Below are 57,577 nucleotides of genomic sequence, written 5' to 3'. Positions count from 1 at the left end.
AGGCCCCGCGATAAGTGAGGCACACAGTCCCCCAATGAGTACTTTTCTCATGTCGTTTCCTTCGAGTTTGTTATTGTGCCCATATCTGGGGCTATTTGGGTTCTAAATGGGATTGCTTCAGGCGCAATGCAACGTATGTTAATGCTTTAGTGGGAATCGAAACAAGGTGATTACACTTTTAAAGATGGATTTATTATCTGGCAGTTGTAACTAAAAATTACCATAACTTAAATTGACCTAAAAAGCAGCAAACATACCGTATGCAAGCATTACCGAGTTAGTAGGTACTTATTTTATTTACGCCGACGCACTGATGTCGTTTTAGTTTAGGCTTTGTCCTTTTATTGATTGGGCTCATAATACGTCAGTTTTCATTTATTGAAGTTGAGTCATCAAGTGCGTTTAGACAAATTTATCTGTGAAAGTACCTCACTTACACGTTCCCTAGCTAAAAAAGCCTTACACCGTGGTGAGATTACCTGTGACGGCGTTGTGGTCAAAGACTCAGGCTTTAAAGTGCTTGAGGGGATGCAAGTATGCCTCGACGGCGAGCCTATTTCCCTCGTTGGTGAGCGTTATCTTATGCTCAATAAACCCGTTGATACGATTTGCTCGACCATAGATGAAGCCTATCCATCGGTACTGAGTTTGCTGGATATCGAAAAGCCTGAAACATTACACATTGCTGGCCGTTTAGATGCCGATACGACAGGCTTGGTGCTTATCACCAGTGATGGCCAGTGGTCGCACCGGATCACTTCGCCCAAAAAAGACTGTGGCAAGCGTTACTTAGTGACGTTAGCCGAGCCTGTGGATGAGAGTCTGATTGGCGTCTTTGCCGCTGGAGTGGAGCTTAGAAACGAGGACGGCCTGACAAAACCCGCGGTGCTTGAAATCATTGAGCCACAGTTGGTGCGTTTAACCATTACCGAGGGTAAGTATCATCAAGTAAAGCGGATGTTTGCCGCGGTGGGCAACCATGTGGTTGGCTTGCATCGTGAAAGTATTGGTAGAATTGAATTAGATTCCGAACTTGCCCTAGGCGAATGGCGCTATCTGACGAGCGAAGAAATCGCTTCGATTTAACACCGTTTGGCTAAAAAAATGCCGCTCCTGATGAGCGGCATTTTTATTGCTATTTTTATCGCTAATTCGTGTTTTCTGATAAGGCTATTGTTTTTTCAGGATCAGATTACCGCTAATAGTGTCCATCTTCACACTGGCGCTACCAGCACCCGTTTGGAAGCTTAAGGATTCATTCGGCACGTATTTTTGTCTTTGTGGCACATCTTGGCTCAAGCTGTTTTTGATTTTGCCGCCTGGGCCGCCATTGAGCTCGAAGCTGGCATCGGGCACATCGGCAAAGCTTAAAGTCATATCGCCACTGACACTTTCAAGATTGGCTTTATTAAAGGCTTTGGCTAGCGACACTTGGGCGTCGCCGCTAACGGTACGTACATTAACTTCTTTAGCGGTTTTAAAGTCGCCATTAATTTCGCCTGAAACCTGCTCGACGTTGACTTTGTCGGCTAAGGTTTGGCTGCTGAGATCGCCACTGACTAAGCGGTATTTTATTTCGCCTTTGCTTTCAGAATCTTTAATCTCGCCAGAAACTGTATCTAACATCACTTTACCTGTTAATCCTTTGGTGGTGATATCGCCTGAGACAGTGTGTAACGTCGGATTACCCCCTAAATTATCGGCGCTGATATTGCCACTAACGGTATTGAGTTCAAGCTCGCCTTGAGTCTGGCTGATTTGTAGATTAGCTGAAATCGTATCGGCATTGAGCTTAACGGTTTTAGGTACTTTAATGGTGAGCTTTGAGCCATTGTTGTCACTGCCGTTATAGTGGCGTGGCATTTTATCTTCGATATTCAGATTGTTACCTTTCTGCTCAAAGACAAAACCTTCGCTTAGCTCATCCAAAGTGCCGGTCACGCTGACTTCATTTTTATCCCAGCTTTGAATTTGCACGCTGCCCCGTTGGATTTTGATTTGCAGCAGAGTATCGCTGCTAATGGGTAACTGCTTATCCACACTTTCAGCGGCGAACACGCTGCCCATAAGGCCAAGGTAAAGTGTTGACACTAATAGACTGGTTTTCGTGAGGGTAAAATGGCTCATATGCTATTTCCTTGTGTTGAGTTTTGAATCGGAAGTTTTTGGCCTTGTTGTAGCAAATCGAGTTCACGTTGTTGCACCCAAAGCCAGAGTTGCCAAAGTTGTTTGTCGGTGGGATTAGCCTGTAATGCTTGATAAATCTGTTCGCCTGCACGACGTAATTCCGCTAAGCCTTGCTCTAACGGAGCGCTAAAGCGGCTCGTTTGCCAAGCGACTACCGTTGGGGTCTGTGCGAGGCTCGTCACCTGGGCTTGATGTGTCTGGGCTATTTGGCTTAGCAAAGCTTGCAGCACTTGCTCATCATCCGCAGCTTGGCTGGCGATTTGTTCTGGGAGCGAGGTTTTTACCGGAGCTTGAGTGTAGAACCCGAAGAACACCGCCAGCACTATAGTTGCGGCAATCGCCCATTGCGCACCTTGTAGTCGCGGCGCTTGGCGACTCGCTGGTTGCGACGCTAATGGCTTATCCATACGTTTTTCGATGCCTTGCCAAAGATCCCGTTCGGGCGTTAGTGTTTTGGGAGCATCATCAATCAACTGCTGGAGCTTGGCCTCGCGAGCATTATTAGATAAGGACATTACAGCATCTCCTGTAGTAATTGCTTGGCTCTGTGGTACTGGGTCTTACTGGTTCCCACGGCAATACCAAGTAATTGTGCAATTTCTTCATGTTGATAGCCTTCAATCGCGCAGAGTACAAACACGATACGCGCCCGCTCTGGCAGTTTTAGGATCAACTTGTCTAACCCTTGATAATGTTCATCGGCGCTTGAATGTTCATCGTCACTCTCCATTGGGATAAAACGTGCCCAAAACGACTTTTGCTTACGGATAAAGCTCAGTGCCTGATTCACGCAAATGCTGTGTAACCAAGTGGAGAACTGACTCTCTCCCCTAAATTGCGGCAATTTCTGCCACACCAAAATAAAGCACTCTTGGGTGATTTCTTCTGCCTGCGAGGCTTGGCCAGATAACCGCAGTGATAGGGCATATATCCTTGGATGATGGTGTAAATACAGCTGCTTAAATGCGGCTCTATTACCTTGGCTAGCCAAGGTGATGAGGTCAAATTCTGACATTGCATTGTTGAGTGGGAGTCTCCCTGCCGTCACAGCCTTTTCCTGTCATCTGAGTGAATGTTTATAGATTGGACGCTCTGAAAAGCACAAAAGGTTTGTATCTGATAAAAATAAATTTTTTATCAGTTCATTTAGCATCACTTGTTCGAGTTTTATAGTAAAATTAGTGGCAAAAATTTAGAGTTAAGTTTATGAACTTACAGGTTTTATACCAGTTGGTATTCTGAATCATAACTCTATGAAAGTAAAATCACAGATTATACTTTCATAGTTGCCACTATACTTGGCTGTCAATGTAAATCGAAAAATGGAGAAAGTTCCGAAGCGGATAAAACAATAAATGAAAGATGAACTTTTTATGTCAAGGCTATATTTACTGTAAAAGACGTGACTCCCAACTATCTTTTTAAGAGATGTTATTTATTAGGGGCTTTTTATGTTAATCCGCTCGAAATTGTTACTCAGTGCTGCCGTATCTGTAACGGCCGTGATAGCCATGTTTGGATTGCAGCTTTATACAAATTCAGTTGAGTCGGAACTCTCCCACGCGGCGCAAAACGTGCTCGAACTTGAGCGTGACGTGTTGTTACTGCGTAAAAATGAAAAGGACTTTTTTGGCCGTAAAGATATTCAATATGTTGAAAAACATAAACAAGTTCATGCCTCAATTGATGACATGATTCCTAAGCTTGAAAAAATCTTTAAAAAATACGATGTACCTATTACTTCCCTCGAAAGTTTTGACCGCAATTTAAATCAATATCAACAGGCCTTTAATGAGGTTGTTCAACTGCAACAAGAAATTGGCTTAACACCCAAAACAGGTCTCTATGGCACCTTAAGAACTGCGGTGCACAATGTGGAATCCATGCTGAAGGAATACGATCAACTTTCTTTGCAAGTTGCCATGTTGCAGCTTAGACGCAATGAAAAAGATTTTATGTTGCGCCGCGAAATGAGCTATGTCGAGACCTTCGATGCCAATATTGCTTTGTTTAATAGCAGCTTAAGGGCATCAAGTTTAGATATTGATGCGCAAAATAAAATTGTTGCATTGATCGAACAATATCAAAAAGACTTTAAAAGCCTCGTTAGTAAAGAGCAGCAACTGGGTTTAGATGAAAAACAGGGCACGATGGCACAGTTAATCGCCGCGAATAAATTAACAGAATCTAGCGCCGATGAGCTGCATAAACTTGCTCTCAAATCTATCGAAGATACAGAAAAGAGCAGCAGGAATATTGGAATCGCTGTCTTTCTGATGATTGCATTAATCCTCGGCATAATTACTTACTTAATAATCCGTAGCATTATTAATCCCGTTGCGCGCATTACACAGGTTATTTCACGCATCGAAGTGAGTAAAAACTTAACCCTAAGATGCGATGCATCAACGCAAGATGAGTTAGGCGAAATTGCACAGCATTTCAATAGCATGGTGGTTAGTTTCCAGCAGCTTATCGAGCAGGTTATTGAGTCTGTCTCTACTATTAACACCTCAAGTAAGAGTGTCTCAGAGAATGCCATGCTTGCTTCTGAAGGTGTTGCGCAGCAACTTAACGAAACCGATATGGTGGCTACCGCGATTACCGAAATGGGCGCCACCATTGATGAAATCGCTAAAACGACCGAGCTTGCGGCACTCAAAGCGGGTAAAACCCATGATAACGCTCAGTTGGGGCAAACTGAGGTAGAGCAGACGATTCTTAAAATTAGACAGTTATCTGAGCAAATTAATACGAGTGCTTCAGTAGTGGACGAGCTTGAGCGCGATAGCGAAACCATTGGCAGTGTGCTTGATGTGATCCGCGGCATTGCTGAGCAAACCAACTTACTCGCATTGAATGCTGCGATTGAAGCGGCGCGTGCTGGAGAGCAGGGGCGTGGATTTGCTGTTGTGGCTGATGAGGTGCGTAGTCTAGCGATGCGAACTCAGACATCGACACAGGAGATTGCTAATATTATTCAAACCTTGCAAAGTCGAACCCGTTCTATTGTGCAATTAATGGATGCGAGCCAAAAACAAGGTGCAGAGAGTGCTGAGCAGGCCGCAGCAGCGGGGGAATTACTAAAGCTTATCAATAATGACGTTCGAAACATTATGGATATGAGTACGCAGATTGCTGCTGCAATTGAAGAGCAAAGTATGGTGGCTGCTGAAGTGAATAAGAATGTTGTGGTTATCCGCGATATCGCGGAGCAATCTTCCCATGCCGCCGATGCTAATGCTTCGGCATCGGACGAGTTAAGAACCCGAGCCGAGTATTTGGTGAGTGCTGTGAGCCATTTTAAGATCTAAACGATTATGCTTGAGACGCACCTTGGAGGGCGTTTCTATAGCATTTTGAGGCGCGGTTTGTGGATGGATAAGGCAGAAGTCGATTCAATCCTAAAATGTAAACTAAGACCAAAGCTAAAACGCGCAAACAAAAAACGCACCTTGAGGTGCGTTTTTTTATGCAAGTGCCGTAAGATTAGTGGCTGAACATTGCAGAGATAGACTCTTCGTTGCTTACACGGCGAATGGCTTCCGCCAATACTGCCGACATCGTCAGTTGAGTCACTTTCGCCACTTTCAGCATTTCAGGGCTTAAAGGTACGGTATCTGTGACGATCACTTCATCGATCACTGAGTTGGTGATATTTTCAGCCGCTTTGCCAGAGAACACTGGGTGAGTTGCGTAAGCAAATACGCGGTTTGCACCATGTTCTTTCAGGGCTTCAGCCGCTTTACACAGAGTGCCGCCTGTGTCGATCATATCGTCAACGATAATGCAGTCACGGCCTTGAACATCGCCGATAATGTGCATCACTTGTGCAACGTTTGCCTGTGGACGACGTTTATCGATAATGGCCAAATCAGAATCATCTAACAGTTTTGCCACTGCGCGAGCACGAACCACGCCACCGATGTCAGGAGAGACAACCACGGGGTTATCTAACTTCTTCGCAACCATGTCTTCTAATAGCACTGGGCTACCAAATACGTTATCAACAGGAACGTCGAAGAAGCCTTGGATCTGCTCAGCGTGTAAATCACAGGTTAAAACGCGGTCAACACCGACGCTAGACAGGAAGTCAGCAACCACTTTTGCCGTAATAGGTACACGTGCGCTGCGGACGCGACGGTCTTGACGAGCATAACCAAAGTAAGGAATAACAGCAGTGATACGACCAGCAGATGCACGGCGTAGCGCATCAACCATCACGATCAGTTCCATGAGGTTATCGTTAGTCGGCGCGCAGGTGGATTGGATGATAAACACATCGGCACCACGTACATTTTCGTTGATTTGGACACTGATTTCACCATCGCTGAAACGACCAACCACTGCGTCTCCGAGTTTACAAAATAGACGATCGGCTATCTTCTTAGCGAGACTGGGGGTGGCATTCCCAGCAAAGAGCTTGATGTCGGGCACTGTATGAACCTCAGGCGTTTGCTTTATATTTTAGTGGCTAGAGCAACGACGATGCGGGGACGGGAGCGGACCCGTGGGCTATCGTGAAAAAAGTTGCTCTAGAAGAAAGTAGTTTATGGACGATTGAGTCGCACTATGAGCGGCGAAATATTCATCCCTTTTGCAACAAATCCTTGCATATCAGACGGTAATTTCGCCAAGGCTGCGAGAGCTTGCTGCTGCGACGAAAACTCCCCAAACACGCATGCGCCCGTTCCGGTCATTCTCGACGGCGCATATTCTAGCAGCCAGCCTAAGGCCTTGGCAACTTGAGGGTATTTAGATACGACCAGTTCTTGGCAATCATTTCTCCAAGATTGGCTCAGTAAAGTATCAATACCAAGCTTAGGCGTATTACGCGGCAGCTGCGGATCTTGGAATACCGCTGCGGTGGAAACATGGGCGTCAGGGGCAATGATTAAATACCATAATTCAGCGGGATTAACCGTCTGTAAACACTCTCCAACTCCCTCGGCAAATGCAGCGAAACCATGAATAAAAACAGGGATATCGGCACCGAGTTTTAATCCAATTGCCGCTAATTCATCATGAGACAATTGGGTATTCCATAACTGATTCAAGGCGACAAGTGTGGTGGCTGCATCCGAGGAGCCACCGCCTAAACCGCCGCCCATGGGCAGACGTTTATCGAGCCAGATTTCTGCACCGCCAGGATAACCTGTAGATTGTTGCAGTGATTTTGCGGCTCGCAGAATTAAGTTATCGCTATCCGCGACAACGTTTGACATGTTCGAGTGCAAAATCAGTTCAGGTGTGTAAGTCACTCGAAAGTCGAGTTGATCGCAACAGTCAACAAATTGAAATAGGGTTTGCAACTCATGGTAACCGTCACTGCGGCGTCCGTTGATATGCAAAAACAGATTGAGTTTGGCGGGAGCTGGCCAATTGCGTGAAATCTCTTGGGACATGCTAAGGTTTTTCTCCGAGCAGTATTGAGGGTTTACCTAAGGCTTGCCATTGATTGAGCTGAAGCTTGAGCTGTAAATCACCGCGTTCGAGCGTTAATTGGTAAGGCACCTTAGCGCCACTTTGGGATTGCCAGCTTAAAAATGTGACTAACCAAGGCGGTGGCGTTTGCACATTTTGCAGTTGCTTAGTTTGACCTGTACTATCAACGGCGATGACGCGATCTAAACTGCCAGTTTGTCCTGTGATCCACAGGGGCAAATCATTAATCGGGATAGACCAGCCGCTGACGCGTTCAAGTAAGGCTTGGGCGTTATTATCACGAAAATCTTTGCCATCAATATGTAGGTGAGCCGAGTGAGGCGTCGCCTCCAAAGTCAATACTGTAGTACCTAACATCGTCGTGAGCGTGAGCTCGTCGCGCTCCTCGCTGTGGCGCCAATAGAGATTGGCACTGAGCTTATCTTCAGGTGTGCGGATGGCGAGTTTACCCTGTAGCTCCCACGCTTTAGCTTGGGCTGCATTATCGACCGTAATAGGGCTGAGATCGGTCATAGGCGGCAGTGTTTCACAGCCGCCTAAAAATAATAGTCCGCTCAAGGCGATACAAGAGAAAATGGATTTTGTGAAGCGCTTCAAATTATTCATCTATAACTGATATACCAAAGTCCTTATGATACGAGGGCTTGGAAAGAATACCAATGCCATTTGTAAAATTTCCATTGGCAGTCACTTGGGATAACTTCAGTCGTGCTAATCGGTAATTGTCTATCATTGATAGAAAATTTAGGTAAGAAGTTAGACCTTTATTCGGTTTTGTTAAGCGTATTCTGTTTTTAGTTGGGCCAATTCAGTAGAATGCCCTTATTAAGATAGACGCCAAGAATCTAGAAAAGAGTCAGATGAGCCTTGTAGCAATCGGTATTAACCATAAAACAGCCACGGTAGACCTGCGTGAGAAAGTCGCCTTCTCTCCAGACACAATTCATGATGCCATGAAGAGTCTGGCCAGTCGTACGCGCTCCGGTGAAGCCGTTATCGTCTCGACCTGTAATCGCACTGAGTTGTATTGTAACAATGGCGATGAGGCCGATATCATTGAATGGCTTGAAGAATTTCATGGCCTAGAGCATAAAGATGTCGCGCCCTGCCTCTACAATTATCACGGACAAGAGGCGGTGAGGCATTTGATGCGCGTTGCTTCGGGTCTTGACTCGTTGATCCTGGGTGAGCCGCAGATTCTTGGTCAAGTTAAACAAGCCTTTGTCAAAGCCAAAGAAGCCGGCACTGTCGCCTTAACTATTGACCGCTTGTTCCAAAATACTTTCTCTGTTGCTAAAAAAGTGCGTACCGAAACCGAAATCGGTGCCGCTGCTGTATCGGTCGCTTTTGCGGCCGTGAGCATGGCAAAACATATCTTCTCTTCGTTGTCGACCACTAAGGTATTGTTAATCGGTGCTGGTGAAACGATAGAGCTAGTAGCTAAGCATCTTAAAGATAACGGTGTTGCCTCAATGGTGGTGGCAAACCGTACTTTAGAGCGCGCTCAAAGCATGTGTGAAGAGTTCAATGCCACGGCAATTACGCTGGCACAGATACCAGATTTTCTCCCTAAAGCCGATATCGTGATATCCTCTACCGCCAGCCCGCTACCAATCCTTGGTAAAGGCATGGTAGAAAAAGCGCTAAAGCAGCGTCGCCATCAACCTATGTTATTGGTTGATATAGCAGTTCCCCGGGATATTGAGCCGGAAGTCGCCGATTTGGACGATGCGTTTCTGTATACAGTGGACGACCTGCATAGCATTATTGAACAGAATAAGGCTTCCCGTAAGGAGGCCGCCGAGCAAGCTGAATTAATTACTGAAGAACAATCTCACCTCTTTATGGAGTGGGTGCGTTCTTTAGAGTCGGTCGATAGTATTCGCGAGTATCGCAGCCAGAGCATGGCGATAAAGGATGAGTTAGTGGAACGCGCCCTGAATAAATTAGCGCAGGGGGGCGACACTGAGCAGGTATTGATTGAACTAGCCAATCGCCTGACCAATAGACTCATTCACGCACCCACCCAAGCCCTCACGGTGGCGAGCCGTCAGGGGGATTTGAATACATTAGGTCAGTTAAGAACAGCGCTCGGATTAGATAAAAACTAAGGTTAGCGAGTTAAATGAAGGAATCCGTTATCCGCAAGCTGGAAGGCTTGCTCGAGCGCAACGAAGAAGTCTTAGCTTTGCTTGGTGATGCGTCTGTCATTGCCGATCAGGATCGTTTTCGTGCGTTATCCAAAGAATATTCTCAGTTAGAAGAAGTGGTTGCAGGCTTTAAAGCCTACCAGCAGGCACAGGCGGATCTCGAGTCTGCTAAGGAAATGCTGGAAGAAGATGACGCTGAAATGCGTGAAATGGCGCAGGAAGAAATCAAGGCTGCTAAAGCTGAACTTGAACGTCTCGAAGCCGAACTGCAAATTCTGTTACTACCAAAAGATCCTAACGACGACACTAACGCCTTTATCGAAATTCGTGCCGGTGCGGGTGGCGACGAAGCGGCGATCTTCGCGGGCGACTTATTCCGTATGTATAGCCGTTATGCTGAAGCCAACCGTTGGCAGCTCGAGATCATGAGCTCGAACGAAGGCGAGCATGGCGGTTTTAAAGAAATCATCGTTAAAGTCAGTGGTGAAGGCGCCTACGGTAAACTCAAATTTGAATCCGGTGGTCACCGCGTTCAACGTGTACCTGAAACCGAGTCCCAAGGCCGAGTTCACACTTCCGCAGTAACTGTGGTAGTGATGCATGAAGTGCCTGAAGCTGAGGCGATTTCCATTAATCCTGCCGATCTTAAGGTCGATACTTTCCGCTCATCGGGCGCAGGTGGTCAGCACGTTAACAAAACCGATTCTGCCATTCGTATTACCCATATTCCAACCGGGATTGTGGTGGAATGTCAGGATCAACGCTCGCAACATAAAAATCGCGCACAAGCGATGAGCGTGTTAGCGGCGCGTATCCAAGCCGTAGAAGATGAAAAACGCCGCAGCGCTGAAGAGTCAACTCGTCGTAGTCTGGTCGCCAGTGGTGACCGCTCTGAGCGGATTCGTACCTATAACTTCCCGCAGGGCCGCGTGAGTGAACATCGTATTAACTTAACCCTATATCGCTTAAACGAAGTGATGGAGGGTGACTTGGATGCGATTTTAGGACCACTGATGCAAGAACATCAGGCAGATTTATTAGCCGCACTCGCTGATGAGCAGGGGTAATTTTGGCTGATCAATCCTGTATCGCCGAGGCCCTGCAATGGGCCTATGTACAGCTAGCTTCAACCTCTGAATCCGCCCATTTGGATGCAGAGGTTTTATTATTGTATTGCCTCAATAAGAATCGTGCTTATCTGTACACTTGGCCTGAAAAAGCCTTGAGCGTAGAACAGTGGAAACGCTTCCAGCAAATGGTGCAACGGCGTCAGCAAGGCGTACCTGTGGCTCACATTGTTGGCGAGCGTGAGTTTTGGTCACTGCCCTTTATTGTGAATGACACGACCTTGATCCCTCGTCCTGATACTGAGATCCTCGTCGAATCCGCCCTCAACCTACCCCTTGAAAGTCATGCAAAAGTGCTCGATCTGGGAACGGGAACCGGCGCGATTGCACTGGCTTTGGCTTCTGAACGCGCCGAGTGGCAAATTACCGCGGTGGATAAAGTGGAAGATGCGGTCGCGCTGGCAAAGGCGAATCGCACTAATCTGAAACTTGAACAGGTTGAGATACTGCAGAGCGATTGGTTTAGCGCTATTACTTCCCGTGACTTTGATTTAATTGTTTCTAATCCACCCTATATCGATGAGGCTGACGAGCATTTACATCAAGGTGATGTGCGTTTTGAGCCACAAAGTGCGCTTACTGCCGCCGATGAAGGGTTTGCTGATCTTTACTACATTGCAAAAACTGCTCGAGATTATTTAAAGCCCAATGGTTATATATTGCTTGAGCATGGTTTTGAACAAGCAGTAAAACTCAGGGCAAAACTCACAGAGCTAGGTTACCAAAATGTCGCTACCGTGCGGGATTTTGGTAGCAACGATAGATGCACTATGGGTAAGTGGATGGGATTGATTGGAATTTAATATTTGCTCCAATCTAGCTGAGTGCCAAAAAACGCCATTGATTACCCGTCAATGGCGTTGTTGTCTATGTATCTGTTGAGATTATTAGTCTTTATAAGCTCATGACAAGACGTCTTAAAATCACATTTTATCTTTAAGAAGCTACAGCACCTTAACCATAAAGAATTTACTGCCGGTTTCGGGATAGGCTTGCTGTACCCACTGCACACGATATCCGTGGCGCTCATAGAAAGGTTTTGCTTGAAAATCTAAGGTATCGAGCAGAACAAATTGGCAGCCGCGTTGTTTGGCTTTGCTTTCAGCCTCGAGTAATAAGCGTGAGCCGATGTTTTGCTGGCGAAATGCTTCATCCACCCACAGATAGTCGATTAAGAACCAATTGCCGAAGGTCTTGCCGCTTAAGCCCGCAAGTAAGGTGCCTTGCTCATCCTGCAACTTTAAGCCTAGGTTTTGGCGTTGCAGCGTTTGCCAGTGCTGCTGATTAAATTCGACGATTTTTTGCTTTACCGTGTCGGCAAACTCAGTGGACTCATCGTCAATTATCATTAAATTCATCATGGTTTCCTGCAAAGTGCGCGACGGGGCCCGTCTGTGAATCTCGAGTGTTAGGCATTGGTCTGGCGTTATGATTAGGGTAAACTAGCGCCTTTGTCACTGGCCATAAGTATCACAATGGAAACTTTTTACAGTCTTTATCCTGCTGTTAAGCACCTGCACTTAACCTTAATTGCCGTGAGTGTGCTGTTTTTTGTCGTTCGTTTTGTGTTGCATTTACGTCAGTCAGCACTGATGGGCAAGAAGGTCTTTAAAGTCGCTCCCCATGTGATTGACACTTTCTTGCTACTTTCTGGTTTAACTTTGTGCTTTATGATCAAGCAATATCCCTTTGTGGATCCTTGGTTGACCGAAAAGATTGGCGCTGTCGTTGCTTATATTGCCTTGGGTGTAATTGCAATAAAAGCCAACAGAAACAAACTTTTCAAAGTATTCGCCTTTCTCGGCGCTATAGGTTGGTTGGTCTACGCGGCTAAATTGGCGCATTTTAAACAAGCGGTATTATTGGGTTAATGGGTAAATACACTCTGCAAGATGGCATTTCTTTGCCCGAGTCGGCATTGGATGTAGGTGCTCACCTTGGCTTTTCAAACCTCGAAGCGGCGAAATGGGCTTGGTTTGAATTGGCTGGAGCCGTATTAAGTCATTATCTGGTAGATCAACAGCAACGCTTAAAGGCTTTGTTTCGTTGGTTTTATCAGGATTTAGGGTTCTGTGTTCGCGACAACTACTTCAGCACCGAAGCGGCGGACTTGGGCACTTGTCTTATCACTAAACAGGGTAATAGCACCACGCTGGCAACGGTATTGATGCTACTGGCCAAGCAGCTCGATTTAGAGCTCGAGGCCCTGCTATTACCGGGTAATACCGTGCTTCGCAGTAACGTTGGTGGCGTTGTTCGTTATCACGATCCGCTGACGGGCAAAGAGCTGACGAAACACCAGCTGCATGTGTTAGTGCGCGGTGAGTTGGGTAATGCGGCTGAACTTAAGCCAAGTTACTTAAAGGCGGCGTCGGTAAAGAAGCTGATTTCGCGTATGCTGCATGAGCTTAAGGCGGGGTGTATCGTGTCGCATCAATTTGAGGCGGCGATGGAATGTTGCAACTTGCTGCTACAGTGGCATCCAGATGATGTGCACTTAAATCGGGAGCGCGCCTTTATTGCCCAGCAGCTGGGGTGTATCAATGTCGCGGCGGCCGATCTGCAACACTTTGTTGATAACAGCCCGCATGATCCTGTTATCGAAATCGTCAAAATGCAGCTCAAAGAGCTCAGTGAACACGCTGAAATCTATCACTAAATCTTAAAGGAGAGTCTTATAGGCTCTCCTTGTTCCTTAAAAAACAATAATAACTGGGTGAATGGGAAGTTTGCCCACTAACTGCAAACGGCAGTTTTTAGCATAAATACAATAACAACTGTACCAAACAGGGAGAATACACATGGTAAGCACGGCATTAGTCACCAATGACGCGGTGGCGCTGGGAATATTGGCAACCATTCTGGGATTTGTGTTTTATACCAGCAGTAGTAGTCATCCATTTTGGCAAAAGTTTTACCGTTTTATTCCTGCGTTATTACTCTGCTACTTCTTGCCATCGTTGTTAAACACCTTTGGGGTGATCGATGGTCACACATCGCAGCTTTACTATGTGGCCTCGCGCTACCTATTGCCCGCCTGTTTGGTGTTATTGATTTTAAGTGTGGATTTAAAAGCCATCTTAGGACTTGGGCCTAAGGCGGTGATCATGTTTTTAACTGGGACGGTCGGTATTGTGATTGGCGGGCCGATTGCGTTGCTCGTGGTGTCCTTTATCGAGCCCTCATTAATTGGTGTTGATAGCCCTGATGCGGTGTGGCGTGGCATGACGACCCTCGCTGGGAGCTGGATTGGCGGCGGTGCGAACCAAGCCGCGATGAAAGAAATATATGAAGTGGGCGGCAATATCTTCTCAGTAATGGTGACAGTTGATGTGATTGTGGCCAATATCTGGATGGCGGTATTGTTGTTTATGGCGTCAAAGGCCAAGGAAATCGATGCCAAGACGGGTGCTGATACCACAGCAATTGAGACTTTAAAGAACAAGGTTGAGCAGTATCACGCTGAAAATGCGCGTATTCCAAGCCTGCGTGATTTGATGCTGATTGTGGCCGTTGGTTTTGGCATCACGGGCGTGGCCCATATTGCCGCCGATTTCCTCGGCCCTTATTTTGAGGCCAACTACCCTTGGACTGAGGATTACAGCTTAACCTCTAAGTTCTTCTGGTTAGTGGTGATTGTGACCACCATTGGTCTGGCCATGTCCTTTAGCCCTATGCGCCATTTAGAGGCGGCGGGGGCTTCTAAGGTGGCGTCGGCGTTCTTGTATATTTTGGTGGCGACCATTGGTTTACATATGGATGTAAGCAAGGTCCTTGATACACCATTATATTTTTTAGTGGGTATTATTTGGATGATTGTACACGCTAGCTTTATGTTATTGATTGCTAAGCTAATTAAAGCGCCATTATTTTATATGGCGGTAGGTAGTCAGGCTAACGTGGGCGGCGCGGCATCAGCGCCCGTTGTGGCTGCTGCGTTTCACCCTGCATTAGCTCCCGTCGGGGTGCTGTTGGCCGTATTTGGTTATGTGTTAGGAACGTATATGGCTTGGATTTGTGGCCAAATTTTACAGCTAGTTGCGGTATAGTCGCTCTAGTGCCAATATTCAGTTTTCCGCTGGACAGAGTCTAGTATTTGAGAGAGATGTTGCGATGAGTAATAAAATCATAAAGTTAGGTTCAATCGAAATTGCAAACGATAAACCTTTTGTGCTATTCGGTGGCATGAATGTGCTTGAGTCTCGCGATCTCGCGATGTCGATTGCTGAAACCTATGCCGAAGTGACTCAAAAACTAGGGATCCCCTATGTTTTCAAGGCATCGTTCGATAAGGCTAATCGCTCTTCTGTCAACTCTTACCGTGGTCCAGGCATGGAAGAAGGCTTAAAGATTTTTGAAGAAATCAAAAAGACCTTCAATCTGCCACTCATTACCGATGTGCATGAGCCTTACCAATGTGCGCCTGTAGCTGAAGTGGTTGATATTATTCAATTACCAGCTTTCTTAGCGCGCCAAACAGACCTTGTTGTCGCGATGGCGAAAACGGGCGCTATCATCAACGTGAAAAAGCCGCAGTTTTTAGCTCCCCACGAAATGCGCCATATCATCACTAAGTTTAATGAAGCGGGTAATGATGAAATTATCCTGTGTGAACGTGGTTCATGCTTCGGTTACAACAACCTAGTAGTAGATATGCTGGGTATGGACGAGATGAAGCAATCGGGTTATCCGGTGATTTTCGACGCCACCCACGCATTGCAACGCCCAGGTGGCCGTGCTGATTCAGCGGGAGGCCGTCGTGCTCAGGCGACTGAATTAGCCCGTAGTGGCATGGCATTAGGCTTAGCAGGTCTGTTTATCGAAGCTCACCCAGATCCAGATAACGCTAAGTGTGATGGTCCATGTGCGTTACCTTTGCACCAGTTAGAAAATTATCTGAAGCAGATGAAAGCGATGGATGATTTAGTCAAATCCTTCGAGCCAATTGATACCAGCAAGTAAAAAAAGAGAGGTTAAATTAACCTCTCAAAAATAGCTGGGGAGCTTTTGAAGTCAGGCAATAAATTGATTGCCAATAATCATGATGAATAAAGCTTGCGATGAGATGTGACGAGAGGCGATTCCCACGCCTCTCTGAACTAGTACATCTGAGCTTGAGTTACTTAGTTTCTAACGCATGTTTTGCCGCATTAGTGCCTGCAATTTTTCCAAAAATCACAGTGTCTGCAACGGCATTGCCACCTAAGCGATTATACCCATGTACACCACCTGTGACTTCGCCAGCAGCAAACAAGCCGACTAATGGTTTACTTTGAATATCGAGCACTTCAGCTTTGGTATCAATGGCGACACCACCCATAGTATGGTGGATACCAGGAGCCACTTTTACGGCATAAAAAGGCGCCTTTTCTAGTGGCAATGGCATTTGTTCGCGAGCAAACTCTTCATCTTTACCTTGTTTAAAATAACGATTGTAGTTTGAAACCGTTTTTTCTAATGAGCTTTCTTTCATGCCTGTAATTTTAGCAAGTTCAGAAACTGTATTTGCTTTTTCAAGCATATCTAAATGGTCATATCCCTGAACCATTTTAGCTTTTTTATAAAGCTCATTATCAAAGACTAACCAAGCATATTGTTCAGGCTGTTTAAGAATGGCATCGGATGCTTTATCGCGAGTCGTTAATTCACTGACAAAACGATTACCATCTTTATTAACCATAATTGCACCTACCCCTCGAACAGTTTCGGAGATTAAAATGCGGCTATCTTTTCCCACAGTTGGATGAGCTTGTACCCAATCAATATCGGTCATACTCGCTCCGATTGCTTTGGCAAGCTCAATACCATCACCAGTAGAAGTAATGTTATTAGAACTAGTCATCCCTTTAAACGTTGGACGATAAAATGCGACCATTTCCTTATTAAAACCATATCCACCGGTTGCTAGAACAACTGATTTAGCAGCAATCATATAGTGGCCAGAATGTTTTCCATGGACGACTACGCCGACAATTTTTTGGTCTTTATCAATCACAAGTTTGACAACTTTAGAATTAAGCCGAGTATCGACCCCTTCTTTTACTGAAGCTTTTCTCAATACATCAATGATATGTGGACCAACGCTTAAACCTCCTGTGGGTCTATGGGTGCGGTCAACTCTTGCGCCACCTGAGCGTTTTAAGTCATCCATGTTTGCACCTAAAGATTCTAACCATTTAATACCATCAGCAGATTGCTCAGCTAATATTTGCACTAACTTTGGATCATTGGCATAGCGACCACCTTTCATTGTGTCTTCAACAAACCATTCAATTTTATCATCCACTTTATGTTCTTTTTGCTGAGCAGTTCCTACTGCATTGTAACCGCCAGCTGCAAGCATAGAGTTACCACCACTAAATGGGCCTTTTTCGAGTAATACTACTTGCGCTCCTGCTTTTTTCGCTGCGATAGCAGCATTAAACCCTGCGCTTCCCGCTCCGACAACAATGACATCCGTCGTTTCTTTTGGACCAGCTGCAATCGCCTTGCTGATTGCATCATTGTCCCAACCTTTATCCCATGGTTCTTTAGATTGTGCACTATTAAAAGGCATCTCAAGCCCTTTAAATGAGTGGCACTCATTACAGTATAATTTGGGTTTTTCATGACCTTTATGGCAGCTTGTACAGTTAATATCACCTAAATGTGATGCGTGAGGATCTAGCTTTAGTTTAGGATTAGCCAAAGCACTGTATTCACCATGACATGATTTACATTGCTGATTTTCATAAGTTTCACTGTCAGATACTTTGCCAGGTTGAGTGTGGCAGCTCTTGCATCCTCCCATTTCTTTATGAAAAGAGGCCAGATCATTTTTGTCATTTGCAGCCCAAGATGCTGTAGAAAAGATGGAGCACAAGACAAAACTTAAAAGTGTTAACTTCATATAATTCTCCAATTATAGTTTTATTGAGGTAATCATCACTTATGATATTTTTTTATTAATTGCTAAATGGTGATGTTGCGCAATAAATTATTGTGGTTAAATAAAATTGAAATTGTTTTAAATAATTTTTAATTAATCATTTTTATATTAGAGGTGTGATTAAGGTTCAAACGGAATCTTTAACATAGAATTAGCATAATTACGTTTTTATGTTAAAGGATGAAATTTATGAAATATACCAATTGTTTTGTGCCTGTTGCTTTATTACTTTGTTCTAATCAAGCTTTATCTGAGCCCTTAGATTTTTATGGGAGATTGTGGCTTGGTGTATCAAACTCTAGTCATGGTATTTCTGGTAATGAAAAGGTTAATGGTTTTTCACTTGAGAATTTTGCCTCATACGTTGGAATTAAAGGTGATTATGATGTGCATGAAGATTTTAGTTTGATATATAAGTTCGAAGCCGGAGTTGAAAGTTTTGATAATGATGATACAAATATTTTTAAACCGCGTAACTCATATTTAGGCTTTAAGGTTAAATATGGTAGTGTCGTTTTTGGGCGAAATGATACTGTATTCAAAACTTCAGAAGGTAAAGTCGATCTATTCAATATTACATCAAGTGATATGAATATGATTATTGCAGGTAATGACCGGTTAGGTGATTTAGTCACGATCAATACTGCAAAAGTTGCAGGCATGTCTCTTGGCATTACATATGCTTTCGATGATGATTTTAATCAAAAAAATCCAATGCTTGCTGACAATCAAAACAATTATGCTGTTAGTATAGTATATGGTGATCCTTCATTTAAAAAAGGAAATAGTTATCTTTCTCTCGCCTATGCTGATGGACTAAATTTGTTAGAGGCAACAAGAGTTGTTGCTGGTGTTGCTATTTCATCTATAAAAGTGGGGGCGATATATCAGTATTCTAAATCCAGTATCTATGAAAATGTTAAAGGCAATTCATATTTATTAAGTATGAGTATTCCTGTTAATAAATATGATTTCAAGTTTCAGTACCTTAAAGATGATGCTGGTCTGGGTAAAGTTACCAAAAATGCTGGTGCAGATCTTAAAACATTAAATAATAGTGATGCGAGTCAATATTCAATTGGTGTCGATTATAATCTGATGAAGGAATTAACATTTGGTGCAGCAGTAAGCTACTTTGAAGGCGAGTACTCAGATTCAAAAGGTAATAATGAATTTGACGATACTTTGATTTCGTTTTCAACAAGATACCTTTTTTAGAACATATCAAATAAAGCGGTCTAATAGACCGCTTTATTAAAATTAGATATCAGTCATGTTAAAAAATGTATCTTTCATTTATCTTGTTCCAACTGGAGTTTATTGGGGATGTAGATGCGCATTACGTTAAGGCAGTTAATGATCTTTAAGGCTATCTGTACCGAGAGGCAGATCTCAAAAGCGGCAAAACTGATGCACATGTCAACTCCTGCAGTGAGTATGGCTCTGAAAGAATTAGAGAACTCGCTAGGATGTCGACTATTTGAAAGAGCTGGTGGTGGCTTGGAGCTAAATGCCCATGGAAAAATTATTCTGCCTTATGCTAATGAAATGCTTAGTAAGGGAAATGAATTAGAGAAGCTTTTTAATTTTGCTGAGGATGGCGTTAAAGGTTGTTTAGTGATCGGTAGTAGTAAAACGGTTGGTAACTATGTTTTATCCAGAAAGATCCCATTATTTAAAGATAAATATCCAGACGTAAAAATTAAACTCATAATAGAGAATAGTCTGGTGATTGAAAAAATGGTATCAGAGAAAGAAATCGACTTAGGTTTCATTGATGCCAAGCCTGCAAGTAGAAATCTAGTATGCGAGCAATGGATGCAAGATAAGCTTTGCATTGTAAGTGGGTGCTCACATCCTGTAGCAAAGCAAGCATGTTCTAGTCATATTTTAAGTGAACAATTGTGGGTTTTTGACCATGAGTCCTCTCTGTCACATATTAGGGCTGTTCAATTGTTAAAAAGTTTAAACGTTTATGTCAGAAATGACATTTGTATGTCTACTATTGGGGCGATTAAACGTGCAATTGGAACGGGTATAGGTTTGAGTGTTTTACCCTATGTGGCTATAAAAGAAGAGTTAGAGCGGGGGGAGTTATGTTTGATCGATTTGAAAGGATGGGATTATAAACGCACTTACTGGTCAATCCAGCGAGAGTCTGATGAACTTTCATTACAGTCTAATATTTTTTTGAATTTTTTAAATAATGCTAGTTAGAAAGTGGGTGAAATAAATGATTTCTTCAGAGTGTGGAATCGTTATATTTTTAATCTCACTTCTTGTCGTTGTGTTATATTTAAACTCTTCATCTTGTCTTTTTTTTAAACGCTTTTATAGTGTTTTTCCTGTCATGTTTATTTGCTATACCTTACCTGCTGTATTTAGTTTTTTTAATGTGGTAGATGCAAGCAGGTCAAGTGTTGATGACTATTTTAAAGCGCATTTAATTCCATTTAGTTTATTTTTGCTAATTGTGAGTACGGATTTTATTACATTAAAGTCAGTCGGTGGAAAGATTTTATTGATGTTTTTCATCGGAACTGTTGGTGTTTGTATTGGAGGGCCAATTAGTTTATGGATTGGCTCTAAATTATTTCCAGAAGAGCTTTTATGGCAAGGTGGCGATGCAGCATGGCGTGGCATGGCAACATTAATGGCGAACTGGTTGGGTGGTACAGCAAACCAACTTGTAGTCAAAGAAATTCACCAAGTTGGCGAGGCCATTTTTGCAGTAATGATGACGATAAATGTGGTTTTTTCTGGCGTATGGATGACTATTTTGTTGTTTTTGGCTAAAAAACAAAAAGCGATTGATAGAATGTTGGATGCTGATTTGAACAATTTACCTGTTTTTATTGAAGATGATATAACAAGGTTAGATGGCAAAAAGCATTTTATTGGCTGTATGTTACTCATTTCTTTTTCATTATTTATTTTTTTGTTTTGTCATTCGGTCTCCGAATTTTTATCCCTAACAGTGAACAATCGTTTTCCTTATTTATTGCATTATAACCTAGGATCAAGTTTCTTTTGGTCTATGATTTTGTCAACAATTTTAGGTATTTTACTCTCGATGACCTATGCAAGACATGTGTTTGTTAAACAAGTCAGGTTTGTTTCATTTTTTTTGCTGTACTTTATGATTATGAATATTGGATTAAATATTGAGTTTGCTTCATTTCAATCCATATTCTACTATTTTATTATTGGGTTGATTTGGTTTTTTACTCATATAATTATTCTACTATTATTTTGTTTGTATTTTAAACTGCCCATATTGTATTTTGCTATTGCAAGTCAGTGTAATATTGGGGGCGCAGCTTCAGCGCCTGTTGTCGCGAGTGCTTTCCATCCTAAATTAGGATCTATCGCGGTTTTAATGGCTGTGTTGGGTTATACATGGGCGTCATTTATTGCATCAATTATTGGCTCTTTCATGCAATTTATACATCCATAATTAATATTCAAATTATTATGTATATTTTATATTCGTTTTTATAGCGATTATTTTATCGATGACCATACTAGCGTATGATCTCAAAAGCATTTATCAGTCTTTGTGTCGTGTCTAATGTTTCCATGTGGGGTATGATGCTTGTCTTATCTTTTGCGTCGAAGCAAGAGAACATGCTTTGGTGGAAATAGGTTTATGTGGATTTTGTTTACCTTGCTCGCTGCGTTTATGCAGGCGTGGCGCAATGCCTTTCAGAGCCAACTGAGTAAAGAGGTTAAGGTCGCGGGCGTCACCTTAGCGCGGTTTATTTGGGCAGGCCCAATTGCGGCCTTGTATCTTGCACTATTATATCTTTGGAATAATGTCGGCTTACCACATTTTACGGCGGAATTTTTCGGCTTTATTATCGGCGCATCCATGATGCAGATCCTTGCTACCGGCCTGATGGTTAAGCTATTCCAGCAGCAAAACTTTGCTATTGGTGCCGGGCTTGCTAAGAGTGAGGCAATAGTCGCGGCAATCTTAGGAACATTGTTCTTTGGAACCCATTTATCCTTACTCGGCTGGGCTGGGGTTATCTTGGGCGGTATCGCTGTATTTTTGCTGAGTGCTAAGCAGGGGCTTAGGCAGCTCTCCCTTAGTACCGTCATACTGGGCATTGCCAGTGGCAGCGCCTTTGCGCTGACTTCGCTTTGGGTGCGAGAAGCTAGTTTGAGGTTAGATGTCGGTTTTCCTCATAGTGCGGCTTGGGTGTTGTTGTTGGTGATTAGCCTGCAAACAATCGTGCTAGCCAGTTATTTGGTTTTAAAGGATAAAGAAACATTAATCGGCCTGTTACAACGGCCTAAGTTAACCTTGCTGACCAGTACTACAAGTTGTTTTGGATCTATTGGTTGGTTCAGTGCGATGTCGTTACAAACTGTCCCTTATGTGAAAACCTTAGGCCAAGTGGAAATCTTTTTTATGATGTTGATTTCCGCATTCTGGTTAAAGGAACGCGTAAAAATAAAAGAAATGCTTGGTCTAGCACTCATTGCAGTTGCTGCCATACTCGTGATGTGGGGATGAGTATTTGAGCTGTTTTATATTTATCATATGCAACGCAATGTTTAACCAAGATAAATCGCTATAGCGGCAACAAGATAAGGATTCCGGATGCAGAATCGTATTAACAGCCTGTCGTCACTTTTACGCTTATTCATCTCTCAGTACGATCTTTCAGGCAAGCATTTATTCATTATGTTGTCTGTTCCTGTTGTCTTGGCTATCGCATCCAGTTTTATGGTGACGAGTTATTTGGTTGAGAAAAAGGTGCATGAAGTTGGTGAGTTTAATCTCAAACGGCTTGAGGATTTATTAAGCCAGTCTGAGTCAATTGGCCAGTATGCCATCACTCTTAGTCAAGGTGATTGTAGTGACCTGAATGAGTATATGAAGTTTAAGCCCTATTATCGTGGTGTACTGCTTTTTAATGCTCATGGTTTTTATTGTTCATCCACAAATGGTGAAATTGATTTTCCACTGAACACACTCTTGCCTGAACCGACCCTAAAAGAGCCTACTTATTTTATTGTTCCTGAAACGCCTGCGCGTTTAGGTGTCCCTGCCATCATTGTTATTGCTACGCAGGCCAACCAAACGAGTGGAGCGGTTGTGATTATTGAAGGGCAATATTTTATCGACAGCTTTATTCAGCCAGAGGTGTTTCCTCGTCCTGTGCTGAATGTGGTGTTGGGGTTGAAGGGCGCGACATTACCGACTGTGCCACAGTTTGGAGATGGGAAAGTTGTTGCCGTAAAGGCTGATAATTCGGAATTGGTGATCCTACTTGAGGTCTCGCAAGCGTTTTTTTGGTACTTCTTCTGGATATCTTTTGGGCTATCGCTCCCCGTTTTTTTGGCATTTACTTGGTTAGTCGGTTTACATCTTTGGCGTAAAAAAAACCGCTATTCACTGGCTGACGATATTAGAAGCGGGATCGAAAATAAAGAATTTTTCCTTGTATACCAACCTATTATTTGTACTGAAGACGGTAAGGCTAAAGGGGTTGAGGCATTAGTACGGTGGCTACATCCGCAAATGGGCTTGGTGCGGCCAGATCTATTTATTCCCATCGCGGAGCAGAGCCAACTGATCGTGCCGCTAACTAATTATATTTTTGAACGCGCTTTAGCCGATTTTAGTTTGTTTTCCGTGCAGCCAGGGTTTCGAATTGGCTTTAACGTAGCACCTGAGCATTTTATTCAAAGTGATATTGAAGCTAAATTTCGCTATTTAAAGGATGCTTTTTCTCAAATTGGTGTTCAACCTTTGATTGAGATTACCGAGCGGCAGCTATTAACGGCGGATATGTGCGAGCGAATTACAGCATTGCGTGAGCTTGGCATTTTAGTCGCTATTGATGATTTTGGCACCGGACAGACGACCTTATCGCTGCTGCAAACCTTTACCTTGGACTACCTTAAAATAGATAAGTGCTTTATCGATACCATAGGCCAAGATTCGGTCACTTCCCATGTGCTCGATACTATTATCGAACTCTGCCATAAAATGAATTATGTCGCTGTAGCAGAAGGGGTAGAAACACAGGAACAGGCGGATTATTTAATCAGTCGTGATGTGCATTTTCTGCAAGGATATTTATTCGCTAAACCGATGAAATTAGATGAGCTTGCCCTTTGGCTGAAGAAACGCAACTAACAACAACCGTCAGGATAGGTATCCTGACGGTTATAGGTTTTGCGCAGAGGTTGATGTGCTTAGAGGCTGTAACCCGTTTCTTCATGTTCAGAAAGATCGAGCCCATTCACTTCTTGCTCACTGCTGACACGCAGTCCTCCAAGGAGTTTGCTAATAACGATAAACAAGAGCCAAGTCACTACTGCGGTATAACTAAAGGTCGCCGCGATACCAATCATTTGGACGCCGAGTTGGTCAATCATAGTGTCGTTAACAGTGGCAAAACCATAGCCGCTAAAGATCCCAAGTTGAGTCGAACTAAAAACGCCTGCGAGCAACGTACCGAGGATGCCGCCTACACCATGGACAGGAAATACATCGAGAGAGTCGTCAATCTTCAATTTTTGTTTAATGTAAACCGTTGAAAAGAAACAGACCACCCCGCCAAGAAAACCAATCACTAAGGCTCCAGTTGGGCCAACATAACCCGATGCAGGCGTGATTGTTCCCAAACCCGCCACCATACCTGTAACGATACCAAGTGCGCTGGCTTTACCAAATTTATACCATTCAATCCCAGCCCAAGTGATGGCACCCATCGACGCCGCCAAATGGGTCGCGAGTATCGCCATTGCCGCTGTACCATTGGCGCCTAAGGCGCTGCCGCCATTAAAGCCAAACCAGCCCACCCACAGCATGCCCGCACCTGTGACAGTCATGGTCAAGTTGTGGGGCATAATCGCTGAGTTTAAAAATCCCCTGCGTGGGCCAAGTACTTTTGCCGCAACCAGTGCCGCTACCCCTGCGGTAATGTGTACGACTGTGCCGCCGGCAAAGTCATAGAGCCCAAGCTTGGCTAACCAGCCGCCACCCCATACCCAGTGGGTGATAGGTGCATAGACTAACAGCAGCCAAGTGCTTGAGAATATGAGTACCGCAGAAAATTTCATTCGCTCAGCAAAGCCGCCGATAATCAGCGCTGGCGTGATAATGGCGAAGGTCATTTGGAATAGCATAAACAAAGGTTCGGGAATGTCACCGCTCATACTCTCACGACCAATGCTGGCTAAAAATGCTTTATTTAGCCCACCGATAAAACCATTGCCTGTATCGAAGGCGATAGAGTAACCCACGACAAACCAGAGTATTGAGGCAATAGCAGCAATCGAAAAACACTGCATTAAAATGGAGAGCACGTTTTTGCTACGCACCAGTCCACCGTAAAACAATGCCAGTCCAGGGAGCGTCATCAGTAATACTAAGGCTGATGAACTTAAAATCCACGCGGTGTTGGCACCACTTAACTGCACCTCATCGGCGAATACTGGAGCTGTAAAGCTACTCGCGATGAGGATAAGTAACGCTTGATAACTGCACTTAGATTTTGGATTGATCATATGGCATCGCTCCCTTCTTCAGAGGTGCGAACGCGGATCACTTGTTCGAGCGGAGTGACAAAAATTTTACCGTCACCGACTTTGCCTGTGCGAGCTGCTTGGATGATGGCTTCGATTACAGCTTCTTCAAGCTCTGAGTGGATCGCGATTTCAAGCTTCATTTTGGGAAGAAAGTCGACAGCATATTCGGCGCCGCGATAGAGCTCTGTGTGCCCCTTTTGCCGGCCAAAACCCCTCACTTCAGTCACTGTCATGCCGTGGACGCCCAGTTGAGTCAGCGCTTCACGTACATCATCAATTTTGAAAGGTTTAATAATTGCGGTGATGAGTTTCAACTTTATTCTCCAACGAACATCAGGCATCAGTTCATCGGATATAGCAGGAATTAGGCCACAACAATAAACGTTTTATTATCATTATGTTAATAGTGTGGTGCACCCAAATAAATCTTATTTTTGCTGCAAAATAGTGCAAAAATAGATGAGCGCACCCTGACTTGGTGCGCGCCCTTGGTGCGTTAAATGTAAAAAAGCCAATTAGGGTGCATTTAAACACTGTTAAGTATTATCGAGAATGATTTTCTACGGCAGGCTTATATTAAATCTATTTAAAATCAATTGAATATATGATTATCGTGGTAACGTTATTGCCGAAAGCTGTTTAATAGCGCTGACCATCTTGGCATTAGTTGCTGCACTTAAACTGTGCGCGTTGGCGCGGTCACAAATATAGCCATTAATTTGGTCTATCTCGGTGAGTCTGTGGTTTGCAACATCTTGGTGCATCGATGAGAAGTTTGCGGCAGTGAGTTCAATCACTCGATAGACGCGCTCCTCTAAGAAGTGCCTGTCGAGCTCAATCCCATCATGTGCGGCAACGTCGACTAATTCATCTAGGATACTAGCAATGGTTTCACTAAACTCAGCTTGAGCCAAAGCGCCGTTGGGGCATTGATGCAGCGCCGTAAGAGGATTGATTGCGGCGTTTACGGCCAGTTTTTGCCAAAGACAGGGGATAATCGCCTCAACCCACTCACTGTTTGGGATGGCATGTAATAGGTTATCTCTAAGCGTTTGTGGTAGCGCCGGGCCAGTAAAATGACCCAACTGGGTTAAGCCTTGGCCGGTTTGCTTAACTTGCCAACATGACTGACGTAATACGCCCTGCGAGGTAGTGCCTAAGCTTAGGCCGCGGCCATTTAACATTGGTGCGAGCGCGAGGTGTGGCCCCATACCATTATGTAATAATAGGATATGACATTGTGGCGATAACTTGTTGAGTAAAGGACCTATCGCATCAATGACTTGATAAGCTTTTACGCACACAATCAACAGTTGTACTTGCTGTAAGTGGGCTTTGTCGGCGCTAAGCAGCGGGACTCGATAGGACACAGAGTCAGTAACGGCATCGCTTGGGGACAAAGGGCTAAATACCAAGTCTTGCCAATCAGTTGCTTCAAGGTTTGATACCGAGGAGTCCCGTGCAATTAAGCCTACCGCTAATCCCGCCGAATGCAGTTGATGGCAAATCAATTGCCCTACAGCACCTGCGCCTAAAATCGCGATGTTAGTGACTTGAGACTCTATAGCTAATGGCACATCTTGGCCTAACATTATTCTTCCTTGAGTTGTGCGGCACTAACATATTTTCGATAGGCCCAAAGACAAAAATAAAACAAGGCAATACCCGCAAAATCAGCCAACACATCACCTATTGAAGCGCTGCGATAGGGTAGGCGGGATTGCACAATCTCAATTAACATCGCGTAAGTTGCAAGTACCAGTGAGAGCCAATACCACTTAGGACGAAAGGCGAGATAGGTCAGATACGAGAGGCAGAAAAAGCTTCCAAGATGGCCTACTTTATCGATATGGGGGATGCTTTGCGAATAGGTTGGTCTGGAGAACACCAGATAACTGATCACGACAAAGGCTACGGCTAAAGCCAGTTTGAATAGGGTGTGTTTAGTTATCACAAATACAATTTGATTATCTTAGTGTGACGCCATAATAGGAAAATGTGTCGCCAAAGTCATCCCTAAGCCGAGTTTTATCTTGCTGGGACAAAGTTAACCTTCAACTTGGGGGAGGGAGTCGGTAAACTATGGGTATTTACAATCACCTAAGGGGCGGCAACTATGCCTTCATTTGATATTGTGTCTGAAGTTGACGAGGTTGAGTTACGTAACGCGGTCGAAAACTCTCGCCGTGAGCTCAGCGGCCGATTTGATTTTCGCGGTAAAGATGCAAGCATCGATTACAAAGATCATGTGGTGACGCTCACCGCAGAAGACGATTTCCAGTGCAAACAGTTAGTGGATATTTTACGTTCCCAATTGAGCAAGCGTAATGTTGAGCCTTCGACTATGGATGTCGACGAAAAGTCAGTTCACAGTGGCAAGACTTTCTCCCTGAAAGTGCGCTTTAAGCAGGGCATCGAGACGGATATCGCCAAGAAAATCGTTAAGATGGTCAAAGATAGCAAAATTAAAGTGCAATCGCAGATCCAAGGCGACACAGTGCGTGTGACGGGCAAAGCCCGCGATGATTTACAAGCTGTGATGGCGTTAGTGCGTCAAGCAGATCTTGGTCAGCCTTTCCAGTTCAATAACTTCCGCGATTAATCATGAAAATTGGCTTGAGTTCGCGTTAAGCTAACTTAAGCGTGGAAAATACAGTAAGCCCCAAACCTTTACGGTTTGGGGCTTTTTTATATCTGATTATTCTTGGTCTGGTTTGTTACTGACGTGGGGGGCGTATTTATTCACTAAATGAATAAGTAACAACACAGGAAAGCCTATCACACTGGCAGCGACAAAGAAGTTCACATAACCAAATGCGTCGACATAGGCGCCCGAGAAACCCGCAATAAACTTAGGGAAGAGCAGCATAATCGAAGAGAGCAGGGCGTATTGGGTTGCGCTATAGCCGCTGCTGGTGAGGCTTGATAAATAGGCGATAAAGGCCGCGGTGGCAATCCCCGCACTGAAGTTATCCACCGAAATGGCAAAGGTTAAAAAGCTGACGTTATAACCAATGACCGCTTGCCAAGCAAAGAGCAAATTAGTGACAGCAACCAACAGCGCGCCAAGAAATAATATCTTCATGGTACCGAAGCGGGCTAACAGGACTCCGCCAAAGGCTGCGCCAACCAAGGTCATGATAAGGCCATAGATTTTACTTAAATAGGCAATTTCTTCCTTAGTGAATCCCATGTCCACATAAAACACGTTGGCCATAATCCCCATCACAATATCCGAGATGCGATAGCAGGAAATCAGCAATAAAATCAAGATAGCACTACGGCCATAGCGTTTAAAAAAGTCGATAAAGGGCAGGATGCTGGCGGTATAAATCCACGAGAGACTCGCAGCTATAGGTTTAGGGTAACGCTCGCTTAAGCGTTGTTTGACCGCTAATTCGGTCTCATCGGCGGCGCGGGTATCGACCTGTGGCTCTTGGCTAAAGAGCGTAGTCAAAACCCCAATAAACATCAGTCCAGCCATGACTAAATAGGAAGTTTGCCAAGCGATTAAGTTATATTCGGTATTACCTGGCTCAACCCAAGCTGCGATGGTCAGCGCGCCTGCGGTCGCCACAATCATGGCGCTGCGATAACCCACCTGATAGGCCGCCGCTAAGGCTGCTTGCATTTTTTCGGGAGCCGATTCAATGCGAAAGGCGTCAATCACGATATCTTGGGTCGCAGACGCAAATGCAACCATTAATGCAAACAAAGCTAAGCGTTCGAGATCTTTAACGGGATCACTAAAAGACATCCCCAAAATTGCACCGACCAGTAATAACTGGGCGAACAACATCCAGCCGCGTCGCCGGCCCAAAAAGCGCGTCAGTAAAGGGAGTGATAATCTATCTACTAACGGTGACCAGGCCCATTTGAAGGCATAGGCTAAGGCTATCCAACTGAAATAACCGATAGAGGTGCGATCGACACCTGCTTCCCGTAACCAAAATGACAAGGTTGAAAAGACTAGCATTAATGGTAGGCCAGCAGAAAAACCGAGTAATAGCAGGATCAAAACGCGTTTATGGTAATAAACACTCAAGGAATCTAAGGTGCGACGAGTAAAACTGGGTACGGACATATGTATTAGCCGAAGAGTCGAATCCGCCTAGCTTACGGGTAAGATGTGGTTAGGTTCAAGGGGCAAGGTATCTCCTTTTGATACTCAGAGCGATTTTGTTTGCAAAAGCTAAAAATAAAAAGACTCAGCAAGCTGAGTCTTTTAAGAAGGGATTGTTCAAGGTCGGATACCGATACAACCCGAGGGCATTTGGCCTCCCAAACAGAGGAAGTCACAGCAAGCATGCAACTGCTGACACAGGTACTTATTGCCGCGGATCATCCAGTCTGGCCACTTACTAAAGCTATGGAGCAAGTGCCAAAACACGGTTTCCATTTCTGTTTGCGCTTCACTTGTTGGAATGAGTTGTTGCCATTCTTCAAGTGTGTCCCATAAATAGAGCTGGATCTCGCAGAAATCGAGTTCATCACTCAAAAATGCTTTCCCATATACTGCAAGTTGGGGCGCTTTATTATCGATAAATTCTTCAATCGTCACCCTTGCCTCCTTTCTTTCTGCTTGTACAGTATAGATGGAGGATTAGGGCTTTTGCTCAAATTTTTTTCGATTATTTTTTGGGGAGTAATTTAGCTGTTTTCAATATGATAGGAGTTACTGGCACATCGGGCCAATTCAGTTTGGCATTAGTCGTGGTCTCTACCACAGCCATGGCTTCGAGGACTTGCTTACCTTCGATCACTTCACCAAATACCGCATATCCCCAACGACGTTTTGATGGGTCAAGCTTTGTATTGTCCGCAACATTAAAATAAAACTGGCGGGTGGCAGAATGGGGCTCGTTATCGCGCGCCATGGCGATGGTGCCCATGCTATTTGATAAACCATTACCCGACTCGTTGACTATCGGCTTGCCCGCTGGCAACTCTTCTAATTGTGGATTCAGCCCACCGCCTTGCACCACAAAGTCACTGATCACGCGATGGAAAATCGTATTGTTGTACTCGCCTTTGACCACATAGGTGAGGAAGTTATCAACCGTAATCGGCGCGCGAGTTCTATCGAGTTCGACGACAATCTTACCTAAACTCGTATCAAACTCGACCTGGGGATACAAGCTATCGGGTTGAATGTCGATTGCCGCCCAGCTGCTATAACTTGCACAGAGAACTAAAAGTGCGGATATCCAACGAAACATCATTCTTTCCTTAATCATTATAAACTTGCGCAATTATTGTTGTAGAAACTGGTTTAACTCTGGGTCATTTAGAATCTCCCCTGTGAGTTGACCGAGGAGCTTATTCATATCCATTTCTAAGGTGGCAAAGTCAGGAGTTAATGGGCCTTTTAAGACCCCCTTGGCTTTATAGCGTTTGACCAATTCTTGATTGGAATTACGTGCTTGGACTGCGATACGGACGCTGTGTTTGGCTTCGTAGCCAAAGGTCTTTTTGGTGACATCCATCTGTAATTCTTCTAATTGAATTTGAACAGAGTTGGTTGCACTGGGATCGATTTGGTATCCCGCTTGAGTGAAACCGTTACGAAATACTTCGTCGAGCAATAACTTAGGGGGCTCGCTTGGGCCGACTAAACGGGTTTTGGTGCCTTCTTCCATAAAACGCGCAACGTATTCGGCGTTACGAGTGTCGATTGTGTCTAGTGAGATTTGCAGCGGTCTTGAAGTCTGTTGGCTAATATCTGGAACCTGTGGACTAAATGCCATATGAGTCGGATTTTGGCTCGCGCAGCCTACAAAAAGTAAAGGAAAAGTCAGCGTCAATAATAACCGTTTCATGTGGAATCTCATGCTAGTAAAAAGTGGTTACAGCATACCAGAAATCATCTCTGTTGCCACAATGCATAGGTGTTCAGTTTTTGTACAGGGTTGGGGGCTATGATATGACTACCTTATAATAATGGAATATTAACAATATGAAGTACTTAAAAATAAATGTTTGCGTGTTATTTCTCGCTTTATGTGCTGGTTTTGCTGGTAATGCCAATGCCACCGATTCACCCCATGTGTTAGGCGGCAGCTTAGGCTATGGTTCCCAAGAGTTTGAAACTAAAAGCGGTAAATATGATGCGGGTGATACATTTACTGGCGACTTGTATTACCGCTATATGCTCAACGAGCATTTTGGATTTGAAGCGGGATATTTAGCGGGCTCTGGTGGCGTGGCGAGTGCGCTTGTTAGTGCGATCAGTGATATAAAAGACTTAGATTACCAAGGCGTGAGAGCTACTGCTTACGGTGAGTATGCTCTGTCTCGTGGTAATAGTCTGTATGCCAAACTTGGTGCAGCCTACACTAAAGTGAGTTATGAGTTTGAAAAGCAGGAGATGGATTCGGACGATGTGGGCTTTTACGGCGCTATCGGTTGGCAATATCGTTTTCGCTCGGGCTTTGGGCTAAACCTCGAATACCAATATGTGCCGATGAAAGAGTTAGAGTTGCAAGGGGTAAACTTTGGTATCAGCTATCGTTTTTAACGGCTAAGGTGTTCCACTGGATTCGTCAATATTTGATTAAGTGGGTTTGTCTCAACTAAGCGCCTTTGGGCGCTTTTTTAATGGTTTTTTGAGGAAACTAAACCGAACTCCTCTCGGTAACAAAATCACAACAATTTGAGCTTGCACTCTTTTAATGCAATGAATGACAGGTTAGAGTAAAAATTCAACATTAAATAAGAGAGCATAAATGCTCCCTCGAGTGCAAAAGCAAAGGCGAAGTTATGTCTAGGATTATCACCCAAATCGCCCCCGACAGTTTGATCAATGCCAAAGGTCAGCCACATTTTGGTCATTTCGACGGTATAGTCAGTCGCTTAGGTTTAGCGGATTTTGCCTATTTCGATACTATGGATAAGCCCGCATCGGCTTGGGCGAAACGGTTTGACTATAAGCAGTTCCAATTTATTTCTATCGTTACGCCCCGTTATATTATTGGTGTTGCGCTCGCGGATATCGCCTACCTTGGCAGTGGATTTTGTTATTTATATGATATTAAAAACAATAGGTTAACTCAGTATGACTGGCTAAAACCCCTTGGGTTTGGCTACCGGATGACGCCTTCTCCAGCCAATGGCACGGCAACCATTGGCGGCAAAGGTAAGCGCATAACCTTTAAAATCCAAGAGGGGAGTTGGCATTTAGTCATTGATACTAAAAGCATTCAAGCCGATTTAACCTTACATGCATTGCCTTTAAGTTTACCTATGGCCATGTGTAGCCCCACGGGATACAACGGCTGGACCTATACCCAAAAACACAATGGTTTGTCGGTCAAAGGACAACTCACCATAGACCATGAACCGCAGCCATTAAATTTCGCCCTCGCAGGCTATGATTTTTCCGCGGGATTTATGCGCCGAGATACCAGTTGGCGTTGGGCATCGCTGAGTGCGCAAATTGACGACGGAGTGATTGGATTAAATCTTGCTGCGGGCGTGAATGAAACTGGTGCTAATGAAAATGTGTTTTGGATCAATGGTGAGCGGCATTTACTCGGACCAGTACAATTTGAATTTGACCGTCATGGCCAGCAGGGCACAGATCTCTGGCGTATTCATAGTCACGATGGCCGTGTCGATTTAGAGTTTACCGCGAGAAATTGCCGTAGTGAGAAACGCAATTTTATCTTGCTGAAGAGTAACTTCCGTCAATATCTGGGGCTTTTTAGCGGTTTTATCATTGACAATCAGGGGCGGAAATTCCAACTCAACAATGTATTGGGATTAACCGAGGATCATTACGCTCGCTGGTAGAACATAGGCAAATTTACGCTTTAATACAATAATAACAATAGGATAAAGGTATATGGATATCGCAGCGTTAATTAATCATCCCGAAGTACTGTTACTGGTACTTGCCCCGCTGTTTTTTGTCTGCATGTTGCTGGAATGGTACTTAGGTGACAGAAGACAGAAACTGCCCGTTAGCGCCCGTTACTATCCAAAGGAAGTGTTGTGTAATTTTAGCCTCGCCGCCATGCACCAAGGAATGGATATTTTGGCGGGCTTGCTGATCGCTAAATTGTATCTTGCGGTATTTGGTTGGAAATTATTCGATATTCAAATGGGGCCATTCAGCTTTGTGCTGCTGATGATTGCCCAAGATTTTTGCTATTACTGGTTCCATCGTGCGAGCCATAGAGTGCGTTGGATGTGGGCGGCCCACGTGGTGCACCATAGTTCGGAGAATATGAATTTTAGCACCGCGTTTCGCCAGAGTTTGATGTATCCCTTCGCTGGTATGTGGGTGTTTTGGTTGCCGTTGGTAATTTTGGGTTTCGACCCTAATTGGGTGGTTTTTGTGGTGCTGCTCAATTTGGGATTACAGTTTTTTGTGCACACCCAAGCGGTGAGAAAACTCGGCCCATTGGAATGGCTGTTTAATACGCCTTCCCACCACAGGGTGCACCATGGGCGTAATCCGCAATATATCGATAAAAATTATGCCGGTATCTTGATTATCTGGGACAAACTTTTCGGTACCTTTGTTCCTGAAGAGGAAACCGTGATTTACGGCATCACTAAACCCGTCAACAGTTTTAATCCAATCAAAGTGACCTTTAGCGAATGGCGCGATATGTTTAGTGATGTCACGACTAAGGGGCTGGGCTTTTCAGAGCGGCTTAAGCTGTTATTCGCCCCTCCTGCCAGTCAGCAAAAAGATAAGTGAGTTGCTTAAATTCAGGAATCATCCATCTTCAAATAGTGCAAATGGGTAATTGGAGTCAGATCTTAACCTTGCTAGCCTACTTTTCTTTTTTTGCAAATTAATCGCTGAAAAAATATACAGAATCACGCTTTGGTGGTAATTTTTTGTACAAGTGATTCATCTGAGTAGGTTGTCGTATGGTTGATGAGCCGCATTTAACCTTAGAGGAATTAGCTTGTTTTAGAGAGCTATTTTCCCCCAATCGCATAACCCATAGCACTGAGGACGCTCATCCTGAGCCTTTGGTTAACCATGTATTAACGGTCAAAACCGAGGTGCCACAGGCGCTTGCCTCGCTATTGGGTAAGGCCAAGTTGACCCTATTGGCTGAAGTCGGCTCCTATAAGCTCTGGTTTCCCCTTGAGATGCGTCTCGATGATTTTGGCCAATTACAGCCAACTCTTGGGGTGCCTGAAGTGTTAGACGCAAAAGGGGCTGAGCGGAGTTGGCGTTTGACTCAGCCTGAAGATGTGTGGATCTTCGACCAAGATCAGGGCGAACAATGGTCTGTGGTGTCTTTATCGAGTTCTGGCATGGCGATTCGTGCTAAATCGTCACAACAGTTTGAACAGTTGGTCGATAGCCAAGAACTGCAATTACAGTTGCCCGAGGGTGAAACCATGCGGGTTAAAATCGAGCCTATCCGCCATGAAGAGGGACTGGCGATTGTCAGATTTCAGGCCGAAGCCGAAGAGCGAGAAGCCCTACGTCAATTCCTCTTTAATCGTCACCGCAGTCAATATCCCAAGCTCTATGCCAGCTTGCGCGGATAAGTGAGCCTAGTGGCATAATTCTGTTAGTTAAACTTCAGCCAATTGTTAAAATTTATTCCGTTCTCAGGATCTTTGCCGAAGATGTGGCTTTTCCGAGCTCCTAACCTGCCAATCTGCTGTGCTATGGATTAGAATAGCCTTGAATTCAAAAACATCAGAGCGAGCGGTATGCACGTACATATTTTAGGAATTTGTGGAACCTTCATGGGTGGCCTAGCACTCTTGGCTAGGGCAAAAGGGCACAGAGTGACAGGCTCGGATGCCAACGTCTATCCACCGATGAGTACGCAGCTTGAAGAGCAAGGTATTGAACTTATTCAAGGTTTTGATCCAAGTCAGTTAGGTGAAGCGGGCAGTTATCCCGATCTTGTGGTGATTGGTAATGCCATGAGCCGAGGTAATCCTTGTGTCGAAGCGGTATTAAACCTTGGGATCCCTTACACCTCTGGACCACAGTTTTTAGCCGATCATATTCTGCCTGAGCGTTGGGTATTAGCCGTATCTGGTACCCATGGAAAAACCTCCACTTCAAGCATGCTGGCGTGGATCTTAGAGGACTGTGGTTATCAACCCGGTTTCTTGATTGGCGGCGTGCCACAAAACTTTGGCGTGTCGGCCCGTTTAGGGGAATCGGCATTTTTTGTGGTCGAAGCCGATGAATACGACAGCGCCTTCTTCGATAAGCGTTCTAAATTTGTGCATTATCATCCCCGTACGCTGGTGATTAATAACCTCGAATTTGACCATGCTGATATTTTTGCCGATTTAGCGGCGATCCAAAAACAGTTCCATCATTTGATCCGAACTGTGCCAGGACAAGGCAAAGTGATTTGGCCAGCCGATTCCCACGCGGTAAAGCAAACCATTGATATGGGCTGCTGGAGCGAACAAGAGACCTTCCATACCACTGATGCGACTAAAGGTTGGCATGCTAAGGCCTTAAGTGATGATTGCCATGAGTTTGAAGTCTTCTTCGACGGCGAATCACAAGGCGTGCTCGAATGGACGCTGATTGGTCAGCACAATATTGAAAACGCTATGATGGCGATTGCAGCCGCGCGCCATGTTGGGGTTAAACCGAGTGCTGCGATTGATGCATTAACCCGCTTTGTACCGCCGAAACGTCGCCTAGAGTTGTTGGGCACTGTCCACGGCGTCAGCGTATACGATGATTTTGCCCACCATCCAACGGCGATAGCGACCACCATTAAGGGCATGCGTGCCAAAGTCGGGCAGACCAAAATCACTATCGTATTAGAGCCGCGCTCGAACACGATGAAGAGTGGAGTGCATAAAGACACTTTGGCCCATTCAATGCTGCAAGCGGACGAAGCCTTTTTATATCAAGCCGATACTATCGATTGGAATATGAAAGAGGCGATGGAAGCAGCGGTGATCCCTGTGACTGTCCTACATCAAATTGATGATGTTGTCGCTAAAGTGGCTGCCTCGGCAAAAGCGGGTGACACTATCGTGGTGATGAGTAACGGTGGTTTTGGCGGATTACATAAGAAACTGTTGGCGGCGCTTGAAGTCAGCCCTCAGTTTGTTCAGCAGGCGGACTAATATGGCCTATGCCAAATCAGATAAAGCCATTAGCTTAGCCTGGACAGGGGCCTCGGGCGCGCCCTATGGTTTGAAGTTATTAGAATGCTTATTAGCCTCGGGCTACCAAGTTTTTTTAATGATCTCAAGCGCTGCACGTGTGGTGCTGGCGACTGAACATGGCTTGCAACTCAGTGCTAACAGCGATAAAGCTAAGGCGCAATTGTTAGAGGTGCTTGCAGAAAAGAATGCAACTTTATCTGGCGAGTTAGTGGTATTAGGCAAGGATGAGTGGTTTTCGCCGCCAGCCTCAGGCAGTGCTGCACCCAAACAAATGGTGATTTGTCCTTGCTCAACGGGGACACTGGCAGCTGTTGCGACGGGAATGAGCAATAATTTGCTCGAACGCGCAGCGGATGTGGTGTTAAAAGAACGTGGTCAACTGATCCTCGTTCCGCGGGAAACTCCCTTTAATGCCATACACTTAGAGCATATGCTCAACCTATCGCGCTTAGGTGTCACTATTATGCCTGCGGCGCCTGGCTTTTATCACAATCCCAAATCGGTTGAAGATCTGGTAGACTTCATGGTCGCTCGAATCCTCGATCATTTGGGCGTTGACCATGCATTAACGAGTCGTTGGGGTTATGACAAACACTCCCCCTACTGACATCGACAATTGAGACTGATATGAAACACACCACCGAAGTGATGATCTCCGCTGAAGAGATTAGCCAAAAATTGGATCAAATGGCTGAGCAAATCAATGCCCACTATGCCAACAGCGAGCGTTTGCTGATGGTGGGATTATTAAAAGGCTCAGTCGTATTTATGGCTGATCTGTGCCGCCGTATTAAAGGCCATGTTGAAATCGATTTTATGTCGGTTTCGAGTTATGGCAATTCCATGACCAGCTCACGGGATGTGAAAGTGCTGAAGGATGTGCAATCGGATATCGCGGGCCGCGACGTGCTGATTGTGGAAGACTTGATTGACTCGGGCAACACCTTAAACAAAGTGCGCGAAATGCTGTTATTGCGTGAGCCAAAGAGCTTAGCCCTGTGCACTCTGTTGGATAAACCCGAGCGCCGCGAAGTGGATGTCAAAGTCGACTTTATCGGTTTTACTATCCCAGATGAGTTTATTGTGGGTTACGGCATCGATTATGCTGAGCAATATCGCAACTTGCCTTATATCGCTAAAGTGGTGCCGCTCGAATAAGCCCAGATGCGTTATGACTCAAACTCCCGCCTAGGCGGGAGTTTTGTTTTGTGCCGAAAGTTGGCGACGCAAATGTTGTTTGGGGTCACGTATCCGCGTTTGGTGATCTATTAGTTATTTTTAATAAATTAATCTGTATTGATTCAATCAACTAGAGCCATAATTCGTTTTTATACAGCCTAGTGTGTTGCATTTGCTGTTTTCGACACCATCTTATTGTTTTGTTCATTCTTTCAGGATCAGGTAGCACTATGGCCAATCATGCCCATGCTCTCGTACTCGAGGGGCTAAAAAAAACCTACAAAGGCGGCGTAGAAGCGGTAAAGGGCATTAGCCTTACCGTTGAACAGGGAGACTTTTTTGCACTGTTAGGCCCTAACGGCGCGGGTAAGTCGACTACCATTGGGATTATCAGCTCCTTAGTGCAGAAAACTGCTGGCTCTGTGCAGGTTTTTGATTTTGATATCGATAAGCAACTCGAGGAAGCCAAGCTGTGCATAGGTTTAGTGCCACAGGAATTTAACTTCAACCAGTTTGAAACTGTGCTGCAAATTGTGGTGAATCAGGCGGGTTATTATGGCGTACCTAAGGCCGTGGCTCTTGAGCGAGCCCAAAAATACTTAAGCCAGCTTGATTTGTGGGAGAAGCGTAATAGTCAGTCCCGCACCTTGTCGGGGGGGATGAAGCGGCGGTTAATGATTGCCCGCGCCCTGATGCACGAACCTAAGTTACTGATCTTAGATGAACCAACTGCGGGGGTCGATATTGAGCTACGACGCTCAATGTGGGAATTCCTCAAGCAAATTAATCAGCAGGGTGTGACTATCATACTGACCACCCACTATCTTGAAGAAGCTGAAATGTTGTGCCGCAATATCGGCATTATCGATAAGGGCGTGCTGGTGGAGTGTACTAGCATGAAGGCCTTGCTGAGTAAGCTGAATCTTGAAACCTTTATCCTTGACCTTCGCCGCGATATCAATGTCGCGCCAACACTCGATGGCATGGTGTGCCGTTTAACCGATCCGCATACTTTAGAGGTCGATGTGGCGAAAGATCGTAATCTCAACGATGTGTTTACCCAATTAACCGCGGCCAATGTGGAAGTGTTGTCGATGCGAAATAAGTCCAATCGGTTAGAAGAATTATTTGTCGAGTTAGTGAATAAAAGCCAAGGAGCCAAGGCATGAAACAGCTGTATTTTATCGCCTTCAAAAGCATATTAACCAAGGAAATCAACCGTTTTACTCGGATCTGGATCCAGACTTTAGTTCCGCCTGCAATCACTATGACCTTGTATTTTTTGATTTTTGGTAACTTGGTCGGTAGCCGCATTGGTGATATGGGGGGTGTATCTTATATGGAGTTTATCGCGCCAGGCCTAATCATGATGTCGGTGATCACTAACTCCTATTCGAATGTGGCGAGTTCTTTCTATAGCGCGAAATTTCAGCGTAATCTCGAGGAGTTAATGGTCGCGCCCGTGCCTCACTATGTGATGATCGCAGGCTATGTAGGGGGCGGTGTCGCTAGGGGGTTATGCGTTGGTTTAATCGTGACGCTAGTCGCCATGTTCTTTGTCGACATCAGTTTGCACCATGCAGGCCTAGTAGTCATGACGGTATTTTTAACCTCAGTGTTATTCTCCTTAGGGGGATTAATTAATGCGGTATTTGCCAAGAGTTTCGATGATATCAGCATCATCCCGACGTTTGTGCTCACGCCATTAACATACCTTGGTGGAGTATTCTATTCACTGTCGTTACTGCCATCCTTTTGGCAAGGCGTTTCGGCACTGAACCCTGTGGTCTATATGATCAACGTCTTCCGTTACGGTTTCTTAGGTTTTGCCGATATCAGCATTCCGCTTTCTATTGGCATCATGGTGGGCTTTTGCGCTGTACTTTGGGGTGTTGCGTATTACCTGATATCCAGAGGCATAGGGCTGCGTTCGTAATCCGGTTCTTGTTCAGACCATCAATGTCTCACGTATTTCAGGACAGGACACATTGAATAATAAAAAGGGAGTCATTTAGACTCCCTTTTGTTTGCTTACTTATGTGAACAGATTACTTCATACGACGACGCATTGCCGCCAGAGGTAATAACAACGCCGTTAACCAACCCAGCGCACCGCCGGAGGTACCGCCAGCATTGTTTGCTTTTGTTGTTTTAACTGTCACTGTTGATGTACCAGTATTACTATCATCTACCCCATCAGATGCGACAACGGTAAATGTGTAAACGTTGTCACCTGCAGGGGCTGTAAATCCAAGTTTATCTGAGCCGTTAACAAAACTTATTGCAGGACCAGATGTTTGCTTCCAAGTGTAAGTTAAAGTATCGCCATCAGCATCTTTACCATTTGCTAGCAAGGCTACATATGAGTTCTCAGTAGCATTTGCACTGGTAGGAGAGACTGTTGGCTTAGTGTTATTAATCAACACTGTCACTTTGGCTGGTGCAGAAGCATTCCCCATCGTATCTAGAGCAATAACTTCAACTTCCATAGTTTTGCTTTGCTGATTAATTACAGCGTCGTCACTTAAGCGTACTGTTCCATCTTTAGCAACTAAAACCATACTGCTATTCGAGCCTGTAGTCACAAATTCGGAGAACGGGCTTGTCAGCATATCAGGGTCAGTCGCTTTTATTTGTCCTAATACGGTTCCAGCAGCAGTACCTTTCTTAACTGATAGTGTTAAGTTTTCTACCGTTGGCGCTGAGTTACCTTCATCAGTGGTATTAGCTACAACAGACATAGAGCCTGAGTCCGACAGGAACATAAAGCCTTTAGCGTTATCACCAACTTGAGCTTCTAAAATCGCACTTTCACCTGGTTTGAGTTCAGTGACTTCTTTTCCATCGCTATCCACTAACATGGCTGATGTTCCTGAGCCATCAAGTACAAGCGATGCAACAACACTGTCTTCATCACCAGAAGGTGTCGGAGCCCAATCACTGTCTTCTACACGGTAACGAACTTTAATGGTTTTACCTAAGTCTGCTTCAGTTAACCCCATGTCTTCAAAACACACTTTGCTGGTTAGGAAGTCATTACCTGTGACGTGGAAAACAGGCTCAAGCGTACCTGATGAGGTGCCATATTTAGCCACTAAACCATAGATTGATCTTGGATAGGCATCATTAAACCAGTTTAGGTTTGCGGTTGCTGCTGTGTAGTCCCAAACACCGTCATTGTTGAGGTCATAGTCTACGTCATAACTGGCCACTAACGCATGAACGATAGGATCGCGCATTTGTAAGGTGTTATAGATTGCAATGCCAGTATCACATGAGCTACTGAGCAACAGTTCACTCGATGCATTTAACAAGTCATGGCGTTTAGATTCGTCGACAGGGCTTGTTGCGATCAATGGAGCTGTAAATGGATCGGTAATTGAGGTTGCACCAACGTTGGTTAGTGTACGAACTAAACCGTCTTCAGTGACTTCAGTTTCAACTGAAATTGCCGCCGCTGCTTTAGGTAACACGTGGTATACCAAGTGGAGTGCTTTCGATTCACCATCCATGAACTCAATTGCACCATCGTATTCAGATAGCGTCAGTGCTACTGATGCATCTGCAGCAGTTCCGTCTAGTTCATAGGATGAGGTTAGCGTCCATTCTGGCAACTTAGTCGGATCAATTGTCGCAGTAACATCAAAATCAACGGTTTGTCCGGCAGGAATAGTGACACTGGCTGGTAATGCAAAACTTAAGGCGCCTGAATCAAGATCGTTTTGGAAACGTTGATCGACTTTTAAGGTGTAAGTTTTTTCAGCTGCAGAGAAGTTTTTAACAGTAACTGTCTTAGTGATTGATGTGGTTTTGTTGAGCGCTAATAAGCCAAAGGCTAACGCCGCTTGTTTGGTGTCTTTATTCCAAGCCGCAACGGGCAGATTAATGGCTTTTTCTACGTCAACTAAACCTGAACCGATATAGCTGATAGGTGCAAGCTCTGTATCAGGGTTGATTTCTTTAGGTTCCAGCGTTACATCAAGGTTAGCCGCGTTCATGATGGTCGCTTTTACCTCAAATGCATTGCGATGAGGTAAGGCTTCACGAATGATACTGACGGCACCAGCTGTAATCGGGCTAGAGAATGATGTGCCGCTGATTGGACTTAATCCTTCACCTAATCCTGGGTGTGCGGTGAGAATATCAGTACCAGGTGCGGTGATCTCAGGTTTTAAGGTTCCGCCGATTGATGGACCTCTTGACGTAAAGGTCGCAATGGCACCTGCGGTAGTGACTTCAGTTGATGTAATACTAAATGGAACATCGCCAGATGCGAGTGCAGCTTTGATTGCATCGCCATCTTCCTTAGAAACCATTACCGAAGGAATGGTGATCTTGTCGTCGGTCCCGCCCATCACAATCGCACCAGCATTGGCTGCGTTGTTAGCCACAATAACAAATGAGGCTCCTTTTAGTTGAGCATTTAGTACCTTAACTGTAAAACCACAGGTTCCGCGGTCAATTAGCACCGTTTTGCCTGTTAAATCTTCAGTATAAGCCGCGCAGCCATTTTTATTGGCAGCGGGGTAAACAATCGGTGCAACGGTATTTGTGAAGCTATAAGCATTGGATTTATTAAATCCAGCACCAATTGCTGTGACTGTATTACCCGCTATGGATGCTTCAATTTTGCCAACTTTAGTCGTTGGATGCGTCATTGCGCCAACGGAAAGAGCGCTATTAGTGGTACTTGGGCCACCGACCACAAAAGGTGTTGGACCATCGTTACCGGCTGAGATCACAAGGTTTACACCTAGTTTGACCATTTCATTGATCATGGCTTGAACGGCGCCGTCCTCAACATCACCAAAATCACCGCCTAACGACATGTTAACAGTGTCGACGCGATCGCTGATGTCTCCATCACCGTTTGGATCCATAGAGGCTTCAAGCGCGCTTAATTGAGCGATACCAGAACAGCCAGAGTTACACACTGAATATACGAGCAGCTCAACATCTGGAGCTATTCCAACAACAGAATGGCTTACATGAGTACCATGATTGGTTGTGACATCAATTGGGTTTGGATCATTATTAACAAAGTCCCAACCTCCAATGACTTTGCCTTGTGGCCAGTTTGGCATTTCACTTTTTGCTGCGACGGCTGCTTTGTAGTCAGCAACTAATCCTGAGCCACCTAAGGCTTTGTGGGTATAGTCAACGCCAGTATCGAGCACGGCCACTCGTTGACCTTTACCCGAAGCAATACCCGCATCAATAACCGCTTTTGCTTTGATGTATTCAGCGCTTGCGGCAACATCTAGTTTGTAGTCATAGATTGGCAGAATAGCCGCTACTTCAGCGTTGTTAAGCAGGGATGCAATTTGCTTATGATTACCTTCCACAACAATCGAGTTTACTAATTTTGACGTTGTTGCAACGATTTTTAAATCAGCATCCATGCTGTTAATTGCATTTTTGACTTTGGTTTGAGAGCTTTCGATTTGGCTCATGACCGATTGCTTATTAAATCCCTTCAGCTGGCTTTGTTGCGCAAGAGAAGGTGCCTTTAATTTTACCATCCAAGCTACAGCTTGTTTTTGTTCGTTACTATCATTTTTAGTAACGCTTAAGCCTGCATACTTATCAGTTGTTTGATTGGTTGTATTGTACTGAGCAGTTGTACCTGCAACAGCAGCACTTGATAATAGTGCCGCGGAGATAGCGATAGATAGTTTTGTCTTCACAACTTCATTCCTTGTCAATTAATGCTTGTAGTGCAAAATTAATTGCACCTGTAGCTAAATTGTTATAATTATGCTGCGCATTTTGTGGCTAGCAATGGAGTTGTAACACAAAAATATCGTACGGTTAACACTTTTGAAGTAAAAAAGACTTAAGTCATACTTTTGCAATATATCGTTCTGTTTGTTGGGCTTTATATTCGTGGGTTGATTAAGGCTTTACTGCCCGTGTAATCGGGTTTTGCAGGCTGATCAGGGTTTCAGTCGATTGAATTTCGTCGATTGATTGGATGCGGTTAATCAGCACATGTTGCAGGCCATCGATGGATTGGCACATGACTTTGACAAAAATGCTGTAGTTGCCAGTGGTATAGTAGGCTTCAACCACTTCTTCTAGGGCGTTTAGCTTGGCGATGGCGGCGGGGTAGTCGCCAGCACTTTTGAGATTAATTCCAATAAAACAGCAGACATCGTAACCCAGTGCCTTGGGATTGATGGTGATCTGGGCACCCGTGATAATCCCCGCTTGTTTCATTTTCTCGACACGCACATGAATGGTACCCGCACTCACGCCGAAACGTTTGGCAAGTTCGGCAAAAGGTGTGCGCGCGTCTTGCATTAAGGCTTCGAGGATATGGTTATCTAGCTGATCGCGCTGAAATGCGGTTTCCATAAATAAACTCTCTATAACATAATGAATTGTCATAAAGTTACGTTCTTTTATGGTGAATGGCTACTGCTTTTGCGTTTTTTAATTGTTTTTAGTGATCATTGCTCACCTTCTGGTTCGCAAAAGGAGGCATTAGCGCTGAATGTCATAGGTTCACCCGTATATGGGTGTTTGATCGTAAGCTCTGCGGCGTGGAGTAATAATCGCGGTGCTAAGGATTTGGCCAGTGGATCGGCGTAAAAGCCATCGCCTAGGATCGGATGGCCGAGTGCCATCATATGCACTCTGAGTTGGTGTGAGCGCCCAGTAATCGGCTTGAGTTTAACCAGTGTCGAGCGCTTGGCGCGGCTTAACACTTCAAAATGGGTCAATGATGGCTTGCCAATGTCGTGGTCAACTTTCTGTTTTGGGCGATTGGGCCAGTCGCAGATCAGCGGATAATCTACGCTACCTGTATCGTTTTTGACATGGCCAGCGACTCTGGCGAGATAGGTTTTGCTGGTTTCTCTATCATGAAACTGGCGTTTTAATTCGCGTTCGGCGCTACGAATGAGCGCAACCACTATTACACCTGAGGTCGCCATATCAAGGCGATGGACGATTTGGCAATGGGGATGCTCAGCTTTTACTCGGGCGTACACACTGTCGTAATGGGCGGGATCGCGACCAGGCACTGATAACAACCCCGAAGGCTTGTTGACGACGATAATGTCTTTATCTTGGTAAAGCACATCGAGCCAGGGAGTTGTTGGTGGTTGGTAAATAAAATCAGTCATAATCGCGCCTATTCAATAATGCGCGGCAAAGATACTCCGCTAGGCTCTGGGGTGCAAGTTTGTTGTCTCTCCTCCTTATCTCGCCTCGCTTTAATCCAGCGAAAAATGATTTGCAGATAGAGCTGGATTTGAGTTTTTGTTATACTCGTCACCTTTTTCGTTATTGTTCATTTTGAGCCTGTGAAGTATGAGCCAGCCAGAGATTTACACCCCTGAGACACTTTTTCACGTTAATAACCGTCTAGAGTTATTGGCACCAGCAAAAAATGCTGATTATGGTATTGAAGCCATTCGCCATGGTGCCGATGCGGTTTATATCGGTGGTCCAGCATTTGGGGCGCGTGCAACGGCGGGTAACAGTGTGGAAGATATCGCTCGCCTATGTGCTTTTGCACATAAGTATCATGCTCAAGTGTTTGTCGCCCTCAATACGATTCTGATGGACGATGAGCTCGAAACCGCAGAAAAACTGATTTGGGATGTGTATAACGCGGGCGCCGATGCACTGATAGTGCAGGACATGGGCGTATTACAGCTTAACCTGCCGCCGATTGCACTGCACGCCAGTACGCAAATGGACAACCGTAATCCCGAAAAAGTTGCCTTCTTAGAGCAAGTGGGATTCTCGCAGGTGGTATTGGCGCGCGAGCTGGGCTTAAGCCAAATTCGTGAGGTTGCGGCTCATACTAATATGCAGATTGAGTTCTTTATCCACGGAGCCCTGTGTGTGGCCTACAGTGGCTTATGTAACTTAAGCCATGCCTTTAGTAATCGCAGTGCTAACCGCGGTGAATGTTCGCAAATGTGCCGCTTACCGGGCAATCTTAAGACCCGCCAAGGGGATGTGTTGGCGCAAAACGAGCACTTACTCTCATTAAAAGATAATAACCAAACCGATAACCTCGAAGCTTTGATTGATGCCGGTGTTCGCTCCTTCAAAATTGAGGGGCGTTTAAAAGATTTAAGTTATGTAAAAAACGTGACTGCTCATTATCGCCAAAAACTCGATGCCATTATGGCGCGTCGCCCTGAGTTTGTGGCTTCATCCCATGGCCGTACTGAGCATACGTTTACCCCAGATCCCGAAAAAACCTTTAATCGTGGCAGCACCGACTATTTTGTCCATGAGCGTAGCCAAGGGATTAAAGATTTTCGCTCGCCCAAATATATTGGCCAAGATGTGGGTAAAGTGGTCGCTCTTGGTAAGGATTTTATTCAAGTCAGTTCAACCCACGAATTTAATAACGGTGATGGGTTGGCTTACTTTCCACCCAATTATGCGATGGCAAAGCAGTCCGACGACAAGTTGCAAGGTTTACGGGTAAACCGCGCCGAAGGCCATAAGCTGCATGTGTTACAAGTTCCACGGGATTTACGTGTTGGTATGACTTTATACCGTAACCATAATCAGGCATTTGAAGCCTTGTTAGCGAAAGAGTCGGCCAAGCGAATTATCGGTGTAGATATGCGTTTAACCGATACAGCTAGGGGCGTAGCGCTGACTTTAACCGATATCTACGGCCTCAGTGCTACGGTTGAGTTGGAAGTTGAAAAGACACCCGCCACCGACGCTGAAAAAACCTTGCAGACGATTCGTACACAATTATCGAAGCTTGGCAGTACCGATTTTACGGCGCGCCAGATCAGTATCGAAACCGCTCAGCCTTGGTTCCTGCCTGCTTCAACCCTTAACGGCCTGCGCCGTGATGCGGTAGCGGCATTAGAACTTGCCCGTGTTGAAGGTTACCAGCGCCCAAAACCTTGGAAATATAACCAAGATGCTGTGTATCCATTCAAACACTTAAGTTACTTAGGTAACGTGGCAAACGAAAAGGCGAAGGATTTTTATCAGCGCCATGGCGTGATTGAAATTCAGGATACCTACGAGAAAAACGGCGTGACTGAAGACGTGCCTTTGATGGTGACTAAGCACTGCCTGAGATTTAACTTTAATCTTTGTCCTAAGGAAGTGCCGGGAATAAAGGCCGATCCTATGGTGCTCGAGATCGGTAACGATGTACTTAAGTTAGTATTTGATTGCCCTAAGTGCGAGATGCTTGTTGTCGGTGAAAACCGTCAGGTTCGCGGCCAAAAAGCGCTTTAATTAATGCCTTGATAGCAAGGGAGCATTGAGCATTCAATGCTCCCTTTTTTATTGTTTTTCAGCTGCTCAGCTTTCTCATTGTTGCCTATGGGTTACTGAAAGGATACTTTATTGAAAAATTTTAATAATAAAGGATGTCAGCATGGGACTATTAGATGGGTTGCTCGGAAATGCTTCTGAGGTGAATTTACAGGAGCTGGCCGAAGAGCTGCGCCCAATCATGGGGATTCAGGAAGAATTAAAGCTGGCCTATAAAGTGGTCCGTGATCTGTTTGTATTTACCAATAAGCGCTTGATCTTAATTGATAAGCAAGGGCTCACGGGCCAAAAGACCAGCTATCACTCCGTGCCCTATAAATCCATCACCCATTTTGAAGTGGAAACCACAGGCCATTTCGATATGGATGCCGAGCTAAGAATTTGGATTTCAGGTCGAAGTGAGCCACTGGTAAAAGAGCTTAAGCGCGGCACCGATGTGGTCGGGATCCAAAAGACTATCGCCACTTTTGCACTATAGTCTTGTAATTTAATACTTTTGTATCAAGATATTATAAGCAAGCTGGTGTGCTTGCTTATATCCAATCAATTTAATACTCGGTAGTTTAGGTCGTTAGACTGTTCTATTGGTTTTCCGCTCATAGTGTAAGTTTCTGATAGTGTGATTCGACCTTGCTCATCATATTGATTATGGATGCCGACCCAAAATTGCTCTTCTCCTTGGAAGTGTAGGTTACCCTCCTCAGCGATTTGGCTGTTGGGGTGATAGCGCTTCATGGCGTAGAGTTGGCTATCTGGGTCAAATTTTAAATGATAAGAGAGGATAGGAGCGGGTTGTTTTGCTTGCTGCCAGCTTGCAGTGTCTGCTCCAGTTGAAGTCACTTCTGTAAGATTCAAGTGAGTTTCATCAGCATCAGCTTGAATTGTTGCAGTTTGTTCCTGTGTATCCTCTGCGCCATCAAAATAATGGCGGCTTTCATTGAGCTTACCATCGTCACTGAGCCAAGCTTCGCGCTGTAACTGGCCTTGTTGAGTAAAACGTTGCCAATGGCCGACATCAAGGTAATCACCATCGATATAGGTGATAAAACCCGTTTCGATGAGTTTGCCTTGTTCAGAAAAGGATTTTGAGCTGTATCGTTCTCCTTCTAGGCGAGTCAACAACCAACGAATTGTCCCATCTTGATAGTATTCTATCCGGGTATCAGGAGTGCCTTCTTGATAGTATTGCCTTTGATTATTCTCAAGATGATAGCCGCAGCGAGTATTTGAGTGGCTCTCAAAGGATTCAAGGATGCCCTGCTTGTTGTAGGCGCTACTTTGTTTGAGATAACCCTGTCCCTCTCGAACGACATATTCTGTAATAGTGCGGATGGTGCCATCTTCATAAAACCAGCGTGCAGTGCCATCACGATTGCCTTGGGTATGGGGCAAATACATTTGAATTTGTTGGTTTTCATAGTATTCAATAAAAGGCGCGATCGAGAGATTATGTCGATATTGACCTTCGGCAGATAGGACACCGCTTTCAAAGTAACTGCGAAATAATCCTTCTCTTAAGCCCTTTTCAAGGTAGATTTCAAGGGCGAGTTGGCCATTTTCATGGTACCAAGTGGCAAGGCCCTGTTCATGGCCATTTTCAAAGGGAATGCACTGTTCCAACTGCCCATTGGGATACCATTGTTCACTGTTGCCATGGGCGATACCGTTACTAAAATTGAGCTGTTTGGCGAGCACGCCATTGGGATGCCATTCTTGACGTAGGCCTTCATTTACCCCTTGTGAATTGAGTTGTACTCGCCACGCGAGTTGGCCATCTTCATAGTAAGTTTCAATGCGTTTTCCCACCTGATTGAAGTGGACTTCTTGCTTCAGATTGCCATTAGGATGATACCAAAGTTCGTTAACAGGCTTACCCATATCATGGGTTAATTCGGCTTGCAGCTTGCCATCCTCATAGTACATATACTCAATTCCGTGGATGTGATTTGCCACCATTGGGCGCGTCAGCCACAGATTGCCAGATTCATAATAGCGTTTTAACTGATTGATATAATTGCCTTCGCTATCCTTTTCTGCGGTTTCCCTTATCTGACCATTACTATGGTAGTAGGTGAGTAACATACCATCGAGCTGGCGTTCTTCGACTTGATTGATTTTTCCTTCATGGTCGTACCAAGTTTGGCGGCCAAGTTGTTGGTCATTAACGAAATGCCCCTCAAATTGCAGTACACCTAAGGCATTGAGCTGGCGCGTTATCCCGTTGCGCTCACCAAAGTAATTGCAATCTACCGCCTGAGTGATGTTAGGGGATAGGGTGATTATCCTCAGCAGCGAGCGCCCTTGCTCGGTATGAATTTGATGTAAAGTACGCTGCAATTTCCCTGTGAGGCTGGAGAAATCTTGCATATCGCCTTGAACGGTATGGGCTGAGTCGATAATAAAATGGCAAGTCACTAAATCTTGTGGGTTATAGAGTTCAACTTGCCATAGTGTTTGCTGGGCATTATTGGGATGAGGGAGCAGACTACAGGTTTTATCTTTGCCTAGATAAAAATATTGCCCAGGGCCATTGACCTCAATGCTGTCAAACTGAGTATCGTGAAAAGTACAGGACTCATGTTTATGTTCCCAGCCAAGGAGTTCAATGGTTTGCGGGTTATCAAAATAATATCGATTTATCGCTGCCTGAGTATCCACTCGATTGGCTTGCGCCGGAGTGGCCTGGATGGCAAGGCTAAAATAAGGCTTAAACGAGGAGGCTGCTTGAGTGGCTTGCGGCCGAGCTGCTTGAGATGGAATGTCTTGCTGGACGCCGCGTTTTTCTTTGGTATTAAACAACTTTGCTTTAAATGCGTTCAACAACGACATAGGTCAACATCTCCAAATCCATATGATACAACTGACTTATTTGGTAAATTTCTTAAGTCAAATAGGCCTATGATAACGGGTTATACTTTGGTTTCTCAATAGATTATCTTGCCCTTAAGTCGAGATCTGGATTCATGATGCTACAAAATTTTTATCAGTCACTCCCAAGTGATCTTTCACAAGAAGTGTTTGAAACCCTTGCCGGAAATGGCAATGTGAAGATTGAGCGCATTATCTCTAAAGGCCATTCGACCCCCGCAGGAGAGTGGTACGATCAAACCCAATATGAATGGGTGATGTTGCTTAAAGGAGAGGCACAACTCGAATTTGAGCAAGGTAGATTGTTAACACTTAAACCAGGGGATTATCTCACCATCGCGCCCCATGAAAAACACCGCGTCGCTTCGACTTGTATACAGGGCGAAACCTTGTGGCTAGCGGTATTTTATGATGCCTTGGTATGAGTCATGTTTTCTGTAGAGCGATAGCGCTGCTTAATCAATTGGATTTAGATTAAGACTTGATTTAACACTCGTTGCCAGTTGCCGCCCATAAAGCGGTCGCGGTCGGTCGATTTAAATCGGGCCTTGGCTAGGGCATCATCAATCCGACTCATGCGTTCGATATGGTTTAACTCAGGGATCACTACATGCCTTGGCTCAGCATCAAAGCCTAATACTTTTTTGGCCCTTAGGCTGTACCACCAATCCTGATATTCCTTAATGCCTTGGGCATTATCGTTATTCAGGGCTAACAGATTTTCTTGACCTCGCAGCGGAAAATCGTTGGCGATGGCCACACAATCAACTCCACCGACCCGGGCCACATATTCTAACTGGCGGATATAGTCATTGATCGTTGGGACGGCCTTATTGGTGAGCCAAAAGCTCATCATAAAGACACCAAAAACACCGCCTGAATTAGCAATAGCACGGATCACTTCATCTGGGCTACAACGGGCATGTTTAACGATCCCGCGCGCCGCGCCATGGCTTTGAACGATTGGCGCGCGGCTCAGTTTAGCCACATCTAACGCGGTCTGGGCGCTTGAGTGGCTCACATCGATTAATATATTGGCTTGGTTGAGTTTTGCGATAAGCGCTCGCCCATGATTCGTCAGCGGTTTATTGAGTCCGCCATTGGCATCGTTATCTAGCGCGCCGCCCGCAAAGGTATTGCCATAATGGTGAGTGAGTTGCAGTGCGCGTAGGCCTTGGCGATGAAACTCATCGACACGGGCCCATTGGTTGGCATCACTATCATCTTCAACACAGTCCGCACCTTGGATTTGAAAGAAAACTGCCGTGCGATTGCTCTCCCTCGCAAGCTGGATGTCGCGTCCTGTTAAGCCTTGTAAGAGGATATCGGGATGCTCGCTCACCCGTTTTGCTGCTTGCTGGATGCTGTCCAGGCAGGCTTTATAGGTTCGCTTGTAGTTTAAGGTGCCGTCGGCTTGTTCAATGGTTTCAATGGCGGAGATATCACACAGAAAGGCATCGAGGCCTGAGGCGCGAACATCGGCTAAATCATCGGGCAAAAAGGATAAACCATCGATATATAAGCGCCGTGCACGTGGCGGGAGCGGCGCAGCAATACTAGAGAAACTGGCAAAAGGGCTTAATGCACTGGCGGCGCTCAATCCGGTGACGGCACTGAGGCCTTTGAGCAGAGTTCGGCGACGGTGATTGATAGCCTTCATGGACGTGCACTCTCCTTTAGATTAAGCTCATTTGTACTTCTTTATACCCTGTTAAAGCATAGAAGTCTTTGATTAAATCCCTCTTTTGTCTATTTAACCCGCAGATTGATTTAGGGTTTTACCGCATCAATCATTGCCTTAGCTAAGGCATGTAAGCCGTTGGTACGCGAGGGACTTAATTGGCCCTCTAGCCCTAATTGTTTGAAATAGGCGGAAGGGTCGAAGGCGAGTATCTCGTCGCTCTGTTTGCCGTGACAGGCACTCAACAGTAAACCGATTAACCCCTTCACGATGCGCGCATCACTATCGGCCAGAAAATAATGCTTACCGTCTTGCTCAATATGGTATAGCCAGGCATTACTCTCGCAGCCCTTAACTTGAACAGACTCAAGGCGAAATGCATCTGCTAAAGTCGGTAAGGTTTTACCTAGTAACATGATTTGGCGATATCTTTCCTGCCAGTTTGGTGCCTGCTCAAACCGTGCTAATAGCGTTGCGGCATCCTCAACCTGATAAGCAAAATCGGTTGCAGGAGGCATGATTGGCAATGTCATGGGAAACTATCCTCTTTTTATCTGTTTTGCTGATGGCTTTAAGGATAAAACTTAGAGTAGCAATTCTTTAACTGAGGCCAAGGCGGCAATAAAGCGGTCGATATCGGTTTTATTGGTGTATATACCAATTGAGGCGCGGCAACAGCCTTTAAGGTTAAGGGTTTGCATTAAGGGCATGGCGCAGTGATGGCCGCAGCGAACTGCAACGCCTTGTTGATCTAATAAAATGCCCACATCCTGATGATGTTCATCGGCAAGGTTAAAAGCGACCGCGCCAATATTATCGCGATGTGCGCCATACAGATGCACATCGCCAAGGGGGCGCAGTTGGTTTTGCAAATACTGAAGCAGTTCAGCTTCATGGGCTTTAACCTCTGGCGTGAGGTGTTGTTGCAAAAAGCGGATAGCGGCGCCAAGGCCAATCACTGCACTGATCGGCGGTGTGCCAGCCTCTAAGCGATTAGGCAAGCTGCCAAATTCGGTGCCATCAAAACTGACGCGTTTGATCATTTCGCCGCCCGTAAGCAGCGGTGTAAGGCTATCTAGTATCTCGAAACGGCCATAAAGTACGCCAATGCCCGTCGGGCCGTACATCTTGTGGCCAGAAAACACATAAAAATCACAATCGATGGCGGCCATATCAACACTTAAATGTGCCACGGCCTGCGCGCCATCGACTAAGGTGATGGCGCCCTGTGCCTTGGCTTGCTGCACTAACTCGATAACAGGATTCACAGTACCTAAGACGTTGGATACATGGCAAAGGGCGACAACCTTGGGTTTCAGTTCCAGCAAGGCTTGGTAGGCATTTAGATCAAGTCGGCAATCTTGAGTCAGCGGAATAGGTTTAATGATAGCGCCCGTGCGTTTGGCCAATTCCTGCCACGGAACAATGTTGGCGTGGTGGGCGGCGCTGTCGATCAAAATCAGATCGCCTGATTTGAGTTGTGGCGTTAAGCCAAAAGCGACTAAGTTGATGGACTCAGTAGTGCCGTGGGTGAAAATGATTTCTTCACGGCGCTTGGCATTGATAAATACCTGCAATTGATCGCGCACCTTTTCGTAACTTGAGGTGGCGCGCGCCGATAACTGGTGCGCCGCACGGTGCACATTGGCATTGTCGTATTGGTAATACTGAGCCATTGCCTCTAACACACACTGTGGCTTTTGGCTGGTGGCAGCGGTATCAAGATAACACAGGGGATAATCGCCCAACATTTGGGTTAATGTCGGAAATTGTGAACGGATTTGACTATTGAGATCAAACGCCTGCGTTGGCAATGTGTTCGATTCAGGCACAACCTTCTCCGATACAAAATCGTCTATTGCAATGTTCACTGGTGCTGTGCTCTGTGATCCAATATCCAGCGGCGCAAGTTCGGCGTTGGGCAATGTGGTGTTGGTTGAGGCTGTGTGTGTCATCTACGGGCTTAACGCAATAAAAAGGCTGTTGGATCTTCTGTTATCTCTCAGGTGAATGCAAGTTTTCGTCGGATCTGCATTCCCGTTATCGCAATATCCAGCAAGTGTTAATGCTATTTCATATAAACACCATTCCATATAAGCACCATCACCTGTTTTGCTTTATATGTCGGACAAGGGCTGGGTGTAGGGATTAAATTTTTTGTTTAACCCAAGCGTGCTCATTGCAGCAAAGCTCAAAACTCCATCTATGCTATATAAAGACAAATAAGACATTGGCTGCTGGAGTGACATCCCTATGCTTAGCTTCTTAAAAGATTTACAGATTAAATATAAGATGGGCAGTTTAATAGCCATCATGCTGCTATTGATCCTGCTTTTGGCAGGATTTAGCTTGCTAAAAATGAAGCGAGTTGCCGATGAGATTCACGCAATCACTGTCGAAAACTTACCATTAGTGAAATTATCGAATGAAGTTACTATCTTGCAGCTTGAGAGTTCGATTAGCCTTGAGAAGGCTTTCAGAGCCTCTGAGATACCCGTTTCAGCGCAGGAGCGATTAATTGACGGCTTTATTGGAGAAGTGATTCAACATAAAGAGCGGATTAATAATGAGTTGATGTCGACTCAAACCATGCTCAATGAGGCGCTAGCATATCCCCAATCTTCAGAGTTACGAGATAAAACACAGCAGTTAACTCAAGAAATTACCAATATTATTCGAGTTTATCGAGATTACGATCTAAAGCTTGCCACCGTGGTCGCCGCAATCCAGCAACACACTAATCCTGCGGCATTGGTGCAACAGGTGAATGAACTTGAACAAACCCAAGGTGAATTTAATACCCAGCTAAGTCAGTTTGCGTTGCGTTTAGAGCAAATGACACAAACAGCAGTCACTGTTACCGAGAACGAAGAGCAAGACGCCATTTACGGCTTGATAGTTATTTCTTCTATCGCTTTGATTTTAGGTTTAGTTATCGGAATCGCCTTTAGTCAGTACATAGTACGTTCGATTATGCGCCTGCGTAATGCAGCAGCCATGATGGAGTCGGGAAACTTTAGCCGAGAATTAACAGTAGAATCGAAAGATGAACTGGGCGAGCTGACTATTAGTATGAATCAAATGGCCCTAACCCTCAGTAAAACCGTTGGGCAAGTGATTGGTCGCAGTGAAGAAATCGCATCTATGGTTACAGAGCTTAATGCTGTAGCTGAAAATAACCGTAAAGCGATGCTTAGCCAGCAGGAAGATACAGATCAAGTTGCCACCTCCATGACCCAAATGGCGGCGACAATTACTGAAGTTGCTAGCAGCGCCGAGAGCGCATCCTACTCCTCTGGACAGGCGGAAAGCCGAGTGAAAGAAAGCTGTGCCGTTGTTGATGCGAGTGAGAAAATTGCTCAGCAATTAGTGGCTAGCGCTCAGCAATCCAGTCAACTGATCCAACAGTTACAGGCCAGTACGGGTAAAATTTTAAATTTTGTGTCTGTAGTTGATGCGATTGCAGGCCAGACCAATTTGTTAGCCTTAAATGCCTCGATTGAGGCGGCAAGAGCGGGTGAGCAAGGTCGAGGGTTTGCCGTGGTTGCCGATGAGGTTCGTGCATTGGCAACTCGTAGCCAAACGGCTACACAGGAAATCAGTGAACTTATTCAAACTTTAGTGCTTGATGCGAAATCAGCTGTGGATTCATTTGGTAAAAATGAATTACAAATCAAAGACTCCTCTCTATTAGTCAATCAAATCAAACAAAACTTGTTTGAGATTTCGGATGCCTTAACCCAGTTATCGCAGGCTAATGCGCAAGTGGCTACCGCGAGTGAGGAGCAAGCTGTCACGGCTGAGGATATCAGTGAACGGATCAACACCATACGGGATTCAGGTGAGTCTGTGCTTAGCAGCGCTTTTGAAACGGCTAAAGCCAGTGAGTCACTCTCCCAACAGGCAAATTCATTACGTGAAGCGATGCTGCAATTTAAGGTGCGCACAGTCTAGGGATTTAGCACTATCACTATCAATTTGTTTAGTAAAATAAAAATGCCCAGCGCTTAGGCTCTGGGCATTTTTTATTGTGCATTTTTAGGATAACTGGCTGAAGCTTATCGCGACTATGACTTAACGCGATTAAGGCTTAACACGATTCGGGCGGTTATCTGCGCGATGTGAGTGCTGTTTCGGCTCATTAGAAGCCGGTTTTGTACTGTGTGGATGGCGGCCTTTGGGCTGCTCTTGGCGGCGTCCATCATTGTTTGATTTGTCGCTTCGTTCTGCATGGCTACGTTGCTGTGCACCTGAATGCGGTTTCGCTTTTGCATTGTTTCCCGCCGTTGCACTGTTAGTTGTGCCGCCATCGCGCTGAGGATGCTTACTCTTTGGTTTTGGCGAGCGTGCAACTGCTGCCTCGGTCTTATGATGTTCATTGCTGTTGCGTGATGGCGTGCTGTGCTTATCGTGGCTGCCATCTCGAACGCTTGATGTTTGAGACGCATCACGGCCAGAACCAGATCGTGGGGCAGGTTTTCCTGCACTGCGGTGTTTACGCTGGCTTGCCACGGCTTTTACTTTATGATTTTTACCTTGGGGAGTGAGCGTTGTTTCGGGCAGCGCATGCACTGGGCCAAAACCAGCAACTTCTTGGCGCTCGAGCACGCGGTTAATTAATCGCTCAATATCTTTAAGCAGTTTAATTTCTTCGCTGCTGACTAATGAAACGGCTTGGCCTGTGGCGCCAGCACGGCCGGTACGGCCAATGCGATGCACATAATCTTCAGGCACGTTAGGTAAATCAAAGTTAACAACTTGCGGTAACTGATCGATATCTAAACCGCGGGCGGCAATATCGGTCGCAACCAATACGCGAACTTCACCGCTCTTAAAGTCGGCGAGGGCTTTAGTGCGCGCACCTTGGCTTTTATTACCGTGGATCGCGGCAGCGCTAATGTCGGCTTGGATAAGGCTCTTCGCGAGTCGGTTTGCGCCATGTTTAGTACGCGAAAACACTAACACTTGCTGCCAGTTTTCCTGTTTGATGAGTTGGATCAGCAGGGCTGATTTTTGTGTTTTATCAACGGGGCAAATCCATTGCTTAACCGTCGTTGCGGCGGCATTGCGCGGCGTGACGGAAATCTCAACCGGATGATTGACTAACCCTTTTGCAAGCTCACGGATCTCATCGGAGAAGGTGGCTGAAAACATCAGGTTTTGTCGCTTAGCGGGTAAGAGTGCAAGGATTTTTTTGATATCACGGATAAAGCCCATATCCAACATACGATCCGCTTCGTCGAGCACTAAGATCTCAAGTTGATTAAACTTCACCGCATTTTGTTGCACAAGATCTAATAGTCGCCCTGGTGTGGCAACTAACACATCAACACCATGACGTAATTTATTGATTTGCGGGTTGATAGGCACGCCACCAAAGACCACAGCTGAACGCAGTGGTAGATATTTACCATAGGTTTCAACACTTTCGCCAACTTGTGCCGCCAGTTCCCTCGTAGGAGTTAAGACTAAGGCGCGAGTTTGTCCTGACTTGGCTTTTTGGCCTTTAGCGAGTAATTCCAGTAATGGCAGCGTAAAACCTGCGGTTTTTCCTGTCCCCGTTTGGGCCGCAGCCATGACGTCTTTGCCCGTTAGTACAGCTGGAATTGCCTGCGCTTGGATGGGAGATGGCGTGTCATAGCCCTGTTCGGATACGGCTTTTTGGAGTGGTGCGGATAAACCTAAGGCGGAAAAACTCATTAATGGATCTCTTGTGGCAACATCGCATCGTTGCTTTGGTATAGCCTGAACGGCGGGCGTGCAGCTTACATTAACAGGGGCCTCAGTGCTACGACTGAAAGCATTTTGTTGTATAAAGGCATAAAAATCCTATTTCATTAGTGGCTAATTTATCGACCTATCAGTATCTTGTTCAGTATTTAGCGAAAGATCACGTTTATGTTAATTTGATTGCTTATAAGTAGTTCAACTTGAGGTAAAATTAACAAGATTCCTCAATAGGTTGCCAAAGTGTTGGCCAGACATATTCATAAACGGGATATGTAAAGATTCGCGGGATGTTTTTCCGTTTGCAGGTTGAATTCTGCACCATTGCATTCTT

General features: G+C 45.1%; 52 protein-coding genes. 28 read left to right on the top strand and 24 right to left on the bottom strand.

What is annotated here, in order from left to right:
* The first annotated feature begins 396 nt into the window (after positions 1 to 396).
* A complete protein-coding gene (rsuA, locus tag SHEWPOL2_RS09405) occupies positions 397 to 1,086 on the top strand; it encodes a 16S rRNA pseudouridine(516) synthase RsuA (RefSeq protein ID WP_037427857.1) in 690 nt (229 codons plus the stop codon).
* 84 nt (positions 1,087 to 1,170) lie between these two features.
* Here rsuA and SHEWPOL2_RS09400 read toward each other — a convergent pair whose 3' ends face one another.
* The 3 genes from SHEWPOL2_RS09400 to SHEWPOL2_RS09390 are packed head-to-tail and all read right to left on the bottom strand — an operon-like array spanning position 1,171 to position 3,235.
* On the bottom strand, positions 1,171 to 2,127 hold the full coding sequence (locus SHEWPOL2_RS09400) for a DUF4097 family beta strand repeat-containing protein (RefSeq protein WP_037427855.1): 957 nt from the start codon (positions 2,125 to 2,127) through the stop codon (positions 1,171 to 1,173).
* Positions 2,124 to 2,702 (bottom strand): anti-sigma factor, encoded by a 579-nt coding sequence (locus SHEWPOL2_RS09395; RefSeq protein ID WP_037427854.1) that lies wholly within the window; start codon positions 2,700 to 2,702, stop codon positions 2,124 to 2,126. Before SHEWPOL2_RS09395 ends, SHEWPOL2_RS09400 begins: the two co-directional genes overlap by 4 nt.
* The gene (locus tag SHEWPOL2_RS09390; RefSeq protein WP_037422238.1) at positions 2,702 to 3,235 is read right to left on the bottom strand and encodes an RNA polymerase sigma factor; all 534 of its coding nucleotides are present in this window, start codon (positions 3,233 to 3,235) and stop codon (positions 2,702 to 2,704) included. The genes SHEWPOL2_RS09395 and SHEWPOL2_RS09390 overlap by 1 nt, the downstream gene beginning before the upstream one ends.
* Before the next feature lie 403 nt (positions 3,236 to 3,638).
* Between SHEWPOL2_RS09390 and SHEWPOL2_RS09385 the strand changes: the two genes are divergently transcribed.
* Positions 3,639 to 5,501, top strand: coding sequence for a methyl-accepting chemotaxis protein (locus tag SHEWPOL2_RS09385; protein WP_037427852.1), 1,863 nt, complete (start codon positions 3,639 to 3,641; stop codon positions 5,499 to 5,501).
* Positions 5,502 to 5,676: 175 nt separating this feature from the next.
* Here the strand turns inward: SHEWPOL2_RS09385 and SHEWPOL2_RS09380 are convergent, their stop codons facing one another.
* The 3 genes from SHEWPOL2_RS09380 to lolB form a co-directional block, all read right to left on the bottom strand.
* Positions 5,677 to 6,624, bottom strand: a complete 948-nt coding sequence (locus SHEWPOL2_RS09380; RefSeq protein WP_037422243.1) for a ribose-phosphate pyrophosphokinase — start codon at positions 6,622 to 6,624, stop codon at positions 5,677 to 5,679.
* 113 nt (positions 6,625 to 6,737) lie between these two features.
* Positions 6,738 to 7,592 (bottom strand): 4-(cytidine 5'-diphospho)-2-C-methyl-D-erythritol kinase, encoded by an 855-nt coding sequence (ispE, locus tag SHEWPOL2_RS09375; protein WP_037427850.1) that lies wholly within the window; start codon positions 7,590 to 7,592, stop codon positions 6,738 to 6,740.
* Position 7,593: 1 nt separating this feature from the next.
* On the bottom strand, positions 7,594 to 8,238 hold the full coding sequence (gene lolB, locus SHEWPOL2_RS09370) for a lipoprotein insertase outer membrane protein LolB (protein WP_037427848.1): 645 nt from the start codon (positions 8,236 to 8,238) through the stop codon (positions 7,594 to 7,596).
* 254 nt (positions 8,239 to 8,492) lie between these two features.
* Here lolB and hemA point away from each other — a divergent pair, with 254 nt between their 5' ends.
* Genes hemA through prmC form a run of 3 tightly spaced genes read left to right on the top strand, consistent with a single transcriptional unit; the run spans position 8,493 to position 11,712 of the window.
* Positions 8,493 to 9,743, top strand: a complete 1,251-nt coding sequence (gene hemA / locus SHEWPOL2_RS09365) for a glutamyl-tRNA reductase (RefSeq protein WP_037422253.1) — start codon at positions 8,493 to 8,495, stop codon at positions 9,741 to 9,743.
* 14 nt (positions 9,744 to 9,757) lie between these two features.
* Complete coding sequence (gene prfA, locus SHEWPOL2_RS09360; protein ID WP_037422256.1) at positions 9,758 to 10,849, top strand: peptide chain release factor 1; 1,092 nt, start codon at positions 9,758 to 9,760, stop codon at positions 10,847 to 10,849.
* 2 nt (positions 10,850 to 10,851) lie between these two features.
* A complete protein-coding gene (gene prmC, locus SHEWPOL2_RS09355; RefSeq protein ID WP_037427846.1) occupies positions 10,852 to 11,712 on the top strand; it encodes a peptide chain release factor N(5)-glutamine methyltransferase in 861 nt (286 codons plus the stop codon).
* Positions 11,713 to 11,853: 141 nt separating this feature from the next.
* Here prmC and SHEWPOL2_RS09350 read toward each other — a convergent pair whose 3' ends face one another.
* On the bottom strand, positions 11,854 to 12,267 hold the full coding sequence (locus SHEWPOL2_RS09350; protein WP_037427843.1) for a GNAT family N-acetyltransferase: 414 nt from the start codon (positions 12,265 to 12,267) through the stop codon (positions 11,854 to 11,856).
* 117 nt (positions 12,268 to 12,384) lie between these two features.
* Between SHEWPOL2_RS09350 and SHEWPOL2_RS09345 the strand changes: the two genes are divergently transcribed.
* The 4 genes from SHEWPOL2_RS09345 (at position 12,385) to kdsA (ending at position 15,871) form a co-directional block, all read left to right on the top strand.
* Entirely contained in the window at positions 12,385 to 12,780 is a 396-nt protein-coding gene (locus SHEWPOL2_RS09345; RefSeq protein ID WP_037422264.1) for a SirB2 family protein, read from the top strand.
* Complete coding sequence (locus SHEWPOL2_RS09340) at positions 12,780 to 13,568, top strand: tetratricopeptide repeat protein (RefSeq protein WP_037427842.1); 789 nt, start codon at positions 12,780 to 12,782, stop codon at positions 13,566 to 13,568. The genes SHEWPOL2_RS09345 and SHEWPOL2_RS09340 overlap by 1 nt, the downstream gene beginning before the upstream one ends.
* Before the next feature lie 142 nt (positions 13,569 to 13,710).
* On the top strand, positions 13,711 to 14,958 hold the full coding sequence (locus SHEWPOL2_RS09335) for a DUF819 family protein (protein ID WP_037427841.1): 1,248 nt from the start codon (positions 13,711 to 13,713) through the stop codon (positions 14,956 to 14,958).
* Positions 14,959 to 15,022: 64 nt separating this feature from the next.
* Complete coding sequence (gene kdsA / locus SHEWPOL2_RS09330; protein ID WP_037422272.1) at positions 15,023 to 15,871, top strand: 3-deoxy-8-phosphooctulonate synthase; 849 nt, start codon at positions 15,023 to 15,025, stop codon at positions 15,869 to 15,871.
* A gap of 157 nt (positions 15,872 to 16,028) precedes the next feature.
* Here the strand turns inward: kdsA and SHEWPOL2_RS09325 are convergent, their stop codons facing one another.
* Positions 16,029 to 17,798 (bottom strand): flavocytochrome c, encoded by a 1,770-nt coding sequence (locus SHEWPOL2_RS09325; protein ID WP_037427840.1) that lies wholly within the window; start codon positions 17,796 to 17,798, stop codon positions 16,029 to 16,031.
* 228 nt (positions 17,799 to 18,026) lie between these two features.
* Here SHEWPOL2_RS09325 and SHEWPOL2_RS09320 point away from each other — a divergent pair, with 228 nt between their 5' ends.
* The 5 genes from SHEWPOL2_RS09320 to SHEWPOL2_RS09300 all read left to right on the top strand — a co-directional run bounded on the left by SHEWPOL2_RS09320 (position 18,027) and on the right by SHEWPOL2_RS09300 (position 23,991).
* The gene (locus SHEWPOL2_RS09320) at positions 18,027 to 19,055 is read left to right on the top strand and encodes a porin (RefSeq protein ID WP_037427838.1); all 1,029 of its coding nucleotides are present in this window, start codon (positions 18,027 to 18,029) and stop codon (positions 19,053 to 19,055) included.
* A 114-nt stretch (positions 19,056 to 19,169) separates the two neighbouring features.
* Complete coding sequence (locus tag SHEWPOL2_RS09315; RefSeq protein ID WP_037422278.1) at positions 19,170 to 20,054, top strand: LysR family transcriptional regulator; 885 nt, start codon at positions 19,170 to 19,172, stop codon at positions 20,052 to 20,054.
* A 16-nt stretch (positions 20,055 to 20,070) separates the two neighbouring features.
* Positions 20,071 to 21,294 carry a DUF819 family protein gene (locus SHEWPOL2_RS09310; protein ID WP_037427837.1) on the top strand — a complete coding sequence of 408 codons (1,224 nt, stop codon included), beginning with the start codon at positions 20,071 to 20,073 and terminating at the stop codon, positions 21,292 to 21,294.
* A gap of 192 nt (positions 21,295 to 21,486) precedes the next feature.
* The gene (locus SHEWPOL2_RS09305; RefSeq protein ID WP_037422284.1) at positions 21,487 to 22,359 is read left to right on the top strand and encodes a DMT family transporter; all 873 of its coding nucleotides are present in this window, start codon (positions 21,487 to 21,489) and stop codon (positions 22,357 to 22,359) included.
* Positions 22,360 to 22,446: 87 nt separating this feature from the next.
* Positions 22,447 to 23,991: an EAL domain-containing protein gene (locus SHEWPOL2_RS09300; RefSeq protein ID WP_037427836.1), complete on the top strand. Its 1,545-nt coding sequence runs from the start codon at positions 22,447 to 22,449 to the stop codon at positions 23,989 to 23,991.
* 59 nt (positions 23,992 to 24,050) lie between these two features.
* Here SHEWPOL2_RS09300 and SHEWPOL2_RS09295 read toward each other — a convergent pair whose 3' ends face one another.
* The 4 genes from SHEWPOL2_RS09295 to SHEWPOL2_RS09280 all read right to left on the bottom strand — a co-directional run bounded on the left by SHEWPOL2_RS09295 (position 24,051) and on the right by SHEWPOL2_RS09280 (position 27,342).
* Positions 24,051 to 25,367 (bottom strand): ammonium transporter, encoded by a 1,317-nt coding sequence (locus SHEWPOL2_RS09295; protein WP_037422288.1) that lies wholly within the window; start codon positions 25,365 to 25,367, stop codon positions 24,051 to 24,053.
* Positions 25,364 to 25,702 carry a P-II family nitrogen regulator gene (locus SHEWPOL2_RS09290; RefSeq protein ID WP_037422289.1) on the bottom strand — a complete coding sequence of 113 codons (339 nt, stop codon included), beginning with the start codon at positions 25,700 to 25,702 and terminating at the stop codon, positions 25,364 to 25,366. Before SHEWPOL2_RS09290 ends, SHEWPOL2_RS09295 begins: the two co-directional genes overlap by 4 nt.
* Positions 25,703 to 25,996: 294 nt before the next feature.
* Entirely contained in the window at positions 25,997 to 26,980 is a 984-nt protein-coding gene (locus SHEWPOL2_RS09285) for a 2-dehydropantoate 2-reductase (protein WP_050991334.1), read from the bottom strand.
* A complete protein-coding gene (locus SHEWPOL2_RS09280; RefSeq protein ID WP_037422291.1) occupies positions 26,980 to 27,342 on the bottom strand; it encodes a VanZ family protein in 363 nt (120 codons plus the stop codon). The genes SHEWPOL2_RS09285 and SHEWPOL2_RS09280 overlap by 1 nt, the downstream gene beginning before the upstream one ends.
* Positions 27,343 to 27,504: 162 nt before the next feature.
* Here SHEWPOL2_RS09280 and SHEWPOL2_RS09275 point away from each other — a divergent pair, with 162 nt between their 5' ends.
* Complete coding sequence (locus tag SHEWPOL2_RS09275; RefSeq protein ID WP_037422293.1) at positions 27,505 to 27,990, top strand: YajQ family cyclic di-GMP-binding protein; 486 nt, start codon at positions 27,505 to 27,507, stop codon at positions 27,988 to 27,990.
* Between the two features lie 96 nt (positions 27,991 to 28,086).
* Here SHEWPOL2_RS09275 and SHEWPOL2_RS09270 read toward each other — a convergent pair whose 3' ends face one another.
* From SHEWPOL2_RS09270 to SHEWPOL2_RS09255, 4 genes are all read right to left on the bottom strand, one after another.
* On the bottom strand, positions 28,087 to 29,472 hold the full coding sequence (locus tag SHEWPOL2_RS09270; protein WP_037427834.1) for an MFS transporter: 1,386 nt from the start codon (positions 29,470 to 29,472) through the stop codon (positions 28,087 to 28,089).
* 156 nt (positions 29,473 to 29,628) lie between these two features.
* Positions 29,629 to 29,949 carry a hypothetical protein gene (locus tag SHEWPOL2_RS09265; protein ID WP_037427831.1) on the bottom strand — a complete coding sequence of 107 codons (321 nt, stop codon included), beginning with the start codon at positions 29,947 to 29,949 and terminating at the stop codon, positions 29,629 to 29,631.
* A gap of 70 nt (positions 29,950 to 30,019) precedes the next feature.
* Positions 30,020 to 30,607 (bottom strand): peptidylprolyl isomerase, encoded by a 588-nt coding sequence (locus SHEWPOL2_RS09260; protein ID WP_011073582.1) that lies wholly within the window; start codon positions 30,605 to 30,607, stop codon positions 30,020 to 30,022.
* Between the two features lie 33 nt (positions 30,608 to 30,640).
* Positions 30,641 to 31,207, bottom strand: coding sequence for a YajG family lipoprotein (locus tag SHEWPOL2_RS09255; RefSeq protein WP_037421857.1), 567 nt, complete (start codon positions 31,205 to 31,207; stop codon positions 30,641 to 30,643).
* Between the two features lie 137 nt (positions 31,208 to 31,344).
* Here SHEWPOL2_RS09255 and SHEWPOL2_RS09250 point away from each other — a divergent pair, with 137 nt between their 5' ends.
* The 9 genes from SHEWPOL2_RS09250 (at position 31,345) to SHEWPOL2_RS09210 (ending at position 39,630) form a co-directional block, all read left to right on the top strand.
* A complete protein-coding gene (locus tag SHEWPOL2_RS09250) occupies positions 31,345 to 31,905 on the top strand; it encodes a porin family protein (protein ID WP_037427830.1) in 561 nt (186 codons plus the stop codon).
* Positions 31,906 to 32,147: 242 nt separating this feature from the next.
* The gene (locus tag SHEWPOL2_RS09245) at positions 32,148 to 33,179 is read left to right on the top strand and encodes a DUF2804 domain-containing protein (RefSeq protein WP_037427828.1); all 1,032 of its coding nucleotides are present in this window, start codon (positions 32,148 to 32,150) and stop codon (positions 33,177 to 33,179) included.
* Between the two features lie 52 nt (positions 33,180 to 33,231).
* Positions 33,232 to 34,095 (top strand): sterol desaturase family protein, encoded by an 864-nt coding sequence (locus SHEWPOL2_RS09240; protein WP_037427826.1) that lies wholly within the window; start codon positions 33,232 to 33,234, stop codon positions 34,093 to 34,095.
* 176 nt (positions 34,096 to 34,271) lie between these two features.
* Entirely contained in the window at positions 34,272 to 34,907 is a 636-nt protein-coding gene (locus SHEWPOL2_RS09235) for a hypothetical protein (protein WP_037421848.1), read from the top strand.
* Between the two features lie 168 nt (positions 34,908 to 35,075).
* Positions 35,076 to 36,473: a UDP-N-acetylmuramate:L-alanyl-gamma-D-glutamyl-meso-diaminopimelate ligase gene (gene mpl / locus SHEWPOL2_RS09230; RefSeq protein WP_037427824.1), complete on the top strand. Its 1,398-nt coding sequence runs from the start codon at positions 35,076 to 35,078 to the stop codon at positions 36,471 to 36,473.
* Between the two features lies 1 nt (position 36,474).
* Complete coding sequence (locus SHEWPOL2_RS09225; RefSeq protein ID WP_037427822.1) at positions 36,475 to 37,122, top strand: flavin prenyltransferase UbiX; 648 nt, start codon at positions 36,475 to 36,477, stop codon at positions 37,120 to 37,122.
* A gap of 20 nt (positions 37,123 to 37,142) precedes the next feature.
* Positions 37,143 to 37,673 (top strand): hypoxanthine phosphoribosyltransferase, encoded by a 531-nt coding sequence (gene hpt / locus SHEWPOL2_RS09220; protein ID WP_037421839.1) that lies wholly within the window; start codon positions 37,143 to 37,145, stop codon positions 37,671 to 37,673.
* A gap of 251 nt (positions 37,674 to 37,924) precedes the next feature.
* The gene (locus SHEWPOL2_RS09215) at positions 37,925 to 38,863 is read left to right on the top strand and encodes an ABC transporter ATP-binding protein (RefSeq protein WP_037427821.1); all 939 of its coding nucleotides are present in this window, start codon (positions 37,925 to 37,927) and stop codon (positions 38,861 to 38,863) included.
* Entirely contained in the window at positions 38,860 to 39,630 is a 771-nt protein-coding gene (locus SHEWPOL2_RS09210) for an ABC transporter permease (protein ID WP_011715945.1), read from the top strand. The genes SHEWPOL2_RS09215 and SHEWPOL2_RS09210 overlap by 4 nt, the downstream gene beginning before the upstream one ends.
* 112 nt (positions 39,631 to 39,742) lie before the next feature.
* On the opposite strand, the gene SHEWPOL2_RS09205 is transcribed toward SHEWPOL2_RS09210, so the two are convergent.
* From SHEWPOL2_RS09205 to rluA, 3 genes are all read right to left on the bottom strand, one after another.
* Complete coding sequence (locus SHEWPOL2_RS09205) at positions 39,743 to 43,381, bottom strand: S8 family serine peptidase (RefSeq protein ID WP_037427820.1); 3,639 nt, start codon at positions 43,379 to 43,381, stop codon at positions 39,743 to 39,745.
* A 208-nt stretch (positions 43,382 to 43,589) separates the two neighbouring features.
* Positions 43,590 to 44,051 carry a transcriptional regulator AsnC gene (gene asnC, locus SHEWPOL2_RS09200; protein WP_011073571.1) on the bottom strand — a complete coding sequence of 154 codons (462 nt, stop codon included), beginning with the start codon at positions 44,049 to 44,051 and terminating at the stop codon, positions 43,590 to 43,592.
* A 95-nt stretch (positions 44,052 to 44,146) separates the two neighbouring features.
* A complete protein-coding gene (rluA, locus tag SHEWPOL2_RS09195) occupies positions 44,147 to 44,824 on the bottom strand; it encodes a bifunctional tRNA pseudouridine(32) synthase/23S rRNA pseudouridine(746) synthase RluA (protein WP_037427817.1) in 678 nt (225 codons plus the stop codon).
* Positions 44,825 to 45,011: 187 nt separating this feature from the next.
* Between rluA and SHEWPOL2_RS09190 the strand changes: the two genes are divergently transcribed.
* Together SHEWPOL2_RS09190 and SHEWPOL2_RS09185 are read left to right on the top strand one after the other, a co-directional pair.
* Positions 45,012 to 46,928, top strand: a complete 1,917-nt coding sequence (locus SHEWPOL2_RS09190) for a U32 family peptidase (RefSeq protein ID WP_037427816.1) — start codon at positions 45,012 to 45,014, stop codon at positions 46,926 to 46,928.
* 142 nt (positions 46,929 to 47,070) lie between these two features.
* Positions 47,071 to 47,445 (top strand): PH domain-containing protein, encoded by a 375-nt coding sequence (locus SHEWPOL2_RS09185; RefSeq protein WP_037421824.1) that lies wholly within the window; start codon positions 47,071 to 47,073, stop codon positions 47,443 to 47,445.
* Between the two features lie 65 nt (positions 47,446 to 47,510).
* On the opposite strand, the gene SHEWPOL2_RS09180 is transcribed toward SHEWPOL2_RS09185, so the two are convergent.
* Positions 47,511 to 49,796, bottom strand: a complete 2,286-nt coding sequence (locus SHEWPOL2_RS09180; RefSeq protein ID WP_037427814.1) for a toxin-antitoxin system YwqK family antitoxin — start codon at positions 49,794 to 49,796, stop codon at positions 47,511 to 47,513.
* A 137-nt stretch (positions 49,797 to 49,933) separates the two neighbouring features.
* On the opposite strand from SHEWPOL2_RS09180, the gene SHEWPOL2_RS09175 reads away from it, so the two are divergent.
* A complete protein-coding gene (locus SHEWPOL2_RS09175) occupies positions 49,934 to 50,260 on the top strand; it encodes a cupin domain-containing protein (protein ID WP_037427811.1) in 327 nt (108 codons plus the stop codon).
* A 44-nt stretch (positions 50,261 to 50,304) separates the two neighbouring features.
* Here SHEWPOL2_RS09175 and SHEWPOL2_RS09170 read toward each other — a convergent pair whose 3' ends face one another.
* The 3 genes from SHEWPOL2_RS09170 to SHEWPOL2_RS09160 all read right to left on the bottom strand — a co-directional run bounded on the left by SHEWPOL2_RS09170 (position 50,305) and on the right by SHEWPOL2_RS09160 (position 53,471).
* The gene (locus tag SHEWPOL2_RS09170; protein WP_037427810.1) at positions 50,305 to 51,495 is read right to left on the bottom strand and encodes a membrane dipeptidase; all 1,191 of its coding nucleotides are present in this window, start codon (positions 51,493 to 51,495) and stop codon (positions 50,305 to 50,307) included.
* Positions 51,496 to 51,605: 110 nt separating this feature from the next.
* Entirely contained in the window at positions 51,606 to 52,049 is a 444-nt protein-coding gene (locus SHEWPOL2_RS09165; RefSeq protein WP_037427808.1) for a SufE family protein, read from the bottom strand.
* A 51-nt stretch (positions 52,050 to 52,100) separates the two neighbouring features.
* Positions 52,101 to 53,471: a cysteine desulfurase gene (locus SHEWPOL2_RS09160; RefSeq protein ID WP_086024014.1), complete on the bottom strand. Its 1,371-nt coding sequence runs from the start codon at positions 53,469 to 53,471 to the stop codon at positions 52,101 to 52,103.
* 298 nt (positions 53,472 to 53,769) lie between these two features.
* Here SHEWPOL2_RS09160 and SHEWPOL2_RS09155 point away from each other — a divergent pair, with 298 nt between their 5' ends.
* A complete protein-coding gene (locus SHEWPOL2_RS09155) occupies positions 53,770 to 55,470 on the top strand; it encodes a methyl-accepting chemotaxis protein (protein WP_037427806.1) in 1,701 nt (566 codons plus the stop codon).
* A 129-nt stretch (positions 55,471 to 55,599) separates the two neighbouring features.
* Here the strand turns inward: SHEWPOL2_RS09155 and SHEWPOL2_RS09150 are convergent, their stop codons facing one another.
* Positions 55,600 to 57,216, bottom strand: coding sequence for a DEAD/DEAH box helicase (locus tag SHEWPOL2_RS09150; RefSeq protein WP_037427805.1), 1,617 nt, complete (start codon positions 57,214 to 57,216; stop codon positions 55,600 to 55,602).
* Positions 57,217 to 57,577: the final 361 nt, after the last annotated feature.

It is taken from the genome of Shewanella sp. POL2 (assembly GCF_000282755.1).
Taxonomy (GTDB): Bacteria; Pseudomonadota; Gammaproteobacteria; order Enterobacterales; family Shewanellaceae; genus Shewanella; species Shewanella xiamenensis.
Note: the sequence above shows the minus strand (reverse complement) of the source record. Positions and strands in the feature narration are given on the sequence as shown.

Coding starts and splice junctions, on each gene's coding strand:
- asnC (WP_011073571.1), bottom strand. CDS start 44,051: ATGGAAACCGCATTTCAGCGCGATCAGCTAGATAACCATATCCTCGAA.
- SHEWPOL2_RS09155 (WP_037427806.1), top strand. CDS start 53,770: ATGCTTAGCTTCTTAAAAGATTTACAGATTAAATATAAGATGGGCAGT.
- SHEWPOL2_RS09165 (WP_037427808.1), bottom strand. CDS start 52,049: ATGACATTGCCAATCATGCCTCCTGCAACCGATTTTGCTTATCAGGTT.
- SHEWPOL2_RS09325 (WP_037427840.1), bottom strand. CDS start 17,798: ATGAAGTTAACACTTTTAAGTTTTGTCTTGTGCTCCATCTTTTCTACA.
- SHEWPOL2_RS09275 (WP_037422293.1), top strand. CDS start 27,505: ATGCCTTCATTTGATATTGTGTCTGAAGTTGACGAGGTTGAGTTACGT.
- SHEWPOL2_RS09160 (WP_086024014.1), bottom strand. CDS start 53,471: ATGACACACACAGCCTCAACCAACACCACATTGCCCAACGCCGAACTT.
- SHEWPOL2_RS09245 (WP_037427828.1), top strand. CDS start 32,148: ATGTCTAGGATTATCACCCAAATCGCCCCCGACAGTTTGATCAATGCC.
- SHEWPOL2_RS09400 (WP_037427855.1), bottom strand. CDS start 2,127: ATGAGCCATTTTACCCTCACGAAAACCAGTCTATTAGTGTCAACACTT.
- SHEWPOL2_RS09240 (WP_037427826.1), top strand. CDS start 33,232: ATGGATATCGCAGCGTTAATTAATCATCCCGAAGTACTGTTACTGGTA.
- SHEWPOL2_RS09250 (WP_037427830.1), top strand. CDS start 31,345: ATGAAGTACTTAAAAATAAATGTTTGCGTGTTATTTCTCGCTTTATGT.
- SHEWPOL2_RS09310 (WP_037427837.1), top strand. CDS start 20,071: ATGATTTCTTCAGAGTGTGGAATCGTTATATTTTTAATCTCACTTCTT.
- SHEWPOL2_RS09255 (WP_037421857.1), bottom strand. CDS start 31,207: ATGAAACGGTTATTATTGACGCTGACTTTTCCTTTACTTTTTGTAGGC.
- SHEWPOL2_RS09225 (WP_037427822.1), top strand. CDS start 36,475: ATGGCCTATGCCAAATCAGATAAAGCCATTAGCTTAGCCTGGACAGGG.
- SHEWPOL2_RS09300 (WP_037427836.1), top strand. CDS start 22,447: ATGCAGAATCGTATTAACAGCCTGTCGTCACTTTTACGCTTATTCATC.
- hemA (WP_037422253.1), top strand. CDS start 8,493: ATGAGCCTTGTAGCAATCGGTATTAACCATAAAACAGCCACGGTAGAC.
- prfA (WP_037422256.1), top strand. CDS start 9,758: ATGAAGGAATCCGTTATCCGCAAGCTGGAAGGCTTGCTCGAGCGCAAC.
- SHEWPOL2_RS09170 (WP_037427810.1), bottom strand. CDS start 51,495: ATGAAGGCTATCAATCACCGTCGCCGAACTCTGCTCAAAGGCCTCAGT.
- SHEWPOL2_RS09215 (WP_037427821.1), top strand. CDS start 37,925: ATGGCCAATCATGCCCATGCTCTCGTACTCGAGGGGCTAAAAAAAACC.
- SHEWPOL2_RS09320 (WP_037427838.1), top strand. CDS start 18,027: ATGAAATATACCAATTGTTTTGTGCCTGTTGCTTTATTACTTTGTTCT.
- SHEWPOL2_RS09180 (WP_037427814.1), bottom strand. CDS start 49,796: ATGTCGTTGTTGAACGCATTTAAAGCAAAGTTGTTTAATACCAAAGAA.
- SHEWPOL2_RS09150 (WP_037427805.1), bottom strand. CDS start 57,216: ATGAGTTTTTCCGCCTTAGGTTTATCCGCACCACTCCAAAAAGCCGTA.
- SHEWPOL2_RS09385 (WP_037427852.1), top strand. CDS start 3,639: ATGTTAATCCGCTCGAAATTGTTACTCAGTGCTGCCGTATCTGTAACG.
- SHEWPOL2_RS09270 (WP_037427834.1), bottom strand. CDS start 29,472: ATGTCCGTACCCAGTTTTACTCGTCGCACCTTAGATTCCTTGAGTGTT.
- SHEWPOL2_RS09190 (WP_037427816.1), top strand. CDS start 45,012: ATGAGCCAGCCAGAGATTTACACCCCTGAGACACTTTTTCACGTTAAT.
- SHEWPOL2_RS09235 (WP_037421848.1), top strand. CDS start 34,272: ATGGTTGATGAGCCGCATTTAACCTTAGAGGAATTAGCTTGTTTTAGA.
- SHEWPOL2_RS09260 (WP_011073582.1), bottom strand. CDS start 30,607: ATGTTTCGTTGGATATCCGCACTTTTAGTTCTCTGTGCAAGTTATAGC.
- mpl (WP_037427824.1), top strand. CDS start 35,076: ATGCACGTACATATTTTAGGAATTTGTGGAACCTTCATGGGTGGCCTA.
- hpt (WP_037421839.1), top strand. CDS start 37,143: ATGAAACACACCACCGAAGTGATGATCTCCGCTGAAGAGATTAGCCAA.
- SHEWPOL2_RS09345 (WP_037422264.1), top strand. CDS start 12,385: ATGGAAACTTTTTACAGTCTTTATCCTGCTGTTAAGCACCTGCACTTA.
- SHEWPOL2_RS09175 (WP_037427811.1), top strand. CDS start 49,934: ATGCTACAAAATTTTTATCAGTCACTCCCAAGTGATCTTTCACAAGAA.
- SHEWPOL2_RS09185 (WP_037421824.1), top strand. CDS start 47,071: ATGGGACTATTAGATGGGTTGCTCGGAAATGCTTCTGAGGTGAATTTA.
- lolB (WP_037427848.1), bottom strand. CDS start 8,238: ATGAATAATTTGAAGCGCTTCACAAAATCCATTTTCTCTTGTATCGCC.
- rluA (WP_037427817.1), bottom strand. CDS start 44,824: ATGACTGATTTTATTTACCAACCACCAACAACTCCCTGGCTCGATGTG.
- kdsA (WP_037422272.1), top strand. CDS start 15,023: ATGAGTAATAAAATCATAAAGTTAGGTTCAATCGAAATTGCAAACGAT.
- SHEWPOL2_RS09210 (WP_011715945.1), top strand. CDS start 38,860: ATGAAACAGCTGTATTTTATCGCCTTCAAAAGCATATTAACCAAGGAA.
- SHEWPOL2_RS09350 (WP_037427843.1), bottom strand. CDS start 12,267: ATGAATTTAATGATAATTGACGATGAGTCCACTGAGTTTGCCGACACG.
- ispE (WP_037427850.1), bottom strand. CDS start 7,592: ATGTCCCAAGAGATTTCACGCAATTGGCCAGCTCCCGCCAAACTCAAT.
- SHEWPOL2_RS09340 (WP_037427842.1), top strand. CDS start 12,780: ATGGGTAAATACACTCTGCAAGATGGCATTTCTTTGCCCGAGTCGGCA.
- SHEWPOL2_RS09335 (WP_037427841.1), top strand. CDS start 13,711: ATGGTAAGCACGGCATTAGTCACCAATGACGCGGTGGCGCTGGGAATA.
- SHEWPOL2_RS09285 (WP_050991334.1), bottom strand. CDS start 26,980: ATGTTAGGCCAAGATGTGCCATTAGCTATAGAGTCTCAAGTCACTAAC.
- SHEWPOL2_RS09295 (WP_037422288.1), bottom strand. CDS start 25,367: ATGATCAATCCAAAATCTAAGTGCAGTTATCAAGCGTTACTTATCCTC.
- SHEWPOL2_RS09315 (WP_037422278.1), top strand. CDS start 19,170: ATGCGCATTACGTTAAGGCAGTTAATGATCTTTAAGGCTATCTGTACC.
- SHEWPOL2_RS09305 (WP_037422284.1), top strand. CDS start 21,487: ATGTGGATTTTGTTTACCTTGCTCGCTGCGTTTATGCAGGCGTGGCGC.
- SHEWPOL2_RS09395 (WP_037427854.1), bottom strand. CDS start 2,702: ATGTCCTTATCTAATAATGCTCGCGAGGCCAAGCTCCAGCAGTTGATT.